Source organism: Brucella pseudogrignonensis (genome assembly GCF_032190615.1).
In the GTDB taxonomy this organism is placed as follows: domain Bacteria; phylum Pseudomonadota; class Alphaproteobacteria; order Rhizobiales; family Rhizobiaceae; genus Brucella; species Brucella pseudogrignonensis_B.
This window is the reverse complement of sequence record NZ_JAVLAT010000002.1, coordinates 497843-555513: the sequence shown is the minus strand read 5'-3', so window position 1 is coordinate 555513 and position 57671 is coordinate 497843. Positions and strand designations below refer to the sequence as shown.

Sequence of the window (57671 nt, the reverse complement as noted above, 5' to 3'; positions counted from 1 at the left end):
AAAGAGTGGCGAAAAGCCGGTTACAGTATTTTCCTGGATTTCCAGATTTGCGTTCATGACATCGCACCCTAAAAATGGGCAGCCGCACATCCTGCCCAGCACCTTTCAGCGCTGGGCAGATTGAGAGGAAATTTCAGATTAAACCTGAAAGATCAGATGACGTATGATCGGAGCGGTTCGAAGCCGTTGAACGCCACCGCCGAATAGGTGGTGGTGTAGGCGCCTGTGCCTTCGATGAGAACTTCATCACCGATGGTCAGCGAAACCGGCAGCGGATACGGCGTCTTTTCATAAAGAACATCCGCACTGTCACAGGTTGGGCCAGCCAGCACGCAAAGCTCAGTTTCGCCGCCGTCACGCGGGGTCACGATCTGGTAGCGGATCGCCTCATCCATCGTTTCAGCCAGACCGCCGAATTTGCCGATATCGAGATAGACCCAACGAACATTGTCGTTGTCCGACTTGCGCGAAACCAGAACCACTTCGGTCTTGATCACGCCTGCATTGCCAACCATGCCGCGGCCCGGTTCAATGATGGTTTCCGGAATGCGATTGCCGAAATGCTTCGACAGCGCATCGAAAATCGCCATGCCATAAGCCTGTGCGGTCGGTACGTCCTTGAGGTAGCGGGTTGGGAAACCACCGCCCATATTGACCATGCGCAGAACAATGCCTTCGTCAGCCAGCGTACGGAATACCGATGCAGCATCGCTCAAAGCGCGATCCCATGCGGTGAGGTCCGTCTGCTGCGAGCCAACGTGGAACGATACACCGTAGGAGTCGAGGCCGAGCGACTTTGCATGACGCAGCACGTCGATAGCCATGGCAGGCACGCAACCGAACTTGCGCGACAGCGGCCATTCAGCGCCTTCACCATCGGTCAGAACGCGGCAGAACACGCGGCTGCCAGGAGCGGCGCGTGCAACTTTTTCGACTTCTTCTACGCAATCAACCGCAAAGAGACGAATGCCCAGCTCGAAAGCGCGCGCAACATCGCGCTCCTTCTTGATGGTATTACCATAAGAGATGCGGCTTGGTGTTGCGCCTGCTTCGAGTGCCATTTCGATTTCGGCAACCGATGCCGTATCGAAGCACGAGCCGAGGGAAGCCAGAAGACGAAGCACTTCCGGTGCAGGGTTTGCCTTCACAGCATAAAAAATGCGTGAGTTTGGCAAAGCCTTTTCAAAATTCTGATAGTTTTCGCGCACGACGTCGGTGTCGACGACGAGGCAAGGACCATCCGGGCGGCGAGTGTTGAGGAAGTCGATAATACGCTGTGTAGCCATGGTCGTTCTCCCGCACGGCGTATACTTAAGCCGCATTCTAAGGGACAAAGTATGCATAAGCGCATCCGCAGTGAGGCCAGCCTTTGGAGGTGCTGAGGTCACGCGAAAACTCATGCGGCGGTGGAACAACGCTAAACCCGCGTTACTCCGCTTTGTCTGCCTTGGATTGGAATTGGAGAACCGCATCCGCACTTCTGGCAATGAAGGTGTGCCTCTTCAGTAATTTCGGTTTTTGGACAACCGAAAGACACTAGAAAGGCCCGCACCGTCGTTGCTTCAAGATGTCCTTGATCTGGCGGTTGGCCTACAGATCAACTGGAGCGGTTAGGTCCAGGTACCGTACCGAATTCCTCACCATTCGAGGATCGGCGGACACCCACAGGCACGTGCGACTTTGGGCAAGGGCGATATAATCTCAAAGATGTGTCCATACAATGACAAATCTTTGTTGCGGTAAAAATAATTTTTAAGCGCGCCAATGGACTTACCGCGCTTGCCATTGTTCAATAATAGTGAAACATTCTGTCGCAAATTTTAACCTTTGATTGACCATACCCCCCAAAACAAGCTGCTGGCGGTGAACAATGACGCTCCTCGATCCGTTGAAACCGATCATCGCGAAGCACTCAAAACCTCTAATGCAAGCGAATGCCGGCTGGTTAAAAGGCGAACACTTGGTTGCAAGAAGCGTTTATGGCGCAGTCAGGCTGCCAAATGAATGCAAAAATCGGCAAATTTCGAACGAATCACTTGTTAACCCTGTGAGTGAGAAAGTGCGTTTCAACGGGCAATCGGAGACAATCATTGGCCGCAACACTGCGCGCGGACTGCCAATCGTACCAGACACTGAATGCGCTTAACTCAAACAACTTTGAAAAGCAGGACTAGACCATGGACACCCTCACACGTATGCGCGCATTCATCGACGTGGTCGAAGCGGAAGGTTTTTCGGCTGCGGCGCGAAAGATCGGACGCTCCAAGGCGCTGCTTTCCAAATATGTGCGTGAACTGGAAGATGAACTCGGTGCACGCCTGCTCAACCGCACGACACGTCAGTTTTCACTGACGGAAGCCGGGCACACCTATTATCACCGCGCTGTCGAGATCATCCGCGAGATCGACGCGCTTCAGGATGCCGTCAGCGAAACAAGTTCAGATGCGCGCGGACGCATCAAGCTTTCAGCGCCGCGTACCTTTGCCGATGCGGTGATCGGGCAATCGCTGATCGATTTCTGTCTTGCCCATCCGGAGATCGTGCTCGACGTGCGGCTCGATGACCGTTTCGTCGATATGGTGGAAGAAGGCTTCGACCTTGCAATCCGCATTACGCGTTTGCAGGATTCCTCGCTCATTGCCAAAAGGCTGTCACCGTTCCATTCCGTTTTGTGTGGTGCACCAGAACTGATTGCGCGCGTTGGCAAGCCCGAACGCCCGGAAGATCTGCACGACAAGCCCTGCATCATCGACACCAATGCCCGCTCACGCAACAACTGGCATTTCCGCAATACCGACGGCTCGATGATGACGGTGACGGTCAATGGCCCCATTGAAGTGAACAGTCCAGTTGCAACCAAGACGGCAGCAATTGCCGGACTTGGATTTTGCTCGCTCCCAGCCTTTATTGCGGAGGAGGAGATTGAGCGTGGCAGGCTCATTCCCTGTCTCGATGAATTCATCGTAAGGGACGGCGGCATCTATGCCGTCTATCCGCACCGCCGCTATCTACCTGCTAAGATTCGCGCGTTGGTCGACTTTCTGACCCAATGGTTTAAGGACCGCGAAGCGCGCGAAAACACAAAACTGTAATCAAGGGGTTATAAAAGGCGGTACTCGTCCCACTTTTGCCGCCTTCACCCTTATGCCTTGCAGATGAACTGACGGAACCCGTATATGCTTGATTTGCGCTCATGGCTGAAAAGCCCCCTTGGCCTTGCCGTAACACTGGCGACAGTGTTTGCGCCTCTGGCCGCGAGTGCGCACCCGCATGTCTTTGCCGATGCAAGGCTGGAACTCACGATTGCACCGGACGGCACGGTGGAAAAACTCGCCCATATCTGGCGTTTTGATGATGTGTTTTCATCAACGGTTCTGATGGAGTTTGATAAGAATGGCGATTTGCAGCTCGACAAAAACGAGCTGATCGACCTTGGCCATGTCATCAACAGCTCCATCGCCGAGTTCAAATATTTTCAGACCGTGCTTGCCGATGGCAAGGACGTTAAAATGGCGCGTCCGAAAGATCTGGCAGCTGACTTCTCCGACAATCATCTGATGATCGTCTTCACCAGCAAGCCTGAAAAGCCGCTAAAGCTTGAACCGGGACACAAAGTCAGTTTCGGCGTTTACGATCCGACCTTTTATACGGCGATCGACTATGTGAGCGATAATGAGCTGGTCGTCAAAGGTCTGCCTGCAGGCTGCAAGTCTGAGGTCATTCGCCCTAATCCCGATGAAGCGCTTGCGCAAAATCAGGGAACCCTGACCGAAGCCTTTTTCAACGATCCGGCAGGCACAGACATGTCGAAGATTTTCGCCACGCGCCTCGAGATAGACTGCGAGAAAAAAGGATAATCAGCCTTATGAAGAAAACGGTCCGTTTCATTCTCACAGTCAGCCTTGTGATGATCGCCGCCCAGGCTTGGGCGCAATCATCTCTGGGCATCGGTGCCAATGAAGTCGCCATGAAACCGACCGGACCTTTTGCGCATATCATCCTCTGGATGAATGAACAGCAGCGCAACTTCTATCTCGCCATGACAACCGCGCTCAAAGCCATGCGGGAAGACCCATGGCAGGCATCCGTGCTTATCGGCCTTTCCTTTGTTTACGGTATTTTCCATGCTGCCGGTCCCGGCCATGGCAAGGCGGTCATTTCGTCTTACATGATCGCCAATGAAACAGCATTGAAACGCGGTATTTTCCTGTCTTTCGTCTCATCGCTGCTGCAGGCGATCATGGCGGTGTTTGTGGTGGGACTGGCCTGGCTTGTGCTGCGTGGCACCGGCATTTCGATGAACCAGACCGCTCGCTATATGGAAATTGCCAGTTTCGCGCTGGTGCTGTTCTTTGGCCTGTGGTTGCTTGCACGCAAATTGCCGCTTCTGTTCAAGAAGCGTGACAGTGCCGAGCCTTCCACGACAAGCGCGCTTTTTGCAGCAGCGCCTCAAACGGCAATGGCCAGCGGTCCAGCCTGGCAGGGCAGCGTTTCACAAAGCACGCGTGCGCTCGGCACCACCAACACGGTCAAGCTCAACTACAAGCCTGCCAATGCCGCGGCCGATCACGTCTTCATCGGTGAGGGTGATATCTGTGCCGATTGCGGCAACGCCCATATTGCCGACCCATCGACGCTCGGCGACGACTTCAACTGGAAGACGGCATGGTCGGCGATTTTCTCTGTCGGCCTGCGCCCATGCTCCGGCGCGCTGATCGTGCTCACCTTCGCGCTTCTCAATGGTCTGATGGTCGGTGGCTTGCTCTCGGTCTTCGCGATGGCTTTTGGCACATTTCTGACCGTGGCATTTCTCGCAACCCTGGCCGTAACCGCCAAAAACACGGCATTGCGCTTTGCAGGCAGCAGCGCCATGTCCGGTCGCTTGAAAGCGGCGATTGAAGTAGGCGCGGCACTGTTTATTGCGCTGACCGGCGCTCTGCTGCTTAGTGCTGCACTCGTAGGTTAGTCCTTATTCTGGCGGCGCGAACGCAGCCAGAATATGCCAAAGAAGCTGAGTACGAAGAGTATCCCGAAAATAACCGCTGCGATGTGCGAGCGTTCGCCAAGCGCGATCATGATCGTTGGCAGATAATAAGCGAGCACGCCAAAACCAACCAGGATAATGGCTGCGGCAATTGCCGGATTGCTTTTCTTCGGTTCAGCCGCCAATGCGAAAATCCTCTAATTTTCTGATCTGCTGACCGTCACTATCAAAGTTTGTCGGCGCAAGCCATGCCTGATAAGCTTGTTTCAGCGCTGGCCATTCGCTGTCGATGATCGAAAACCATGCAGTGTCGCGGTTGTTGCCCTTTGTCACCATATGCTGGCGGAAAGTGCCTTCAAACTGGAAGCCGAAACGTTCCGCCGCGCGCTTGGACGGCGCGTTGTTATCATTGCACTTCCACTCATAGCGGCGATAGCCAAGCTCATCGAAAACATACTGCATGAACAGGAACTGCGCTTCGGTGGCAGCCGGTTTACGCGAGATGAGCGGTCCCCAATAGATGTTCCCGATCTCGATGGCACCATGAGCCGGATCAATACGCATCAAGGCCTGACGACCGGCAACCTTGCCGCTGGCCTTGTCGATGACCGCAAAGAATAGAGGATCTTCGCTGCCCGACACCTTTTCGAGCCAAGGCTCAAACGCTTCGCGCGTTGCAGGTGGAACCTCGAACAGCCAGGTAAACCGCTGATCCGCATCTTCAACGGAAGATGCCGCAAACAGCTCGTCACCGTGCCGGGCGGCATCCAGTGGTTCGAGCCTGACATAGTGGCCTTCCAGCACTTTGCGTTCAGGCTTCGGGCGTGGTGTCCAATCTCGCAAATCAGTCATTTAATGCTCCCATCTAATAGAGACAGGAGCATAAAAGGTGGATTACGCAAACAGGAAAATTGTCACCCTCATTTCTCTCTTATTGCGGCGCGATCCACGGAGACCGCTTTGACGAGCGCCACGACCTGATCGCCCACTGCAAGGCCCAGATCATCGACCGAACGCCGCGTCAGTCGCGCACCCAGACGCCGCCCCTGAAAGTCGAGCGCGACGTGAGCATTCGGCCCTTCTCCCGCTTCAATCGCCACAATGGAAACCGGCAGCACGTTGCGGATACTGATCGCATCTGGTGCCTTGCGCGCAATGGAGACATCGCGTGCGCGAACCCGAAGGCGCACATGCATGTTCTGTTTAAGCCCGGCATCGCTGAGCTGGAATGTCGTCCCGCCAAGATCGATTTCGGCAAGTTTGTAGCGCTCATCATAAGCCGAAACCGAGCCTTCAAGCAGCACACCAGCGCCGTCGCCGTCCCCGTCAATCAGTGGGAAAATCTCGGCAGCCTCGCCACTGGCTTTCACCTTGCCGCCCGATAGAAGAACGATTTCATCGGCAAGCCGCGCAACCTCGTCGATTTCGTGGCTGACATAGACGATCGGCACATGGCTTTCATCACGAAGCCGCTCGATAAAGGGCAAAATCTCCTGCCTGCGTGCATGATCCAGAGAGGACAGCGGCTCATCCAGCAGCAAAAGTGCTGGATCAGACAAAAGCGCACGACCAATGGCCACGCGCTGGCGTTCGCCGCCCGAAAGAGTTGCCGGACGACGATCCAAGAGATGATCGATGCCAAGCAGCGCCACAACCTCGTCAAAGCTGCGGCTGTTCTGGCGTTTTCCGGCCCAGCGCGCATAAGTGAGGTTTCGCTTCACACTCATATGCGGAAACAGCCGCGCTTCCTGAAACACATAGCCGATACGGCGTTTTTCAGGTGGCAGGTTGATACCCTTTTCGGCATCGAAAAGCGTGAAATCACCGACAGCGATGCGCCCGCTTTCCGGACGCAGCGTTCCGGCAATCATCTTGAGAAGCGTTGTTTTGCCAGCGCCCGAATGGCCAAACAGAGCCGTGACACCCCAACGGGCGGCAAAATCTGCTTCAACCGCGAATTTGCCATTGCGGCCAGCGACGGAAACTTCAAGACCGCTCATTTCGCTTCTCCTGCAAGCCTGCGCTGCAACCATTCAGACAACACCACGGCAGCAATGGAAATGGCTGCAGAAATCGCTATCAGACGGAAAGCTTCGGCGTCGCCTGTCGGCGTTTGCAAAAGCGCGTAGATCGCCAGCGAAAGCGTTTGCGTTTCGCCCGGAATGTTGGAAACAAACGTGATGGTCGCGCCGAACTCGCCGAGCGCCTTGGCAAAGCCAAGCACCGCACCCGCCAGAATGCCCGGCAGCAAGGGCGGCAAAATCACCGTGAAAAAAGCAATAAACCTGTTGGCGCCCAACGTGCGCGCCGCTTCCTCAAGCCCACGATCAAGCCCTTCAATCGAGAGGCGAATAGGGCGAACAAGCAATGGAAACGCCATGACGCCTGCAGCAAGAGCTGCACCGGTCCAGCGGAAGGAAAAGGAAAGGCCAAGCCATTCCTGCAACGGCGCGCCAAGCGCACCACGCGATCCAAACAGGATCAGCAGAAGATAACCCGTCACCACCGGTGGCAGAACCAGCGGCATGGTGACAATAGCCTGTACCAGAGACTTGCCCGGAAAATTAAACCGGGCAAGAATCCACGCAACAAGAAAGGCAATTGGCAGAGCGACAACAATAGCGATCCCGGCAACCCGGAGCGACAGAGCAACAATCTGCCAGACATTGCCTTCCATCATTACTGAGCGGCCTCTGCAGCGCCTACAAAGCCCTTGTCCTTGATGATCGCCTGGCCGGCATCGCTTTCAAGGAACGCAAGGAATGCCTTGGCGGCATCATTTTCATTCTTTGCAATCAGTGCTGCAGGATAAAGGATTGGAGCATGGCTCGAAGCCGGGAAGCGATAGGCTTCAACGAGTTCAGGCGCAGCCGCACGATCCGATGCATAGACGATTGCGGCCTTCACTTCGGCGCGGCTCACATATTGCAGCGCAACGCGCACGTTTTCGGTGAAAACGGCGTTCTTTTCGATGTCTTTCCAGATATCGAGCTTTTCAAGCGCTGCCTTGCCATATTTGCCGGCAGGAACGTTCGACGGATCACCCATTGCAAAACGGCCAGCGCTGAGCAGTTCCTTGGCTTCACCCTTCGGCGTTTCCTTCTGCGTTGCAATCACCAGCGCGTTGCCCGCAATCACCTTGCGCGATGCCTTGTCGATCAGGTCGGCTTTCTCGACATAATCCATCCAGTCGAGATCGGCAGAAATGAAAATCTGTGCCGGAGCACCCTGCTCGATCTGCTTTGCCAGAACCGAAGACGAAGCAAAGGAAGCCACAACTTCCGTGCCGTCCTTGGCCTTGATCTGCTTGGCGGCTTCCTCGATCACATCCTTCATGCTGGCTGCAGCAAAGACCGTGACCTTTTCGGCAGCATGTGCAACCGATGCAGCACCGGCTGCAACCGTAATAAGAAACGCAGCGATAAGTTTTTTCATTGTCGACCTCCATAGAGCCCGTGTTTCGGGCAAACATCATCACACGCCGGAAAAAATCCGCCGCCGTTTGTTCGAGCATCAAGACCTGTCGAGATGCTCAACTTGCGATGATGGGTATGATGGAGGCAAACGCGACCCGGATGCCGTCAGACCCTTTTCACACGGGCGTCCATGCAAAAGCCGCCCAGAATTTCCGTAACGAATTCATATCGTTCCGAAAACATGGCCACCTTAAAGGGGAGTATTAGCTTTGGCTAGTGCTGATAAGAATGATGCGGCAAAAAGGGCCGCATCATCAAAGCGCATCCCGAAAAGTGTGAAGCGGTTTTCGGACTAAGATGCGCGTTCAAAAAAAGTTAGCGTCCGATGTGCTTGTGGCTTGAGCCACGCAGCTTGGCGAGCTTGACCTGCTTTTCGCGCTCCGCGAAACGAGCGCGATCTTCCGGCGTGCGTTCGTCATAACAACCAGCGCAGGAAATGCCTTCCTCGAAGAACTGCGAAAGCTTGTCTTCTGCAGTGATTGGACGGCGGCAGGCGCGGCAAAGCTCGATATCGCTTTCCGTTAGACCATGACCGATTGCCACGCGTTCATCGAACACGAAGCATTCGCCGTTCCACATGCTTTCTTCTTTTGGCACGTCTTCGAGATATTTCAGAATACCGCCCTTGAGGTGGAAAACATCATCAAAGCCGAGACCCTTGACGAAGGCGGTTGCCTTCTCACAACGGATGCCACCCGTGCAGAACATGGCAATCTTCTTGCCTTCAAGCTTGTCGCGGTTCTGCTCCACCCATTCCGGAAATTCGCGGAATGTTTTGGTGTTCGGGTCAAGCGCGCCTTCAAAAGTACCGATGGCATATTCATAATCATTGCGCGTATCGACAACGACCGTGTCTTCATCGGCAATCAGCGCGTTCCAATCTTTAGGCGCAATATATGTGCCGACGCTTTTCAGCGGATCAATACCCTCGACGCCCATTGTGACGATTTCGCGCTTCAAACGCACCTTCATGCGATAGAAAGGCATTTCAGTTGCATGTGAGTATTTCAATTCCGGATTAGCAAGACCTGGGACAGCCGTAATATATTTAACAAGCTTTTCGATAGCATCTGCGGAACCTGCAACCGTGCCGTTAATGCCTTCCGCAGCCAGCAATAGCGTTCCTTTGATTCCATTCGCGCAGCACAGCTCAGCGAGCGGCTCACGCAGGCTTTCATATTGCGGCAATGGCGCAAAGCAATAAAGGGCGGCAACGGTAAATGGCAAATTGCTCATAGGTTCTATCTCTTTTAAATTTACTTCGACCTAGTCCTCGAACGCGGCAAATTCAAGTTATTTATCCCCGACTACTCAGGTGCAGCGACAATCTGGCTTCGATGACCGTAGTTTTCAGAGGAGAAACCAGATGTTTGATACCGAAACTTTCGCAGCAGTCATCTCCATGGCCAATGATGCGGACATTGAGCCAGCCGCTTTGTTGGCAGTTGCCGAAGTGGAAAGTGGCGGACGGGCGCTGTTTCCTGTCGCGGATAGAAAAGAACCGGCAATTCGCTTCGAGGGTCATTATTTTGATCGCAGGCTGTCTGGCCGTATCCGCGAACAGGCGCGTCAGATGGGACTGGCCTCACCAGAAGCCGGACGCGTGCGCAACCCCAAGATGCAACGTGAGCGCTGGCTGCTGCTGGAGCGTGCCATGAGCATTCACCGTCAGGCAGCGCTTGAATCTACCTCATGGGGCTTGGGTCAGGTGATGGGCGCCCACTGGAAATGGCTTGGTTATCGCAGCATTGATGAATTGGTAAACGAGGCACGCAGCGGCGTCACAGGGCAAGTCTCGCTGATGCTCAAATTCATCGAAAAGGCCGGTTTGAAGCCAACTTTACAGGCAAAAGACTGGCGCGATTTTGCGCGCCGCTACAATGGCCCCGCCTTCTCGCGCAATCAATATGATAGCCGCATGGCCGCAGCCTATGAGCGATGGAGCCGCAGTTTATGCCACTTAATGAAAGCGGCGTGACGCTGCCGGGCCGCGTATCGGTTTTGATACGTGCGGTAGACAAACAAGGCCATGCGCTTTAAATCGGTTTTAGCCATTCAATTTCCAGCAGAAGAGCAAACCTATGCCGCAGAAAACCGATCTTCTCGTTCCCGTCCTGCAAGGCCAGCCGGTCATTCCCGTCTTGCTGATTGAGAAGGTCGAACACGCGGTTCCGCTTGCACGCGCTTTGGCCAAGGGTGGATTGCCGGCCATCGAAATCACCCTGCGCACAGCGGCAGCACTCGACGCAATTCGCGCAGTCGCATCAGAAGTGCCGGAAGCGATCGTTGGAGCGGGCACCATTCTCAATGCCAAGCAATATGAGGAGGCAGCCAAGGCTGGTTCACGCTTCATCGTAAGTCCTGGCGCAACGAAGTATATTCTCGCTGCAGCTGATGACAGTGATGTGCCGCTTCTGCCTGCGGCAATCACCCCGAGCGAAATGCTTGCTCTTCGCGAAGAAGGCTACACGCATCTCAAGTTTTTCCCGGCAGAACAGGCAGGCGGCGCACCGTTCCTCAAGGCCCTTTCCTCACCACTGGCAGGATTAACCTTCTGCCCAACTGGCGGCATCAGCCTGGGCAATGCGAAGACCTATCTATCGCTGCCAAATGTGGTCTGTGTCGGTGGCTCATGGGTTGCCCCGAAAGAACTGCTGGAAGCAGGCGACTGGGACGGCATCACCAAGCTTGCCGCGGAAGCCGCAGCTTTAAAGGCCTGAGTGTTAAACGGTAAAATAAAAAAGGGGCCGACAAGGCCCCTTTTGCTTATCTTGATTCCGCAGATAGTCAGTTCGTTTCAGTGAACTTCGCTACCGTCAAGAATGTAACGGCATTACCGCTAAACTGACCGGAGCGTTCACTCGGTAAGTTACCCCGCTGGAAACCAGCCGTATAGACCATAGCAGGAGCCGAACGCAGCGCATCATTACGCAGAACTGCATTGGTTGCCGGCGCAGTCTGTGCGACAGACTCTGTAGACATCGCGACTGCAGAAGCAGGCATTGCGGCTGGCTGAACCATAGGCGCTGGACGCGCGGCCGAGGCAGCAATGCGACGATCACCCTTGCCCGTTGAACGCACACCGGTTTTTGCTCCATGCCCAACGGCAGCAACATGCGAACGCGATGGAGTTGTCTTTGAAACAGAGGCAGTCTTGACTGGCGCAATCTTCACTGGCTGAGGCTTAGCGACAGCAACTTGCTGTGCTTCAAAATCATCCCGTGGTGGCGCAATAAGCTCGCTGATTTCATCCTTTTTGGAAACCATTGCCAATTGCGTATCGGCCCGTGGAGCTTCCTTGGGCAGTGGATAGGAAGCAGCATTGCCCTGGGCAATCACATTGCCTGCATCTGCAACCGTTGCCTCGGCCTGCGGATTGTTATTAACGATCTGAGCAATCGCATCCTGCGGGTTTTCTTGCGCTGGTTGCGGACGCATCGCGGGAACGACAGCCGAAGCCAATTGTGATGCAGTTTCCTGTTGCGGACGCATTGATGGGACTGGAACAAAACCGGTTAGCATCGCGTTAGTCCCAGCATCAGCGACTTGTTGTGCGGCACCCTCGTCCGGCATTGCCGCTGCTGCCAGAGCAATCGCATCCTGTGCTGCGTTAGCAGGCTTACGAGAAGGAATAGGAACATTGAATGCAACCACAGGCGCTTCTTCCACTTGCTGTGGTGCCTGTATGATGGCTTCAGGGCGCGGAGCCTGCATCGGAATCGGTGCATCACGTGCCGGAAGCGCAGCGATCATGGCTTCGGGTTGAGGCGTTTGTACCGGCACAGCAGGTGTTGGAGCCTGACGAACAGGAGCAGCACGTGCCGGACGCGACGCGGCAGGAGCAACATCACCATTATCTTCTTCTTCGTCAGCGCCTCCGCCGCCGAAGAGAGCACCAAACAAAGTCTTGCTTTTACGCGGAGCAGAGTTACTTGCCATCATAACGTTACCGCCGCTTGCCTTCTGCCGTTCGATCATAGCAAGAGCCTGTTCATACCCCGGCAGTGGCTTGCCATCAGCAGGAATATGCGCCGTTTTTCCGTCCGGGAACAGAGCGAGCAGCTCGCGACGGCTCATACGTGGCCAGGAGCGGACATTGCCAACATCCATATGGGTAAAAGGGGAGCCTGAACGCGGATAATAGCCGACGCCACCGATCTGATAACGCATACCGATAGCGCGAAGTTTGGCGAGTGGAACACCCGGAATGAAAAAATCCATCGCACGGCCAAGCGTGTGCTGGCTCTTTTTAGCAACGCCACTCGTCTTGGAACGCAGCATGTTATTCGTTGCGGGCGAACGATAAGCGGAAACAACCGTGATATACTGGTTCGAACCGGTTGAGCGATACACTTGCCAAACGAGATCGAACAGCCGCGGGTCCATTCTCGTCGGTTCATTACGACGCCAATCACGCAAGAAAACATTCAGCTTCTTCAAACCGTCCGGCAAAAATTTGCCATTCTTTTTGAAGGTGATTTCTGCTTTTTCACCCGTATGAACATAATAGAGCTTCAGCGTGCGCGTTTCGGCAGACGCCTGCGAAGGCGCTAACGCCGTTACGACCGCCGCCGCAACCAAAGCTGTCGAAGCAGACGCTCGAACCTGGGAAGCCGAATTGAACAAACCCGTCCAGACTTTCGCCAACCGCGCTTTGATAGTCGATATGCTGCTCATCGAATTATATCGCCTTACCGTGTTGTCCGCCCTAAAGGCCGTATCAGAGTTCCAAGAAACGAATATGCGTGAACCCTTATTGTCGGATTTAATGGTTAATGGACGCTTAGTGAACAACAAATGAGGAAACACCATGGCAAAAAAGACACAGGGGCGCATCTATTTTTATCATGGTAAAAAATTATTAACAATCTTCTGAGATGCTAACATTCTGGCAACACTCACAGGCATTGCAACATTTCATTAATATTTTCAGTTTCTTATCTGTTTTAAGCGCGCAAAATTTGCGGCTGATTGCCCTCTTTATAGCTTAAATCTTCGTCTTCTTTCTTCGACGAGATAGACGCCACATCGATGCCATATTCTTTCAATTTTCGATAAAGTGTTGTTCGGCCAATACCCAAACGACGAGCAACCTCACTGATTTGACCATCATAATGCCCTATCGCGAAGCGGATCATCTCTTCTTCAGCAGCGGCCAGTGTCCGCACTTGCCCCTCTGGCGTGACACCCCTGATGGCACCCGCGAGCCGAACCTCGTGAGAATGACCGGATAGCCTGGGAGTCGAAGATATATTTGCGCGCGGATAACTAACGCCGCCAAAAATATCCATATTGCGGAAATCATGCACTGTTAGCGCATGTTCTTCACAAAGAAGAACTGCCTGATAGATTGCATTTTTGAGTTCACGAACATTGCCGGGCCAATCATAGCTTTTTAGCCCCTCCATCACAGCAGGTGTAATCCCGGTGAGATGCCCTAAGCGTTCTTCGCTCGCAAAATGCATCAGAAACTGATGCGCAAGAATTGGAATGTCTTCCAGCCGATCTCTTAGTGGTGGCAAAGTAATATGGAATGAAGAAAGCAATTGATAAAGGCCAGGGTGAAAGCGGCCCATATGAACAAAATCGGCTAGCACTCTGCTATTAGATGCAATAATGCGGGTATCTGATAGCAACGCATTATCTGTCGTCTTCTGTAACCCTCGCATCGCTTCAAAAAGACGACCTTGCGTCCGATAAGGCAGGGCACTTATCTCATCAAAAAACAGTGTACCGCCCTGTGCTTCTGCTAGTTTTCCAGCAATACGGATAGGTGGCTGAACCAAGGTCGACCCACGATCATCATTTGATTGACCAAACAGCACTTCATTGGTGTTTTGCTTTGCAATCACGCGACAATCAATGGCAACGAACGCGCCTTGCCAACGTGTACCACCGCTGCTGATGGCACGCGCAAGTGTTTCCTTGCCTGTACCATATTCACCTTCAATGAGAAGCGGTGAATCAAGCTGCATCACCCGTCTTGCAAGCGTTGAGACATTTTCCATCTCCTGACTTTTCATGACAAGCTCAGATAGCAAGATATGCGACTTCTGAGTCGTCCGTGTTCGCTTTAACTCCTGCGAAAGCGAATCAAGCTTGAATGCATTTGCAACGGAGACTTGCATACGTTCAAAAACAACCGGCTTCGTCATAAAATCAGTGGCACCGAGCCGAATAGCTTGCATCGCTTTTTCGACTTCATCGACTTGAGCAATTGCAATAACGGGAACTTTGACATTGGCCTGCCGCATCCGGGCAAGAACCGCACAACCATCCAGATCAGGCATAGACAGATCAAGCAGAACGAGCGCTATATCTTTGCGGTTAGTGATGAAACCAAGCGCATTGATACCGCCATCCGCGAGAATGCTTCTGTGCCCCATACGCAACACAGCAGCCTCAAGGCTTCTGCGCTGTATCGGATCATCGTCGACTATAAGAATACGCGTACTCATTAATTGCTTATCTATCAGCGGTTTATATGATGGTGTATCCCAATAACTAGTATATGTCTTATTTCAGGCGTGCATTTGCAGTCGCGCTTTCGTTGAATGCAACCCCTCATATGATCGGAGCTTATTTCATCCTCAGAATAGTTCTATGATTTAGGATGGCACCTTGCCCCTTGGCGTCTTGAAAAAGACATGCGAGAAGAAGGCAACAGGAGAATGCTATGACCTTTGCCATGAAACGTTTTTCGAAGTCTGCGATGCTCGACACCATGCCTCATATGCCAGCCGGTGATACGGGAGCTGCCACGAAGGCTGACCTTGGAAAGCTGCCCGAGTGGAATCTGGCTGACCTCTACCCTTCTGCTGAGAGCGCTGAATTGAAAGCCGATCTCGAAAAGGCGGCAAAGGATGCAGCCGATTTTGAAGCCCGCTGGAAAGGCAAACTCGGTGAAGAAGCGGCAAAGGCCAATGGCGTAAATTTTGCCGATGCGATCAAGGAATATGAGGGTCTAAGCGAACTCATGGGCCGCATCGCTTCATTCGCGGGCCTTTATTACTACGGCGACACAACCGATCCAAAGCGCATGAAACTATTCGGTGATGTGCAACAGAAACTGACTGACGCCAACACGCCGCTGATTTTCTTCAGCCTAGAAATCAACCGCATCGATGACGACGTGCTTGAAAAGGCGATGGCCTCCAATCCCTCGATCGGCCACTACCGCCCATGGCTGGAAGATCTTCGTCTCGACAAACCCTATGAGCTTGACGACAAACTGGAACAGCTTTTCCACGAAAAATCGATCACCGGCTACAGCGCTTGGAACCGACTGTTCGATGAAACCATGTCGAGCCTGCGTTTTGAAATCGATGGCGAAGAACTGGCCATCGAGCAGACGCTCAACATGCTGCAGGACGCAGATGGTGCCTTGCGCAAAAAGGCATCGGAAGCGCTTGCCAAGACTTTCGGCGCAAACCTGCGCACTTTCACGCTGATTACCAATACGCTGGCCAAGGACAAGGAAATCTCCGACCGCTGGCGTGGTTTTCAAGACATTGCCGACAGCCGCCATCTTGCCAATCGCGTTGAACGTGAAGTTGTCGATGCGCTCAGCAGTGCCGTTGAAGCAGCCTATCCGCGCTTGTCACATCGCTACTATGCGTTGAAAGCCAAGTGGCTCGGCCTCGAAAAGCTGGAGAACTGGGATCGCAATGCGCCGCTGCCGGAAACACCGCAGGCGCTGATCTCGTGGGATGAGGCGCGCAAAACCGTGCTTTCCGCCTATGGCAACTTCGCGCCGGAAATGGCCGAGATCGCCAAGAAATTCTTCGACAAGAACTGGATTGACGCGCCAGTGCGTCCGGGCAAGGCGCCGGGTGCTTTTGCGCATCCAACCGTACCTTCCGCCCATCCTTATGTGCTGCTCAACTATATGGGCAAGCCGCGCGATGTGATGACGCTTGCGCACGAGCTTGGCCATGGCGTGCATCAGGTGCTGGCCGGCGAACAGGGTGCGCTTATGGCATCGACGCCACTCACACTGGCTGAAACGGCTTCCGTTTTTGGTGAGATGCTCACGTTCCGCTCGCTGCTTGAACGCACCACCAACAAGCGCGAACGCAAGGCCATGCTGGCTCAGAAGGCCGAGGACATGATCAATACAGTCGTGCGCCAGATCGCTTTCTACCAGTTCGAGCGTCGTGTTCACACCGAGCGCCGCGAAGGCGAACTGACATCAGAGCGTATCGGCGAAATCTGGATGGACGTGCAGCGCGAAAGCCTTGGCGATGCGGTCAATCTCAATCCGGGTTACGAAACCTTCTGGACCTATATTCCGCACTTCATCCATTCGCCGTTCTACGTCTATGCCTATGCTTTCGGTGATTGTCTGGTAAACTCGCTTTATGCCGTCTACCAGAACTCGGAAAAAGGCTTCCAGCAGAAGTATTTCGACATGTTGAAAGCGGGTGGCACCAAGCACCACAAGGAACTGCTGGCGCCATTTGGCCTTGATGCAACTGATCCGGATTTCTGGAGCAAAGGCCTGTCGGTGGTGGAAGGCATCATCGACGAACTCGAAGCCATGGAAGACTGAGCAAATTCGTGACCCACAAGGGTTTGAATAGGGGTTTGAATAGGCCGCAAATCCTTTTTCGGGATGACAAGGCGGGCCGCGATGTTTTATTCGCGGCTCCGTCTTCGATTATCCGTGCCGATACGCCAGATACGTTCGAAGCAGCATGGAAGGCCCTGCAACGCGCCCATAATGCGGGCAAATGGCTTGCAGGCTACCTCTCTTATGAAGCGGGCTATTTGCTAGAACCCAAACTGAAAGAGCTTCTGCCGGAAGGTCGCAAAGCGCCGCTTTTATGCTTTGGTGTCTTCGATGGCCCATCAGACGAAGCCTTGCACACGCGCAGCGATGACAACATCACGTACTTATGTGAACCGGTTGCCCAATCGTCGCTGGAGGATTACCAGCTGAAGTTTGCGCGCCTTCACCAGCATTTGCGCGAAGGCGATTGCTATCAGGGCAATCTGACATTTCCGGTTCACGCTGAATGGGATGGCGATCCGCTCGTGCTGTTCAACACGCTCGCAAAGCGTCAACCCGTTCGCTATGCGACCTATTGCGATCTCGGCGGCCCGATCATCCTGTCGCGTTCGCCGGAACTGTTCTTTGAAGTAGATAGCGAAGGTTATATCGAAACACATCCGATGAAGGGCACCATGCCGCGCGGTGCCACCCCTTTTGAGGATGAAGCCAACCGCCTGTTCCTGATGAACGACCCTAAAAATCAGGCGGAAAACCGCATGATCGTCGACCTGTTACGTAATGACATTTCATTGGTCAGCGAAGTCGGATCACTTGATGTACCCGAACTTTTCCGCGTCGAAACTTATCCAACTGTTCATCAGATGATTAGCCGGGTACGTGCAAAGCTTCAAGACAATCTGCCGCTGCGCGCGATTTTTGCAGCGCTTTTCCCATGTGGCTCCATTACCGGCGCGCCGAAAATCAGCGCGATGGAAATTCTGCGCAAACTAGAAAGCGACCCGCGCGACATCTATTGCGGCTCGCTCGGCTGGATCGAGCCGGGTGGGCGTATGCGGTTCAATGTTGCCATCCGCACGATCTCGCTTCTTGAGCAAAATCGTGCAATCTTCAATGTCGGGGGCGGCGTGGTCTTCGATTCCACAGCGCAAGCGGAGTATGAGGAATGTCTTCTGAAAGCACGGTTCGCGACGGGACAGCGACCAGCCATGCGGACCCAGACTATCAGCTGATCGAGACCATGCGCTGGGAGCCTCTTTCGGGTATCCTGCGTTGCGATCTTCATATGGCGCGGCTGGAAAACTCCGCGAGAGAGCTTGGCTTCCGCTACAACATGGAAACGGTGCATAAGAAGATCGCCGAGATCAGCGCCGGGGACAGCCCACTCAAACTGCGCCTGACCCTTGCTCCGGACGGTCTCGTCGAGATTGCGGCTTTTCCTTATGAGCCGTTGCAGCCACAGACTGTCTGGCGCATCGCAGTGGCAGAAACGCGTCTGAAACACGATGATGCCTTGCTGGGCCACAAGACCACGCGGCGTGAGGCCTATATTTCAGCCCGTGAAGAATATTCTTCAGCCGAGGTGGATGAAGCCATTCTGCTCAACGAACGTGGCGAAGTGTGTGAAGGCACCATCACATCGATTTTCCTCGATATCGGCGGCACGACCTGTGTCACCCCTGCCCTTTCCTGCGGCCTGCTTGATGGTGTTCTGCGGCGCGAGCTTTTGAACAACAGCGTGGTTCAGGAAGGCATCGTGACAGTGGATGATCTTACCCGCGCGCGCAACATTCTTGTTGGCAATTCATTGCGTGGAATGATCCGCGCTCAGTTGGTTATGATATAAATTCGTTAAACACGTTTGCTGTCATAGACTTGTGACGTTTCTTTCTTTCTATGAACCTGTGCTATCGTAGCAAAATGAGTAATTCCGCATCCCGGAAATACCAAGCGCGGCATTCTTGCGGCAGGAGAGAGAAAGAAAATGGCGAAAGCGAAATGGCCAGTCTATGGCGAAATTACCGGCTCTGTTATCATGATCGGCTTTGGCTCGATCGGGCGCGGTACCCTGCCACTGATCGAACGCCATTTCAAATTCGACAAGTCCCGTCTGGTCGTCATTGATCCATCTGAGAAGAACCGCAAGATCCTAGATGACAAGGGTATCCGCTTCATCAAGGAAGCGATCACCGAGGACAATTATAAGAAAATCCTTGGGCCTCTGATCAAGGAAGGCGAAGGCCAACCGTTCATCGTCAATCTGTCGGTCGACACTGGTTCGCTCGATTTGATGCGTTACAGCCGTGAACAAGGCGCACTCTATATTGATACGGTTGTTGAGCCATGGCTTGGCTTCTATTTCGATGAAAAAGCCGACAATGCCGCGCGCACAAATTATGCACTGCGTGAAACGGTGCGTGCTGAAAAGAAAAAGCATCCGGGCGGCCCTACCGCTGTTTCCTGCTGCGGCGCAAATCCCGGCATGGTGTCGTGGTTTGTAAAAAAGGCGCTGATTGACCTCGCCACCGAACTCAAATTGGAATTTGAAGAGCCTGCCACCGATGACCGTCAGGGCTGGGCGAAGCTCATGAAGAAGGTCGGCGTGAAAGGCGTTCATATCGCAGAACGCGACACCCAACGCGCCAAAGAACCAAAGCCATTTGATACATTCTGGAACACATGGTCGGTCGAGGGTTTTATTTCTGAAGGCTTGCAGCCTGCCGAGCTTGGCTGGGGCACCCACGAAAACTGGAAACCGAAGAATGCTCGCAAGCAGAAGAAAGGCAACAAGGCTGCGATCTTCCTTGAACAACCCGGCGGTAACACGCGCATTCGCACCTGGTGCCCGACCCACGGCGCACAATATGGCCTGCTTGTAACCCACAATGAAGCAATTTCGATTGCCGATTTTTTCACTGTGCGCAGCAAGAAGGGCAAGCTCGAATATCGCCCGACCTGTAACTATGCCTATCATCCAAGCAATGTTGCCATTCTCTCGCTTGACGAAATGTTTGGCGGCAGTGGACGCGCACAGACGGTCCAGCATGTGCTTGAAGAAGAAGAAATTCTCGACGGTTCGGATGAGCTGGGGGTTTTGCTCTATGGTCACGACAAAAACGCCTATTGGTATGGCTCGCAGCTGAGCGTCGAAGAAGCGCGTAAGCTCGCGCCTTATCAGAACGCGACAGGTCTACAGGTTTCTTCTGCCGTTCTGGCAGGCATGGTGTGGGCGCTGGAGAACCCTGAAAGCGGTATCGTCGAAACTGATGAAATGGACTATCGACGCTGCCTTGAAGTACAGCTCCCCTATTTGGGACCAGTCAAAGGCTATTATACCGACTGGAACCCGCTGGAAGGACGTGGTGTCCTGTTCGAAGAAGACCTCGACACCAAAGACCCTTGGCAATTCCGCAACATTCTGGTGCGCTAAAACAAACGGGATTGCCCGGCCTTTGCCGGGCAATTTCGATTGCGACAGTTGCGCAACAGTCTTGCAATCCTGATAAAAGGGACTTGTATTCGTTTAAATTTCCATACATCACACGATAAACACTCTTATGGAGAAAATGGACATGAAACGCTTCCGCATTATTGGCTCTACGGCAATCGTGTCGCTCGCGCTTGCAGGTTGTGTGGCAACCGGCCCTGGCGGTGGCGGCAATGTCCCGGTCGTCAATCGCGCGCCATCTGGCATTGATGGTTCCTGGGTCGATCCAAACGGGATCGTGTCATCTTTTAATGGCGGTATTTTTGAAACGCGCGCCACTGATACAAACGAAAAGCTGGCTGAGGGGAATTATCGTTACCAGTCTCCCCAGCTGGTTGAAATCGACATGCGTTCAATCGTGCGTGGCACCTCGTCCCGCGTAAACTGCGCTCTCGTTTCGCAAAACCAGCTTAATTGTACATCCTCGGCAGGCTCGCGCTTCTCGCTCACCCGTCGCGGCTAATCGCTATCCAAACAGTTGATTGGGCGGTACACGTGGCGAGCGTGTGCCGCTTTTTAGTTGGTTCTCGTCTGTGATGGCTGATAAATTAACAGTCTTGAGCACTGTCAGGATTGTAATTTACCTTTTTTTCTCTAGTTTTCCGGCAGCGTAGGAACAGGAAGATGAATGAGATGGATAAAGTAATCACATCCCCGGAAAACCAATGTGCAAAGCAACCCAAAGTTGGTGTTCTGCTGGTCAATCTCGGCACCCCGGATGGTACGAGTTATACTCCAATGCGCCGTTATCTGGCCGAGTTTCTCTCGGATCGCCGCGTCATCGAATGGCCACGTCTTTTCTGGTATCCAATTCTTTACGGCATCGTGCTCACCGTGCGCCCAAAGCGCTCCGGAAAACTTTATGATCGCATCTGGAACCGCGAGAAAAATGAATCGCCGCTTCGCACCTTTACCCGTGCGCAAGGCGAAAAACTTGCGGTAGCGCTAAAAGATCAACCGAATGTCATCGTCGACTGGGCCATGCGCTATGGTCAGCCTTCGATTGAGGAAGTGACGGACCGGCTGCTGAAACAGGGCTGCGAACGCATCGTGATGTTCCCGCTCTATCCGCAATATTCGGCAACCACGACCGCCACTGTAAATGATAAATTCTTTGAGGTGCTGATGAAAAAGCGCTTCATGCCAGCGGTCCGCACGATTCCTTCCTATGAAGTTGAGCCAGTCTATATCGAGGCGCTCGCGCAGTCGATTGAGAAGCATCTGGCAACACTCGATTTCAAGCCGGAAGTCATCCTTGCTTCCTATCACGGCATTCCGAAGAGCTATTCGGACAAGGGCGATCCCTATCGTTCGCAATGTCTTGAAACATCACGGCTTTTGCGTGCTCGACTTGGCATGGATGACAAACAGTTCCGTTCCACCTTCCAGTCGCGTTTTGGACCGGAAGAGTGGCTTCAGCCCTACACTGACGAAACCCTTGTGGAACTGGCGAAGCAGGGCGTTAAATCTGTGGCGGTTCTCAACCCCGGTTTTGTGGTCGATTGTCTGGAAACGGTGGATGAAATCGGCCACGAAGCAGCAGAAGAATTTCATGAGGCCGGTGGTGAAAACTTCAGCCATATCCCATGCCTCAATGACAGCGAAGAGGGCATGAAAGTGATCGAAACACTCGTCCGTCGTGAGTTGCAGGGTTGGGTTTAATTTAAAGGGTTTGGATAATGACTGGTTTTGACATTACGCTGCTGATTTTAGCTGCACTCGTTCTGATTACGCTTTTTGCTGGCATCAAGACTGTGCCCCAAGGCTATAACTACACAGTCGAGCGTTTTGGCCGCTACACCCGCACGCTGATGCCGGGCCTCAATCTCATCGTGCCTTTCTTTGATCGCATTGGTGCAAAGCTCAATATGATGGAACAGGTGCTCGACGTTCCAACGCAGGAAGTTATCACCCGCGACAATGCAATCGTGGGTGTCGATGGCGTGGCTTTCTATCAGGTACTCAACGCAGCACAGGCCGCTTATCAGGTTTCCAATCTGCAATATGCAATCCTGAATCTCACCATGACAAATATCCGTTCTGTTATGGGCTCAATGGATCTGGACGAACTGCTTTCCAACCGTGATGCGATCAATGATCGCCTGTTGCGTATCGTCGATGATGCAGCGCATCCATGGGGTCTGAAAATGACCCGTGTAGAGATTAAAGACATTAACCCACCGGCTGATATTGTGACCTCAATGGCACGCCAGATGAAGGCGGAGCGCGATAAGCGTGCGCAGGTTCTGGAAGCAGAGGGCGACCGCAATGCGCAGATTTTGCGTGCTGAAGGTCAGAAGCAATCCCAGATTCTGGAAGCTGAAGGTAAGCTCGAAGCTGCAAAACGCGAAGCTGAGGCGCGTGAACGTCTGGCGGAAGCAGAAGCACGCGCAACGACACTTGTTTCTGATGCTGTGGCGAGCGGCAACGTGCAAGCACTCAACTATTTTGTTGCGCAGAAATATACCGAGGCACTCGGCAATATCGCCAGCGCCAAGAACCAGAAAGTGGTATTGATGCCACTTGAAGCAAGCTCGGTGATTGGCTCGCTGGCTGGTATCGGTGCGATCGCCAAGGAAGTGTTTGGCGATGGCAACCATTCGGTTGACCCGACACCGACTGCGCCAGCACCACGCTCGCGCAGCGTTCCCACCACTCGTAGCTAAAACAGGCAGGGCGTCATGATTATCAATTTCCTGTCACAGCTTGGGCTTTGGGGCTGGTTCGTTTTAGGACTCGTCCTGCTCATTCTGGAAATTCTGGCGCCCGGCATTTTCTTCATCTGGTTTGGCCTTGCAGCCCTTATAACAGGTGTCCTGGCTTTCCTGCTCGGTTCAATTGCGGACTTCGGTTGGCAATTGCAAATCGTGCTGTTTCTCGTTTTTGCTGTGGTTTTTGCGCTGGTGGGACGCCGCGTTTTTGGCTCCAGCGGCCGTCAGGATGAACCACTGCTCAATCGTCGCGGAGATCAGCTGGTCGGTCAGCGCGCAACTCTTACCGAACCAATCATAAACGGTCGGGGCCGCATCCGCATCAATGACACGACATGGCGTATCAAAGGCCCGGACTTACCCGCAGGTACCGAGGTTCATATTGTGTCGTTTGATCCGATAACGCTTGAGATGGAAGTGGCAGTTTAAGCAGCCACTTCCGCAAACTCATGCTACCCCGATACGGAGCAGATCATGGAAGTGTACGAGGCCAATTGGTCGATTGTCTTCAACAACGATCAATGCGCCGATATGCTTTTCATTGATGAGACTTAGCGCTGCGCTTGTCAGCAAATTCTTATCAATCGTCCTCGGCTTACGTGTCATGATGTCATCAACAGTCAGTTCTGAAAGATTGCGGCTCAGATTTCGTGAAATATCGCCATCTGAAATAAAGCCTGCCAGCAGCCCATCCTGATCGACAACGATGACGCAACCGAAACTCTTCTGCGCCTGTACCTTCATGGCTTCCGGCATCTTTGTGCCAACAGTGACCAGCGGCAGACGGTCACCCTTATGCATGATTTCGCGCACATGAACGAGGCTCGCACCGAGTGAGCCTCCCGGATGGAAGGTTTTAAAATCTGTTGGGCTGAAACCGCGTGCTTCGAGAAGAGCAATTGCAAGCGCATCCCCAATGGCCAACTGCATCATTGTCGACGTGGTCGGAGCAAGTCCGTGCGGGCAGGCTTCTAGCGCCTTTGGCAGCAACAGCACGACATTGGCCGCACGTCCAAGGGCTGATTCCTCGCCCGCAGTAATTGCGATCAGCGGAATGCGGAAGCGCTGCGAATAGTTAACAATACCCTTGAGTTCCGCCGTTTCGCCGGACCAAGAAATCGCGAGAATGACGTCATCCTTGCCGATCATGCCAAGGTCGCCATGATTGGCTTCGGCAGAATGCACGAAGAAAGCCGAAGTGCCCGTGGAAGCGAATGTTGCTGCAAGCTTGGCACCAATATGGCCGCTTTTACCAACGCCTGTCACTACCAGACGGCCTTTAGAGCCAACGATCGTCTTTACTGCTTCAGCAAACGGTGCAGACAGGCCATTGTTCAGCGCATCTTCCAGCGCCAAAAGACCCGTATTTTCGGTTCTGATCGTGCGCAGAGCCGAGGCAATCGAATCCTCCGCAGGCGCGACTTCGTGTGTCGTGTCGAGCTTTGTCATGATGCCAACGGTTAGCGCCTTCATTGCAGCTTGTCCAAGCATTTGTTGACGCACATGAGAGCAGCGCCGGACGCTATAATCAATAAAGAATTAACCATGTGCGTTTACCGTTCAATTACCACGTTGCAACGATTTGAAGACAATATGCTTTTTGCGAATATCCCATCCGGCGCTCCCTCGCCTTTTGCCCGCAGGCTGAGAAGCCTGTTGCTGGCAGGATGCGCCTTGGCAATCAGCAATTCGCCAGCATTTTCTCAAGACGTCTCGCTACGCGGCAGCCTCGGCGACGACAACCTCTTCGTTTCTTCAAATGAAAACGACACCTATCGCGATGGCGATCCTGCAAATCTGAATACGTCTTCACAGGACGACTTTCAAGACGATTCCTACACCCCCCCTGCCCCGCCGAAGCCCACTGGGGCATCAGCAGCAACAAAGCTTTCAGAAGAAGAAGCTCCACGTTTTCTGGCCACCGACAATATGCCGGTTGGTGCGATCACAGTGCAAGAACGCGAAGATACCGGCCGTGCCCGCCGTGAGAACCTGCCTATGCTTCCTGAACAGGGTCGCCGTGCAACACAGGGAGCGGATCTATTCGCTCCAATCGGCATTCGTACTGGTAATTTCATACTGCGTCCCTCACTCGAACAAGGCATTCGCGCGACGACCAACGGTGACAACAGTTCGACAGGTTCAAGCGCCGTGTTGTCGGAAACAACTCTCCGTCTCAATGCGGAATCGGATTGGGGACGCCATGAGGCGAAAATCGATGCTTCCGGCACGATGAGCAAATCAATCTCCGGGCAGGACGTTTCAGAACCTCGCGTCGATGTTCAAGGCAATTTGCGTTTTGATTTGAGCGACCAGACAACCGTGAATGCAGGCGCAGGCTATAAGCTGCGCCGTGAAAGCGCATCAAGCCCCAACGGCGTGACGGATGCCTTGAAACGCCCGCTTGTCCATACGATCAACGGCAGCCTAGGCATCGAACGTGACACCGGGCTGGTATTTGGTCGCGCCACAGGTCGCCTTGAGCATGACAGCTACGGCAATGCAGAACTTTCGTCTGGTGGCACTGTCAGTCAGAAGGACCGCGACAATACCTATGCCAGCGTAACGCTGCGCGGCGGTTTCGCGATTTCGCCTGCGCTTAAGCCCTTCGCCGAAGTCGAACTCGGAAAGCGGATCTTCGATGAACGGGTAGACAGTAACGGCTATGAGCGCAGCGGCTCACAATATGGGTTGCGCGCAGGTCTCATGTTTGATCGCGGTGAAAAATTCAATGGCGAATTCTCAGCGGGCTACATGCGTGCCAATAGCGACGATTCCCGCCTCGCAGATGTCAGCGGCCCATCGCTTGCGGCAGCCATCAACTGGTCGCCATTACGTGGAACCGACGTACAGCTTTATGCCCGCACCATGGTGGATACCTCGACAACGCCGGGTGTTGCAGGCGCACTGCTACACTTTGCTAGCCTTGAGGTCACACGACGTGTACGCTCTGATCTAAGCCTCAACGGCAAACTTGATCTCAATATCCGCGACAACAAGGATGGCACTGGCACGGATTACACCATCGGCGCCCAGATTGGTGCGACATACTGGATCAATCGCTTTGTCGGCATTGATGCACGACTACGGCATGAGTTTCAAACCAGCCAGATTTCCTATCGCGAGTACCACGCCAACAGCATTTATGTTGGCATGAAAGTGCAGCGATAAAGCATGTCGCGAAAAAAAGACGGCTTGTGCCGTCCTTATACTTTTGTGGTGCCAAGGTTAAATCAAACAACGGTTGCAACGCGGGTTTCGGTGCGGCGGTCAAGCACGCCGCTCAAAACTGTGAGGCCAAGAGCACCCGCGACGAGAATTGCACCAACCCAAGGGGTTGAGACGAGACCGAGCTGGCTTTCGACCACCATGCCTCCGAGCCAGGCGCCAAGCGCAATGCCGAGATTGAACGCTGCAATATTCAGCGCGGAAGCGACATCGACAGCCCCCGGACGGTATTCCTTGGCAAGCTGCACCACATAGAGCTGCAGACCGGGAACATTTGCGAACTGCAGGAAGCCGAGGGCCGCAAGCGTGATCAGCGTGAAAAGCGGGGACACAGCACTAAAGCTGAACAGCACCAGCACAATCGCCTGCAACACGAACAGAACAGTCAGCGCACGCACCGGATCGGCGTTTGAAATGCGTCCACCGACGATATTGCCGATGGCAATGGCAATGCCATAAAGCACGAGAATGTAGCTGACGGAATCTGCGGAAAAGCCGGTAATATCCTGCAGGATCGGGGTGAGATAGGTGAAGGCCACAAACGTACCGCCATAACCAAGTGCCGTCATGCCATAGACAATCAGCAAGCGACCAGAGCCCAGAACACGCAGCTGATCCATGAGCGATGCTGGTTCAGCCTTCGGCAATGCACGCGGCAGAAGGGCTGCAATACCGACGAGAGCCACAAGGCCGATAGCCGAAACAGCCCAGAAGGTTGCACGCCAGCCAAAGTTCTGGCCGATCCATGTGCCGAGCGGCACGCCGGTAACGATTGCAATTGTCAGGCCCATGAACATCATGGCGATAGCCGAAGCACGTTTGTTTTCCGGCACGAGATCAGCCGCGATGGTGGCACCGACCGAGAAGAAAACGCCGTGCGCAAAGGCCGACAGCACGCGCCCGACCATCAGGATTTCATAGCTTGGGGCAGAAGCTGCAACCATGTTGCCAGCGATGAACAGCGCCATCAGGCCGAGCAGCAATGGCTTGCGTTCAAGACGACCGGTCAGGGCCGTGAGGATTGGAGCGCCAAAGGTGACGCCAAGCGCATAAACGCTGACGATCAATCCGGCGAGCGGCAAAGTGATATTCAGATCCGAAGCGACCGTCGGCAGCAAGCCAACGATCACAAATTCGGTCGTCCCGATCGCATAGGCAGCGATCGTAAGAGCAATGAGAGCGACAGGCATGGGAGGAGTTCCTGTTGTTTAACTTTGTCTCCATATCGCTCTCTGGATATCAAATGATAAGAGTGATAATACTGCATACAGCTGTTCATCAAATTCACAGGTGATGCTTTGGATAACCGCTTTGGTGAAATGGAAGTCTTTGCGCGCGCAGTGGCAACAGGCAGCTTTTCCGCTGCCGCCCGTCAGCTCAACATAACACCATCAGCGATCAGCCGTCTTGTCTCGAGGCTGGAAGATCGCTTGCAGGTGCGTTTGCTGGTGCGGTCCACCCGCAGTCTGACGCCGACACCGGAAGGTGAAATCTATCTGGCGGAAGCGCGCAGCCTGCTCGACCGGCTGACCGAAATGGAGGCGCGCATCACCGATGGCGCACAGGCGGCAGTACGCGGCCCTTTGCGTGTCAGTTCGACGGTCGGCTTTGGTGCAACGGTCATCATGCCGCTGGTGCCTGAATTTCTGAAACTATATCCGGAGGTCGAGCTGGATATTACCTTAAACGACAGCATTATCGATCTCTGGCAGGAGCGAACCGATCTTGCGATCCGCTCCGGCGTGTTGAAGGATTCGGCGTTAAAAGCCCGCCCCATCACGCTGATGCGGCGGCTGGTCGTTGCCTCACCGCTTTATCTGGAAAAGCACGGCACGCCACAGAGACCGGAAGACCTCAAAACGCATAATTGTCTGCGCTATAATTTCCAGCCGAGTGAATGGGAGTTTGCCGACCCAGATACGGGCCATAGCATTCGACAGGTGGTTTCCGGCAATTTTCTTGGCAGCGACGGCACGATCCTAAGACGCATCTGCATCGAAGGCGGCGGGCTGATGAAGACCGGAGAGCATACTGTTGCCGATGATCTGGCAAGCGGGCGACTGGTGGAAGTGCTGGCCGCATGGTCGCCTGCGGAGCCTGAGAAAATCCATGCGGTTTTCCCCGGCCACCCTCACCTCGCCGCGCGTATCCGTGCCTTTATCGACTTCCTTGCGGCAAAACTCTGAATTTGGAACGCATCCCGAAAAGTGTGAAACGGTTTTCGGAAAAGATGCGCGTTAAAGTGAGAAATTGGAGCGCATCGGGCCAGCCATGCGTGAGAGAATACCGTCTTTAAGAAAAAACCGATGACACAGCGCGGCCAGTATGTGAGCGACAATCAACACGCACAGAACCCATGAAAGCAGGCTGTGCAGCGCATTTGCGGGTGCCATCATCCATTCCACTTTCTCGCCCGTTGCAGGGACAATATTGATGCCCCATTGCTCGCGTCCTTTACCGCTGCCATAGGCGCGAAACAGTGCCAGAGCCGGAATGGCGAACAGCAGCACATAGAAAGCATGATGTGCAATGCGCGCCAGTTTGCCCATCAGTCCTGCTTGATGCGGCGGGCGCTGATTGCGATTGATGAATGCCCAGATGCCACGCACGACAACCAGTACAATCGTCAGAAACCCGACCGTTCCATGTGCCGGACCGAAAACCCTGATGGCATCAAGCACCGGTGAAGGGCCAACCATTTTCCACGAAAGGATCATCACAAACTGCCAGAGCAGAATATAGGCCATTGCCCAATGCAGAATCCGGCTCACAAGCCCGTATCGCTCCGGAGAATCCGTCCAGAGCGGCGTGTTCGTGTTCATCGGACTATCCTTTTTTACTTAGTGCCCAGGCAAGGTAGGGCGCACCGATCAAAGCTGCGAAAAGGCCCAGCGGTAACTCATAGGGGAAGGTCGCATTGCGCGAACCAAGATCAGCAATCACCATCAAAAGCGCGCCCAGCACGGCTGATGCCACGACATGCGACTGAGCCTGATCAAAGCCCATACGCCGCGTCATATGCGGCGCCATCAGCCCCACGAAGCTCAAAGGGCCGACGAGAAGCGATGCGGCTGCACTGGCAATCGCGGCAAGCAGGATCGTCAATATCCGTGCAGACCGCACCGGCAAACCAAGCGACACTGGAATCGCCTGCCCCAGCGGCAGGATGGTCAACCAGCGGGATGCGAGCAATGCCAACCCAATCACTGTGAATGTCAACACGACAAGGAAAAGCGAACTTTCCGGCGTTGCCGTTGCCGATGACCCGCTGAGCCAGGCAAGAATCTGCCACGACCGCTGATCGCCGATCGAGAGGAAGATGCTCAATATGGCAGATGCGAGCGAACCGACCGAAATGCCGGCCAGCAGCAAGCGTGCGGATGAGAGCCTTCTGCGGCTCGCAAAGCTCAACACAACCAGCATGGCAATCAGCGCACCAACGGACGCGCAAAGCAGCAATTGCGCATTATTGGGTGCGGCGAAAACTGTCAGTGCTAAAGCAAAGCCTATGCCTGCTCCGCCACTCACGCCGATGACTTCCGGGCTTGCCAGCGGGTTGCCGGTTAGTCGCTGAAGAACAGCGCCCGCCATTGCAAGCAGACTGCCTGCGGCAGCGGCAGCCAGAAGGCGCGGCCAGCGCAAAGACAGGATATCGCGAAGATTTTCGCCTGTCAGAAGCAACCAGCCTTCCGGCGTGCGCGCAAGCGCAAGAGCGAGAAAAGCTGCGACCAGCAGAGCGATGAGCAGCAAGCCAAGTTTGGCATTTGAAGCACGTCTGAAAACCTGTGCAGGTGAGGATTGCTGCGATCCTGTCGAACGCACACGCGGAATGAGCCAGAGCAGCAAAGGCCCGCCGATCAGCGCGGTAACCGCGCCTGTCGGGAAAGTCTCACCCAGATTTGCGCCGAAAACTTGCACCGCTCCGTCGCAGATCCAGAGAAGAACAGCACCAGCAAAAGGTGACGCCAGCAGGATTGAACCCGGCTTTCTGACCCCGAAGCCACGGACGATTGCAGGGGCAGCCAGACCGATAAAACTGACAAGCCCGACACTGGCCGCAACGCCGGCACTCAGCACCACCGCGACAGCCACGACCGCAACGCGCAGCCATGAAAGCGATACACCCAGCGAGCGCGCACTGCTATCACCAAGACTTGCAAGCGTCAGCGGACGGCTGAGCATGATTGCGGCAATGAGGCAGACAAGGAATTGCAAAGCAAGGGCGACCGTCGATGACCAGTCCTGCTGGCTCAGCGAACCGCCATTCCATGTCACAAGCGACATAAGATACTGGCCCTGCGATAGCGTCATCGCGGCGGAAATCGCACTGCATGTGACACCGATCAGAAGACCGGACACAACCATCGTGACTGGCTCAAGCCGACTGCGCCAGCCAAGCAGAAACACGATTGCGGTCGCAACACCAGCACCAGAAAGCGGGACCGCCCAGCGAAACTGGTCAAGCACTGTCGGGAAGAACAGCGTTGCCGTAACGATTGCAAGCTGCGCGCCCGACGACACGCCAAGCGTCGATGGATCAGCAATCGGGTTGTTGAGCAAACGCTGCAGCAAAGCACCCGCGAGCCCCAGTGCTGCACCGGCAAAAATCGCAACGGAAGCACGCGGAAACAGCGCATAGGCCAGAATGACCTGCTCGGTACTCATGCTTTGCGGATTAAACGGCAGCGAAGGCCATTGTGCAAAAGGCAAAAACGCGTTGGCGTTCCAGAGAAACAGCCCAAGAGCGATCATAACGCCGATTACAGCGCTTGAAATTCGTCCACCACGGGTCACAGGAATGCCTCGCCGCTTGCCTGCAACGCCCGGCTCAGAAGCCGTGCAAATCGCAATCCGGCGGTCAGTCCGCCATAGGGATTGATGTTACCCACCATATAGACGCGGCCGTCGCGGACAGGTTTGAGCGATTGCCAGATCACGCTGTTGCGCAGGCTGTTGCGCGATTCAACTGGAATATCCGAGATGATGATGATGCGCGCATCAGGATTTGCTGCCAGATTTTCCAGCGGAACGGGGGCCGCAAATGTAAAGCGCGAGCGATCCGTCCAGGCGTTTGGCAAACCAAGCCGTTCCAGCACGTCACCAAACATACTGTCATTGCCGAAAGCGCGGAAATGGCGCGCATCGCCAATATTGATGAGGTAGGTCGGGCGCGATGCAAAAGGTTTTAACGTCTCTTTGGTCTCGGCAATAAACTTCGCCTGAGCCTCAATAACACTTGATGCTTTGGCGCTGAGTTCAAGCTTATCGCCCAGCGCCGTTACAGCTTGCAGCGACTTCTCATAAGGCCCCTCGCCGCGCACGTAAAACGGCAACGACATGATCGGCGCTATCGATTTCATCGCCTCTTCATGCCGGGTATAAAAAGGGGAACTCAGGATCAGATCAGGCTTGAGCAGATAAAGCAGCTCGAAATTCGGCGAACCACGCAGACCGAGATCGACAACCGAAGCAGGCAATTGCGGCTCAACCGCATCTTCACGAAACCGGATCAGCTCTGTCGCCGCAATCGGCGTGACACCCAATGCCACCAGACATTCGAGCATGGCCCAATCGATTGCCGCAATGCGCGGAAATGGATTGGCGCGCGCCACATTCGGCAAAGCCAAAGCCGCCAGAAGGCCAAGGGCTTTCCGGCGGCTGATTTGAGATGCAGAGACTATCGATCCGCGTTGCGGGCCTGTTACCATGTAAATGTCAGCTTGCTCATATAGGTTCTGCCGTCACCATAGTTACATCCGAAAGAACTGCAACTTGCGACATACTTCTTGTCCGCAATATTCTTGATATTGAGCGACGCCTTAATGTGATCCTTCTGATAGTGAATGACGGCATCGGCCAGTGTCACCGCATCAAGATCATAATTATTTTCCAGATCGCCATAACGCTGACCGACATAGCGCACGCCACCGCCAACGCCAAAACCTTCAAGCACTGAGCCTTCCTGAAAAGTGTAGTCGAGCCACAGACTTGCTGCATGTTTGGGCACATTGGCAGGACGCTTGCCATTGTAATTGCCTTCAATATTTTCAGCATCCATATATGTGTAGGCCGCACGCAGATCGAGGCCTTGCGCAAGACTCGCAACACCCTCCAGCTCCAATCCCCGAACGCGTACTTCACCAATCTGCTTTGTCACAGTTTTATCGTTCTCAAGGACCGAAACAGCAACATTCTGCTGCCGTAAATCGTAAATGGCTGCTGCAAAATAGCCGTCCCAGCCATGCGGCTGATATTTAATGCCTGCTTCCCACTGTTTACCTGTGGTTGGTTCGAGCAACTGACCACTGGCGGGCACAGCAAGCGGTTCGAACGAAGTGGAATAGCTAATGTATGGTGCAATGCCATTATCAAATACATAGCCAAGACCAGCACGGCCTGTCAGCTTATGATCATCCTTGTCGAGCGGACGCGATACAAGCGTATTCAAATTGGTGGACGTCCCCTTGGTGCTCGCCCAATCCTGACGCAGACCAAAGGTAGCGCGCCAGTTTTCATAGGCCAGTTCGTCCTGCGCATAAATACCAAGCTGGCTCAGGCTTGAATCGACCTTCGTCGCCAAATTTCTTTCCGTCAGATTGATTGGCTGACGATAGATGGGATTATAAATATCCAGCGGTGCCCAGCGCCAGAACTGCGTTTCGACATTATTGTCGAAATAACGATAATCGAGACCAGCAAGAAACTTATGCTCGACTGGGCCGGTGTTAAATTCCGCAACGAGGTTATTGTCGATATTATAGGTGTTCAGGCGTTCATCCTGATATGTCGCAATACGTCTTAACGTGCGCCCATCGGTGATACGGCCAGAATTTGAATAACCAAGCGCTTGATATTGCCAGCTTTGATTGGAAAAGCGCGCATTCTGGCGGAAGGTCCATGTATCATTGATACGATGTTCAAGTTCATAGCCGAGATTGATAACATCGCGGCTTGAACGATCAAAATCTGGATCGCCCAGCGAAAAATCGCGTGGCAGCGTATAGCCAGTGGAATTAAGCGTAAATTCTGGTGGCAGGCCCGAAGGCGAGCTTGGATTATCATGCTGGAAGCTGGTGAGAATGGTCAGCTTTGTGTCTTCATCCGGCTTCCATGTGAAGGCGGGCGCGATGAAATAGCGATCATTGTCGAGATAATCGGTCTGTGTGCCAGCTTTGCGAACCATGCCCGTCAGGCGATAGGCAAACTGATCACTTTCCGCGACAGGACCCCCAAAATCAAAATAGGTGCCATAGGTGTCATAGCTGCCAGCCTGAACACCGATCTCACCGAATTTTTCAAACGTCGGGCGCTTGCTGATCATATTGATCAGGCCACCGGGATTGCCCTGACCAAACATCACCGAAGCAGGCCCGCGCACCACTTCAATACGCTCAAGCATATAGGGATCAAAGGCCGAGGCACCTGCGGTACGCATAAGGCGAAGACCATTTAAGAACTGAACTTGACGACCATCAAAACCACGGATCAGTGGAGAGTCAAAACGCGGATCGGATCCATAAGGCTCTGACACAACGCCGGGCGTATAGCCAAGCGCTTGTCCCAGGGTTTGGGCACCCTGCGCTGCTATTTCGTTCGCAGTCACGACAGAGATTGACTGCGGAGTTTCAACCAGAGGCGTGCCAGTCTTGGTCGCGCTGATGCTGGTTTTGGCAACGTAGCCCTTAATCGGCGCCGTGGGATCTTCCGAACCACCATTCACGACAATCGGTGCAAGCACGGTGGGGCTTGCTGTCTCTTGCGCATTGACTGCCACGATGGCAGCCAACGTCGTGCCGGAAAAAATAACGACCGATAATGTGCGGCGGCGGCGGGCCAGGACTTTCACTTTAACCCCTCTCACGGTTTAAACTGGACTTCCATAATCATCTTTTCGCAATCTATCCAATAATTCAAGGGAGCAATTTTCATAAGTTTGAGTTATGATAAGCAAAATCGTGATAGTTTTGAATTATTCAAAAAGAAACCCATACCGGAAAAGCGCAGCAAGCCCATGACGTCAAAGCCGTTTGAACTCCGACACCTGCGGTATTTCTGCGCGCTTGTTGAAGAGAAGAACTTCGAGCGGGCGGCTGCAAAACTTGGCATTGCGCAACCGGGCTTGAGCCAACAGATCATGGCGCTGGAAACCATTCTCGGCACGCCACTTCTCGACCGCTCACGCCGTGCCGTTCAGCTCACACAATCGGGCGAAGTGCTTCACCGCGAAGCCGTCAAAATCCTTATGCAGGTCGATGCAACGATGATTGCGGTCAACCGTGCCGGGCGCGGTGAAATAGGACAGATTTCCATTGGCTACGTCGCCTCAGCGGCTTATTCAGGTGTTGTTTTCGAGACCATAAGCAAGTTTAAGGAGGAGTATCCTGACGTTTCGGTCAATCTGGTCGAGATGGAGCTTCGGATGCAATTGACGCGCATTTCCGAAGGGCTTCTCGATATGGGTTTCGTGCGCTGGCCCGCGCCACTTTTGCCGGGCCTGACGAGCCTTGTGGTAAGAAAGGAGCCGCTTGTTGCGGTTCTCAGCGAAACACACCCGCTGGCGCATCACGCTACCATTGAGCTTCCATCACTCAAGGATGAAATCTTCATCACCCCGCGTCAGCCTGCCGATATTGGGTTTCATGGCACAACGATTAAAGCGTGCCAAAGCGCTGGTTTTGACCCCAGTATTAGTGCACAGGCGCTTGATTTCACCGAAATTGCGAGCCGAGTCGCGATAGGTATGGGCGTCGCTCTGGCCCCCAAATCCTTGAGTGCTGTAGGCTTGCCCGGTATTCGCTATATTAATGTAACAGGTACCCCAACGACATCTGACGTGGTACTGGCGTTTCGCAAAAGCGAAGCTTCGCAGGCAGTGAAGAGCTACATCGCGATCTGCCGACGGATGGGCCTATAAGCTCAAACAAACACCCGCTTTCATCACTGAAAGCGGGTTTTTTAGATGTCTATGCAACCAATCTTAAGCCGACTTGATCGTCTTGAGAAGATCCGCGATCGAAAACTCAACCGTTGGGCGGATATCTTTACGCCAAAGAGCAAAAGCCACGTTGGCTTCGATAAAGCCTGACTTTGAACCACAGTCAAACGTCCGACCATGATAATCAAAGCCGAAGAACTTCTGCTGATCGGCAAGCTTGAGCATGGCGTCTGTCAGCTGGATTTCATTGCCCGCTCCTTTTTCCTGCTTGCTTAGCAGTTCAAAGATTTCTGGCTGAAGAATGTAGCGGCCATTGATATAGAGATTGGAAGGTGCGGTGCCCTTGGCTGGCTTTTCAACCATCTGGTTGATCTCAAAGCCGTTGCCAATCGCAGTGCCTTTACCGACGATGCCGTACTTATGAGCTTCTTCAGGATCGCATTCCTGCACAGCAATCACATTGCCGCCGGTCTGCTCATAAAGCTCGACCATTTCCTTGAGGCAACCCTTCTTCGACTGCATGACCATATCTGGCAACAGAAGTGCAAAAGGCTCATCCCCGACCAGTTCGCGCGCGCACCAGACCGCATGGCCAAGGCCGAGCGGAACCTGCTGGCGGGTAAAGCTGGTAGTGCCTGGCTGAGGCTGCAATTCCTGCAGATGCTCAAGCTCAGCTTTTTTGCCGCGTTCGGCAAGTGTAGAATAAAGCTCAACCTGCGCGTCGAAATAGTCTTCGATGACAGCCTTATTGCGTCCAGTGACGAAAATCAGATGTTCGATACCGGCTTCGCGAGCCTCGTCCACCACATATTGGATGACGGGCTTGTCGACTACGGTAAGCATTTCCTTGGGGATGGACTTTGTCGCGGGAAGAAAACGCGTGCCAAGACCGGCGACCGGGAAAACTGCCTTACGAATTTTGCGGATCGAACTCATTCGTCTCCTCGAGGTGTTAAAAACAAAGGTGTGCTATCAAAGCATTGAAACCACTGCATTTCAATTAGGGCGTTTTAATTAAAGAATAGCGAAAATCTTCTTCAAGGCCATCACATTAAGTGACTTTTCCTTAATGTTACTTGATTCAAGAAAACCACAAAATTTTTCGCAATTTTCTGGCAGGTCGCACGATGTTAAACCAAATGCTAACCTGAAGCCTGTAATTTGAAGCATCATTAGGGTCGGCCCTAAATTCAACACTGGATCGTATTAACGACTTAATGCAATCTGGCTGGACGGGGATCGGCATGAAAGGCAACTCGCCGTTTGAAGCGGCAGAACATGATTGCAGAAGGGAAACACAGTATGCTGCGATTTCCATTCACTCTGGGACGAGGAATGCGCGCCAAGATTACAGCGACCGTTGCGGTAGCGATACTCGCATCTGGCCTGTCTACCGGCGCCGCTCTTGCTGATGCTAATTTTAGAAAATGGGTATCCAGTTTCCGCACAACAGCCATTCAGAATGGCGTATCCCCATCGACTTTCGATCGAGCTTTTAAAGGCGTTAACTCGCCAGATCCTGAAGTTTTGCGCAAAGCAAACCTTCAGCCTGAATTCAACGAACCTATTTGGAGCTACATCGACAATCGCGTGAATGAGCATTCCGTTGCTGTTGGACAAAGCATGGCAAAAAAATGGGGCCCGTGGCTCCAGCGGATCGAACAGCGCTTCTCAGTTGACCGCAACATCCTGCTCGCAATCTGGTCCATGGAAAGCAATTACGGCGAGATTCTCAAGCGTGACGATGTCATGATGGACACGATCCGCTCGCTTGCGACCCTTGCCTATGCCGATCAGCGCCGCGCCAAATTTGGCCGCACGCAGTTGATTGCAGCAATGAAAATTCTCCAGACCGGCGATATTGATCGCGGTCATCTGACTGGTTCGTGGGCGGGTGCAATGGGTCATACCCAGTTCATCCCAACCAGCTATCAGGCCTATGCGGTTGATATGGATGGCAATGGCAAGCGCGATATCTGGAATTCGGTTCCAGATGCACTTGGCACAGCTGCAAACCTTCTGCATCGCAATGGCTGGCAGCCGGGCCGTACATGGGGCTATGAAGTCGTGCTTCCGGCAGGACGTAAATTCCCATCCGGCTCGCTTTCCGCCTCCGAATGGCAGAAACTTGGTGTGGTTCGCGCCAATGGCCGTCCATTCCCGGATGCCAATGAAAAAGTGACCTTGAAAGTGATGGATGGTCGCGAAGGTCCAGCATTTTTGATGGCCAAGAATTTCTTTATGATCAAGCGTTACAACAATGCTGATAAATACGCTCTCGCAGTTGGATTGCTTGCAGATCGCATCGGCGGCTATCAGGGCCTGCGTCAGGATTGGAACCGTCCTTTCACTCCGATCACAATGAATGAACGCGAAGAGCTGCAGTCGCATCTTAAAGCGCTCGGCTATTATAACGGCAAAATTGACGGAAAAATCGGCTCTACATCGCGCAAAGCAATTGAAGCTTTCCAACAGCGCAACGGCTTGCAGCAAGATGGACATCCAAGCAAAGAAGTACTGACGGTTCTCCGTCGCCGTTAAAATCAATGCGAATAAAGCCGGAGCGCGTATTTCATGTGCGCTCCTTTTCTTCTTGGCAAAGGACGCTACTATTCCGGGCGCAGGAGAGTAAAGCCAATGCAGGCAGAACGTTTTAAAAAATCTATCAACGGCGTTCTGATGACCACTCTAATTGCCTTTGCAATGATACTGGTAGCCTTCTCTTCCGCATCTGCCCAGAACCGACCACGCACAATTTTTGATATGCTATTTGGGCCAAAACAGACGCAACCACAGCCACAATATGAACAGCCCAAACCTCAGCGCACACGCCCAGCAAAGCCAAAACGTGCACCAAAAGCCGTAACGCCCGCAGCTCGCGCCATTCCAGCTACGCCACCACAACCTGAAATCAACTTTGTCGAGAAAAAACCAGACGCCAAAAAAATCCTCGTTGTCGGTGATTTTATCGGCAACGGCTTGGCGGAAGGGCTCGATGTTGCCTTTGCCGCCGATACTGACCTACGGATCGTCAGCCGCATCAATGGTTCTTCGGGCTTCGTCCGTGACGATCATTTTGATTGGCCTGCGAACATCGGTAAGATACTTGATGAAGAAAAGCCCGCTGCTGTCGTCGTCATGATTGGCTCAAACGACCGGCAAGCAATCACGATCAACGGACAAAGCCTCGCAGCGCGATCACCAGAATGGACCGCAGAATATCAAAACCGTGTATCAAAATTTTTAAGAGAGATTACCGATAAGAATTATCCGCTCATTTGGGTCGGTCAGCCCCCATTCCGGCCGCGCGGTATGTCCCAGGATATGCTGGCACTTAACGAAATCTATCGCACGACATCTGAAAAGGCGGGGGCAAAGTTCGTCGATGTCTGGGATGGATTTGTCGATGAAGAAGGCAATTTCAGCCAAACAGGCTTCGACATTAATGGCCAGACAGCGCGTTTGCGCGGCAATGACGGCATCAATACGACAACGGCTGGTAAACGCAAACTCGCATTCTATGCAGAAAAGCCGCTGCAAGCACTCTTCGGTGGCAGCAAAGACAATGAGCAATTACTGCCAACCGCACAGATAATTGCCCCAGAAAAGCCAGTAGACCGCATTGCCCCGATTAGCCTGCGCGACGTTGATCAAGATACTAGCGGCGTTCTGCTAGGAGGCGTAATCGCGCCGAAGGCGAAAAACAATCAAATAGCCAATAAAGGCAGCGGCGCTTCATCGGGCCGCGCTGATGACTTTTCATGGCCGCAGAAAAGCGTAAATCCCTGAATAATAATACTATTTGCAAACATGATTTCACAAATTACGCTATAATGCCGTGAAATGTCCGGTATTTCTTGGTCTAAATGCTTATTACCTCTTAGTTCACATTTGAAACTTCCTCGTCTATCAGAAGGTCGCGCTGTCCAACAGGACGTTTCGCGCACGCGTCTGCATTGAATAAGAGGCATATGAATGAACATCGCATCGAAGCCTCCCGTTGAAAACAACCGGGAGGAGGAATCCCATCTTGCACGCAATCTCACCAATCGACATCTCCAGCTGATCGCCATTGGCGGCGCAATTGGCACGGGCCTCTTCATGGGTTCCGGCAAGACGATCTCGCTCGCCGGACCATCCATTCTGCTGGTCTATGCAATCATCGGCTTCATGCTGTTCTTCGTGATGCGTGCGCTGGGTGAAATCCTGCTATCCAATCTCGAATATCGTTCGTTTGCTGACTTCGCAGGCGACTATCTCGGCCCCTGGGCACAATTCTTCACCGGCTGGACCTACTGGCTCTGCTGGATTGTTACCGGTATTGCCGACGTTGTGGCTGTTTCAGGCTATGTTTCATTCTGGTATCCACACCTCGCATTGTGGATACCTGCGCTCGGACTGATCGGCGTTTTGCTTGTATTGAACCTGCCGAATGTCCGCAACTTCGGCGAAATTGAATTCTGGTTCGCGCTCATTAAAATCATAGCAATCGTAGCCCTTATTCTTGCTGGCGCTTACATGCTGATCACCGGCTTTGCTCTGCCAAATGGTACACAGGCTTCGGTTACACATCTGTGGGCGAATGGCGGGTTTTTCCCGAATGGCTTCTTCGGCTTTGTGGCAGGCTTCCAGATCGCGGTTTTCGCTTTCGTGGGCATCGAACTTGTTGGTACAGCTGCCGCCGAAACGGAAAACCCGACCCGCAACCTGCCAAAGGCAATCAATTCGATCCCCATCCGCGTCGTGCTTTTCTATGTCGGCGCCCTATTTGTGATCATTACCGTTATTCCTTGGGATCAGGTTGATCCGGGTTCAAGCCCATTCGTTGCAATGTTCTCGCTGGCGGGTCTTGGCATTGCGGCACACGTCGTCAACTTCGTTGTGCTGACTTCGGCAACATCGAGCGCCAATTCCGGCATCTACTCGACCTCGCGCATGATCTATGGCTTAGCAACATCACGCCTCGCACCACAGACACTTGGCAAGCTAAACAGCCGTAAAGTGCCGGTGAATGCGCTGTTCTTCTCCTGCATCTTCCTGCTTGCAGGCGTTGTGCTGCTTTATGCAGGCGATAGCATCATTGAAGTGTTCACCCTTGTCACGACGATTTCGGCACTTCTGTTCATTTTCATCTGGTCGATCATTCTTGCGTCTTACATTCAGTATCGCCGCAAGCGTCCTGACCTGCATGAAAAATCGACCTTCAAGCTTCCCGGTGGCCGCGCGTCTGTCGTGATGGTCTTTGCCTTCTTTGCCTTCATCCTCTGGGCGCTGGCACAGGAACAGGACACAGCAGCGGCGCTTAAAGTAACGCCAGTCTGGTTTGTGCTTCTGGGCATTATCTATCTCGCCATCCGCAAGAATCGTCAGCAGAGCTAACATAAAAAGCAAAAAAGCCCGGCTTAGTGCCGGGCTCAGACTGCTGACAAACCCCTGGCGCGAGCTGGGGGTTTATGATTCACTGGGCCATGTTGAAGAAACCCGCTCCCGAACAGACGGCTGTCGAGATGGTGACACTAGATAGCCTGGTGCCGAAGGATCACCTGCTTCGCAAGATCGACGCGGTGATCGACTTCTCCTTCATTCATGATCGCGTCGCGAGGCTCTACTGCGCCGACAACGGTCGGCCGCCGCTCGATCCGACGCTGATGTTCAAGGCGCTGTTCATCGGATACCTGTTCGGGGTGCGCTCGGAGCGTCAGTTGGTGCGCGAGATCGAGGTGAATGTCGCCTATCGGTGGTTCTTGCGCATGAAGCTGACGGACCCGGTCTTCGATGCCTCGACGCTTTCCCAGAACCGTCGCCGCCGCTTCAACGACACGTCCGTGGCGCAGGACATCTTCGATGCGATCGTGGAGCAGGCGATCCGCCATGGCCTGGTGGATGGCACGGTGCTCTATACGGATTCGACCCATCTGAAGGCCAATGCCAACAAGGGCAAGTACGATCTGGTGATGCTGAAGAAGTCGCGAGCCGACTACTGAGCCGATCTCGACCGGGCGATTGAGGCCGAGCGTGTGGCGCACGGCCAGAAGCCGTTGAAGGACAAGGAACGCGAAGCTGAGGTGAAGGAAACCAAGGTCAGTCGTACCGATCCCGATAGCGGTTACATGGTCCGCGACGGTAAGCCTAAGGGTTTCTTTTATCTCGATCACCGCACGGTCGATGGCCGCCATGCCATAATCACTGATACCTATGTGACGCCAGCCAATGTGCATGACTCCATCGTCTATCTCGAACGATTGGACCGGCAGCGTGAACGCTTCGAATTCACTGTCGGCGCAGTCGGTCTGGATGCGGGCTATGCCACGGCAGGCATTGCTAGAGGTCTGGAGGGGCCAGAGGTCTGGAGGGCAGGCAAATCCTCGGCGTGACCGGCTATCGCAGGCCGACCCCGCCCAAAGAGGGGATGGTCGCCAAATCGAAATTCGTCTACGAGCCCGAGGCGGACGGTTATCGCTGCCCTCAAGGCCAGTTACTCAGCTACGCCACCACCGACCGCAACGGCTACAAGCACTACCGCTCGGACCCGTCAGTGTGCTGCGACTGCCCGCTTCTGGCATCGTGCACCGCAAACGCCAAGGCGGAGCGGACCATTACCCGGCATGTCTGGGCTGATACCCGAGAGCGCACCGGCATGAACCGCAAGACGACGTGGGGCAAGGTGATCTACAAGCGGCGCAAAGAGACGGTCGAACGCTCGTTTGCCGATGCCAAACAGCTACACGGGCACCGCTATGCCCGCTTTCGCGGTCTCATCCAGGTCAGATGGCAATGCCTGCTTGCAGCGAGCGCCCAGAATATCAAGAAGATCGCAATGGCGATGACGAAAACCCCAAAACCAGCCTGGGGATGAGGGCTCTCAAGCCCACTTCAAACTCCGCCCACCCAGCCCCGAAAACACCATCTGAACACGCACTCCCAAAACACCAAAAACCCGCCAAAAAAATCGACGGGTTTGTCAGCAGTCTGAGGCCCGGCTTAGAGCCAGGCTTTTTATTGAGACGACGTTTTAATTATCGAGGCAATACGGACGATCCCATCAGATCAGCATCAATGGCATGAGCTGCCTGACGGCCTTCACGAATTGCCCAGACAACCAGCGACTGACCGCGACGCACGTCACCTGCAGCATAGAGTTTGTCGACACTGGTGCGGTAATCACGCTGGTTGGCCTTCACAGACGTTCCACCACGACGATCTGTTGCGATTTCCAGCTTATCGTTCATTTCCCTCAGTACCGAGTTTTCGGCGGGACCAAAGAAACCAATCGCGATGAAGGCCAGATCCGCCTTGATGTAGAACTCGGAGCCAGCAATCGGCTTGCGCTTTTCATCAACCTGGCAGCACTTCACATGCGTGAGCTTGCCGTCTTCGCCGATAAACTCAAGCGTTGCCACCTGAAACTCGCGATTAGCACCTTCAGCCTGACTGGAAGACGTACGCATCTTGGTTGCCCAATAAGGCCAGACGCTCAGCTTGTCTTCTCTTTCAGGCGGCTGAGGGCGAATATCGAGCTGCGTGACATTGACCGCGCCCTGACGGAAAGCCGTGCCTACGCAGTCAGAAGCCGTATCACCACCGCCGACAACGACGATATGCTTGCCACCGGCAAGGATTGGAGCTTCGTGCCAGGCGACCGATTCAATGCTTTCGCGGCCAACACGACGGTTCTGCTGAACGAGATAAGGCATGGCATCATGCACGCCATCAAGGTCTGCACCCGGAATACCGGCTGGACGCGGCTTTTCGGAACCGCCCGAATAAAGCACGGCATCATAGGTATCGAGCAGACCGCGCAGTGGCTTGTCAACGCCGATATTGACGCCGCAAAGGAAGCGGACACCCTCACCTTCCATCTGCGTGACGCGGCGGTCAATCAGGTGCTTTTCCATCTTGAAGTCAGGAATACCATAACGCAGCAGACCACCCGGACGGCTTTCGCGTTCATAGACATCGACCATGTGACCAGCGCGTGCAAGCTGCTGTGCCGCAGCAAGACCTGCCGGACCAGAACCGATAATCGCGACCGACTTGCCAGTTTTCTGCGCTGCTGGCTGCGGAACAATATAACCTAACTCATAGGCCTTATCGCCGAGTGCCTGTTCAACGGTCTTGATCGCAACTGGCGCATCTTCAAGGTTCAGCGTGCAGGCTTCCTCGCAAGGCGCCGGACAAACACGACCCGTGAATTCCGGGAAGTTGTTGGTCAAATGCAGGTTGCGGATCGCCTGATCCCAGTTGTTGTTATAGACGAGATCGTTCCAATCCGGGATCTGATTGTTCACCGGACAACCAGTGTCACCGTGACAGAACGGAATGCCGCAGTCCATGCAGCGTGCCGCCTGCTTCTGTACTTCACCATCCGTCATCGGCAGCGTGAATTCGCGGAAGTGACGAATGCGATCCGATGCTGGCTGGTACTTTGCTACCTGCCGGTCGATCTCAAGAAAACCAGTAACCTTACCCATTATTCCATGCTCCTATCACCGTGCCGTGCGCCATTTCAGGCGCACAGGCACCGCGTTATGATATTCATTTACTCAGCTGCGACACCGATCTGCATGCGTTCCATCTCTTCAAGCGCGCGACGATATTCGACCGGCATGACCTTCACGAATTTCGGGCGATAGCTCTCCCAATTGTCGAGAATGTCCTTGGCACGCGTAGAGCCGGTGTAATGCAGATGGTTGGCAATCAGCTGCACCAGACGTTCTTCGTCGTGGCGCGTCATGTTTGCCGATACATCCACACGGCCCTTGTGCATCAGGTCGCCGCCGTGATGGTGCAGCTTTTCGAGGATATCATCCTCTTCCGGCACCGGTTCCAGCTCGACCATCGCCATGTTGCAGCGCTGTGCAAAGTCACCTTCTTCATCCAGTACATAGGCGACACCGCCCGACATACCGGCTGCAAAGTTACGGCCAGTCTGACCGATAACGACAACCACACCACCCGTCATATATTCGCAGCCGTGATCACCCACGCCTTCGACAACCGTGACCGCACCAGAGTTACGCACTGCGAAACGCTCGCCTGCCACACCGCGGAAATAGCACTCGCCTTCAAGCGCACCGTAAAGCACGGTATTGCCTGCGATGATCGAGTTTTCAGCCACAATACGCGTGTCTTCTGGCGGGCGTATGACAATGCGACCGCCCGAAAGACCCTTGCCAATATAGTCGTTGCCATCGCCAATGAGTTCAAACGAGACACCGCGTGCAAGGAAGGCACCGAAGGACTGGCCAGCCGTACCGCGCAGGGTAACAGCAATGGTGTCATCCGGCAGACCCTTGTGACGGAAACGCTTGGCCACTTCACCCGAAAGCATCGCACCTGCCGAACGATCGACATTCTTGATGTCGACATCGATCTTGACCGGCGTCTTGTTTTCAAGCGCAGGCATGGCCTGAGCAATCAGTGTGCGATCCAGAACATCTTCAATCGGATGATGTTGACGTTCGGTCCAGAAGATTTCGTGCTTCTCGGCTTCCGGCTTGTAGAAGATACGGCTGAAGTCGAGACCCTTGGCCTTCCAATGATCGATCATGGTCTGCTTTTCGAGCAGTTCGGTTTCGCCGATAATCTGCTCAAGCTTGGTGAAGCCCATGGCTGCCAGCAATGCGCGCACTTCTTCTGCCAGATAGAAGAAGAAGTTGATGACATGCTCAGGCGTGCCCTTGAAGCGCTTGCGCAGAACAGGGTCCTGCGTGGCAACGCCCACAGGACAGGTATTGAGATGACACTTGCGCATCATGATGCAGCCAGCGGCAATCAGCGGAGCGGTCGAGAAACCAAACTCGTCCGCACCGAGCAACGCACCGATCACCACGTCGCGACCCGTCCGAAGACCGCCATCGACCTGCAGCGCAATGCGCGAACGAAGACCGTTCAACACCAGTGTCTGATGGGTTTCGGCAAGGCCGATTTCCCATGGCGAACCAGCGTGCTTGAGTGATGTGAGCGGCGACGCACCCGTGCCGCCATCATAGCCGGACACTGTGATGTGGTCAGCGCGTGCCTTGGCAACACCGGCCGCAACCGTACCAACACCTACTTCCGAAACCAGCTTAACGGAAATATCAGCAGCCGGATTGACGTTCTTCAGATCATAGATCAGCTGTGCCAGATCTTCGATCGAGTAGATGTCATGGTGCGGCGGAGGCGAAATGAGGCCAACGCCTGGCGTTGAGTGACGTGTCTTGGCGATGGTCGCATCGACCTTATGACCCGGCAGCTGACCGCCTTCACCCGGCTTTGCACCCTGCGCAACCTTGATCTGGATGAGATCGGAATTGACCAGATATTCCGTCGTCACACCGAAGCGGCCCGATGCCACCTGCTTGATTGCAGAGCGTTCTGGGTTTGGCGTACCATCCGGCAGCGGATAGAAACGATCCGGCTCTTCACCGCCCTCACCCGTGTTTGACTTGCCGCCAATGGCGTTCATCGCACGCGCAAGCGTGGTGTGCGCTTCACGCGAGATCGAGCCAAACGACATGGCGCCCGTCGAGAAGCGCTTCACGATATCGACCGCCGATTCAACCTCTTCAATGGCAACCGGCTCGCGACCACTGGCTTCCGCAAAGCGGATATCGAAAAGGCCACGAATGGTCTTTGCCTGCGCCGCCTTGGAATCGAGCATGGTTGTATATTCGGTGAAAGTCTCAGGGTTTGAAGTGCGGACCGCATGCTGCAGTTTCGCTACAGCATCCGGCGACCAGAGATGTGCTTCGCCACGCATACGGTAGGCATATTCACCACCAACTTCGAGCGCTGTCAGCAGAACCGGGTCGTTGCCGAACGCATCGGTATGACGACGCACGGTTTCTTCCGCGATTTCGTCAAGACCAACGCCTTCGATGCTCGTTGCCGTGCCGAAGAAAAACTGGTCGACGAAGCTCGTCTGCAGGCCGACCGCATCGAAAATCTGCGCGCCACAATAGGACTGGTAGGTCGAGATGCCCATCTTGGACATGACCTTGAGAATGCCCTTGCCGATCGACTTGATATAGCGCTTGACCACTTCATGCTCGTCGACTTCCGGCGGGAATTCGCGACGGCGATGCATGTCGAGCAGCGTGTCGAAAGCGAGATACGGGTTGATTGCTTCCGCACCATAACCAGCAAGACAAGCGAAATGATGCACCTCACGCGGCTCACCCGATTCAACAACCAGACCGACCGATGTACGCAGACCCTTCCGGATCAGGTGATGGTGGACGGCAGCCGTTGCCAGCAGAGCCGGGATCGGAATGCGATCCGGGCCAACCTGACGATCCGACAGAATGACAATGTTATAACCGCCATGAACCGCTGCTTCCGCACGGTCGCAAAGACGTTCAATAGCGCCATGCATACCGGCAGCACCCTCACCGACATTATAAGTGATGTCGAGCGTCTTGGTATCGAAGCGATCTTCCGTGTGACCGATGGAGCGGATCTTTTCGAGATCGCCATTGGTCAGGATCGGCTGGCGCACTTCCAAGCGCTTGCGGCGCGAGGTGCCAACCAGATCGAAAATATTTGGGCGCGGTCCGATGAACGAGACAAGGCTCATCACCAGCTCTTCACGGATCGGATCAATGGGCGGATTGGTGACCTGCGCGAAGTTCTGCTTGAAATAGGTGTAGAGCAGCTTCGACTTGTCGGACATGGCCGAAATCGGCGTATCCGTCCCCATCGAGCCGATGGCTTCCTGACCCGTTGTGGCCATTGGCGACATCAGAAGTTTGGTGTCTTCCTGACTGTAACCGAATGACTGCTGACGGTCGAGGAGGCTTACATCCTTGCGTAGCGCGCGAGGCTCAACCGGGTTCAGGTCTTCCAGAATAAGCTGCGTGTTGGAAAGCCACTGCTTGTAGGGATGCTTCTGTGCGATCTGTGACTTGATTTCCTCATCCGAAACGATGCGGCCTTCTTCCATATCGATGAGCAGCATACGGCCCGGCTGAAGACGCCACTTCTTGACGACCTTCTTCTCTTCGACAGGCAAAACTCCTGCTTCCGAAGCCAGAATGACAAAATCGTCGTCGGTAACGATATAACGGGCCGGACGCAGACCGTTACGGTCCAGCGTCGCACCAATCTGGCGACCATCGGTAAAGGCAACGGCAGCAGGACCATCCCATGGCTCCATGAGAGCGGCATGATATTCGTAGAACGCGCGGCGTTCGTCCGACATCAGCTTGTTGCCCGACCATGCTTCCGGGATCAGCATCATCATCGCATGGGCGAGGCTGTAGCCGCCCTGATGCAGAAATTCGAGCGCGTTATCAAAGCAAGCCGTATCCGACTGACCTTCGTAGGAAATCGGCCAGAGTTTGGAGATGTCGTTGCCGAACAGCTCCGAATCCACCGACGCCTGACGGGCCGCCATCCAGTTGACGTTGCCTCGCAACGTGTTGATTTCGCCATTATGCGCAACCATACGATAAGGATGCGCCAGCCGCCATGATGGGAAAGTGTTGGTTGAAAAGCGCTGGTGAACGAGCGCCACAGCACTTTCAAAACGCGGATCTTTCAGATCGTTGTAATAGGCACCAACCTGATAGGCCAGGAACATGCCCTTATAAACAACGGTACGCGCCGACATGGAGACGATATAGAAGCCCTTATCGTCGCCGTCGTTTTCCTGATAGATGCGGTTGGAAATAACCTTGCGCAGCACGAACAGACGGCGTTCAAATTCATCATCGGTTTCGATGGTCGCGTTGCGACCGATGAAAACCTGAACGTGAGATGGCTCGGTTGCAGCAATATCCGGGGCTTTTGAAAGCGAGGAATTGTCAACCGGCACCTGACGGAAACCGATAAAGATCTGGCCTTCTGAGCCGATGACTTCCTTAATGATCTCTTCGATATGCCCACGCAATTCCGCATCGCGCGGCATGAACAAATAGCCTACGGCATAATGGCCCGGCTGCGGCAGGTCGATGCCCTGACGCGCCATTTCTTCGCGGAAAAAGCGATCTGGAATCTGGACCAGTATGCCCGCACCATCGCCCATCAGAGAGTCGGCGCCAACCGCACCACGATGGGTGAGGTTTTCCAGCATCTTGAGGCCGTTTTCGACAACCTGATGCGACTTCTGGCCCTTCATATGCGCGATGAAGCCGACGCCGCAGGCGTCGCGTTCATTGCGCGGATCATAGAGGCCTTGGGCGGGGGGCGTACCCGCCGAAGTTCGCGTTTTTCGGGTTGTGTTGGTGGAATTGGTCGCAGCTTTGACCGATCCGTTCTGACCGTTGTGTAAATCCACATGCGATACAGATGGCGTCAAATGCGGCATCGTCATTCCCTCCAATAAGCGCGCAACCCTGCGCGATACGATAATGTACCGGAACGGCTATTCGTTCCGTAACTGATTTAAGTGTATGGATAGCCTTATCGAAAAGGCGTTAGACGACGTTCCATGGCCGATGGCATAACCATCGAATGGAATATTGTTTTCTCGCCTTAGTCTTTCAGGCTCTACAAGTGACCTCGGCCCGCATTGCGGCGCACCAAACTCCCCTGTCTTATTCAGTGCCGTATTCTGCCGGGTTGTCCCGATCTGCACGACACCTTCTTTCTGCGACCGTCGGATAATCTGATGAAAAATCCTGATAATCACAGTGATAATTGGACAGCAATGGTGAATTAGTCAGCATTGCTGTCCTAATAACGTATGACAGAATTCAAATTCGCTCACAAGATGGAAACGTGATTTTTTTAAGCCTATTGCGAAATAAAATATCGTATAACTTACATTAAATAATGTTTAGTTGCGCTACACACCAAATGCGTCAGTTTGGCACGGCTTTAAACTTAGACATCCCGCTAAAAAAAGAGACAGATACGGCCTGATTTTTAGCGCTTACAGACCTTACACCCGTTACCGAGTCCGGCTATAGACCTTTCAGAAAACTCATCAAGACGGTGGAGAACAACGTGCATTTTGCTTCAGACAATTGGGCAGGCGCCCACCCGAAAATTGCTGAGAGTCTTTCCCTTCATGCAAACGGATTTGCTGCGGCCTATGGTGCCAGCGAAATCGACAAACGCGTCGAACAGCGTTTCAACGAATTGTTCGAGCGTGAAGTCGCGGTCTTCTTTGTCGGCACAGGCACAGCCGCCAACTCCTTGGCGCTCGCCAGTGTCAATCGTCCCGGCGGTGTTTCACTTGTGCATCGTGAGGCCCATGTTATTGAAGATGAATGCGGCGCGCCGGAATATTTCACCGGCGGTGCGCGTCTGCATCCGATTGATGGCGCGATGGGTCGTATCGATCCTGAGCTTCTGAAACGCGAGCTCAAACGCTTTAATCCAGCTTTCGTGCATGCCGGTCAGCCAATGGCGGTCAGTATCACGCAGGCGACCGAAGTTGGCACGCTTTATCAGCCGGAACACATCTCGACGATTTCGGAAATCTGCCGCGGTGCAGGCCTGCCGCTGCATATGGATGGTGCCCGTTTTGCAAATGCGCTGGTGTCGCTCGATATGACGCCTGCAGAAATGACATGGAAGCAGGGCGTCGACATTGTTTCCTTTGGCGGTACGAAGAATGGTTGTTGGTGTGCGGAAGCGCTCGTCTTCATGGACCCTGCCCGCGCACGCGATTTACCGTTTATCCGCAAACGCGCCGCACAGCTTTTCTCAAAAACACGCTTCATTGCAGCGCAGTTTGATGCCTATCTGGCGGACGATCTTTGGATTGAACTGGCAAAGCATTCCAATGCGCTTTCCGCACGTCTCGCCCGTCACATCGATGCATCCAGTCAGATGCGTCTGGCTTGGAAGCCGGAAGCCAATGAAGTTTTCGCAATCATGAAACAATCAGTCTATGACCGCCTGCGTGACGCTGGCGCGATATTCTATGATTGGAACCCGCCGCATTCGGAAGTCAACCGCATCAGCGAAGGCGAAATCTTCGCGCGCTTTGTGACAAGCTTTGCCAATACGGAAGAAGAAGTCGATCAGTTTGGCAAGCTTATCGCCTAACAAAAAAAACGGCGCTGAATGCGCCGCTTTCTTTATAGAATCTCAACAGAGATTAGTGGGCGGTTTTCGCCTCAATCTGCTGAGCATCGGCCGCAGAAGAATTGCTGACTTCAATCTTGCGCGGCTTCATCTGTTCAGGGATTTCGCGCTTCAGATCGATGTGGAGCAAACCATTTTTAAGGCTGGCGCCCGCAACTTCAACAAAGTCTGCGAGCTGGAAGCGGCGCTCGAAAGCACGCGAAGCAATGCCGCGATAAAGCACTTCACCGGTTTCAGAATCATCATTTTCGGCCTTCTGGCCCTTCACGGTCAACTGATTACGATGAGCTTCGATTTCGAGTTCGCTTTCAGAGAAGCCTGCAACAGCCATTGTGATGCGATAGGTGGTCTCACCGGTCCGCTCAATATTATAGGGCGGATAAGACTGTGAACCTTCTGGCGATGCAAGCGTGTCGAGCATCGAGGAGAAGAGACGATCAAACCCAACGGTGGAACGATAAAGTGGAGAAAAATCTACGTGACGCATATTTAAGCCCTCCTTAAGAGCGACAAGAATGCACAATATTGGCGGCAGAACTCCCATTCTGGCGAATTCTTTGTGCCGGCGATCCCGTTCTCGGCGACCGCAAAACTTAATTGGGAATACCGCTTTTTCATTTCAAGACTGATTTTAACGTGTCTCGTATAAAATTCTCCCAGAGCCGCGTATGAGCACAGCCAATACAGTTACACGGCTTATCACTTGCCGTAACAACTCCTGATCGCTTGGACCCCGGAAATTGGGGGGTACGCCATCCAATGAACCCAAAATGAACATCATCTTTGGCGAGCGTTCAGATGCTTGGGGCTATTGTCCCACTATGCCCGCTGAAAAGTGGGTTCATCAAAGGATCACGGTTATGAAAAAAGCTTTTCTTGCTTTTGCCGCACTTGCCACCGTCGCAACCGGAATTGCGACCACGTCCCATGCAGCCGATAACGGCCTGCGTGTTCAGGTTCAATATTACGATGATGACGGTTATCGTCCACCCATGCCGCCACGCGGCGGACCACGTCCCGACTGGGATGGGCCGGATCGTGGATATGACAGAGGCCCAGATCGCGGGCACAATCGTGGCCCAGGTCGCGGGCCCGGCTGGGGCGACGGCTATGGACGTCCGGAAATTTTAGGCCCTCGCCAGATTGCGCGTTCACTGCAACGCCGGGGCTATGATGTTGGCGATATGCGCCGTGAACGCGGAGCTTATCTCGTCAAAGCAACCCGCCCAAATGGTCGCCGCGTGATCGTCGTTGTTGACGCGTTCAGCGGCCGCATCATTGATGAACGCCGCGTTGGTCGCGGCTGGTAACTTAGTCTGATTTTGAAAGATCAGTCTGTGTAACGTCCCTTGCACAGGCTGTATTCTGAACCGGAAGTTTGCTCGCAAACTTCCGGTTACTTTTTATAATTGTTTATTCGACTATACTGGTGTGTAATTTTAATTGGGGCCGCAGTTTGAATGCCAGAATTTCTTTTTGAAACCGACGCGAACCCAATTCCCGTGGGAGCGACATCAGGGCAATTTAAAGCCAAAGATGGCATTGATCTGCGTTACGCAATTCTTAAGTCAGAAGTGAAGCCCTCACGCGGAACAGTCATTCTGCTGCAGGGCCGCAACGAATTTATCGAAAAATACTTTGAAACGATGTCAGACCTCACTGCGCGTGGTTTCACCGTCGCGACAATGGACTGGCGCGGACAGGGGGGGTCTCAACGGCTTCTTAAAGATCGTATGCGCGGCTATGTGCGAAATTTCAGCGATTATACCGACGATCTCGATCAGTTTTTGACTGAAATAGTTCTCCCGGATTGTCCGCCCCCCTTCTATGTTCTGGCGCATTCAGCGGGTGCACTCATCACCTATTCGTCAATGCATAAGCTCACATCACGCGTGACCCGCATGGTTCTGTGTGCACCACTGATGGGGTTGCGCCCATTGCAATCCGGTGATGATAAAATGCGCCGCATGGCAACGGCCCTGCGCTGGCTTGGGTTGGGCCGAAAATATGCTGCTGGCGGGCGGATACGCGGCGAGCGGCAATTTGAAAACAATCCCCTCACCAGCGATCCAGTCCGCTTTGCACGCAATATGGAAGTTGTTCGCAACAATCCGAATCTGGCGTTGGGTGGCCCGACTATTCACTGGATCGGTAATGCTTTGCGTGCCGCATCGCGGATTCATCAACCCGACTTTTACGAAGGACCGACGGTGCCGGTCCTCATTATCGCCGCCGGTGCCGATACAGTCGTCTCGACTGCTGCCACAGAACGCCTCGCAGCGCGCACGCGTAACGTCTCACTCGTCGTTATTGATGGGGCGCGTCACGAACTGCTGCAAGAGGCCGACTTTTATCGAGAACAAACCCTTGCAGCATTCGACGCTTTCATTCCCGGAACATCGAAAATAGAAACGCAGCCAGATAGCCTGGAGCCTTCAAATCCTGACAAAAACTAATCAGCTGTTGAGCAGCTCAAGCACTGCGCTGTGTAATTCCGGCGAAGCGGCGGCAACAATATCGCCGCCCTTTTCCGCCGGACCACCGTCGCGCTGCGTGACAACGCCACCCGCCTGCTCGATAATCGGTATAAGCGCGACAATATCATAAGGCTGAAGGCCAGCTTCCACGACAAGATCAGCAAAGCCGCTGGCAAGCATGGCGAAAGCATAGCAATCCACGCCGTAACGCGACAGACGCACCGCATTTTCCAGCCGGTCGAAGCCTTTGCGCAGATCGCCCTTGAAAAGCGCTGGCGTGGTGGTGAACATGGTCGCATCATCAAGCTTTGCCTGAGCGCGCACGGAAAGCCGACGTGGTTCGGCACCTTCACGGAGCAGATAAGACCCATTGGCATCGCCGTAAAAAAGCTCACCCGTGAACGGCTGGGACATCATGCCGGCCTTTGCATCGCCATCGACAGTCAATCCGACCAGCGTTCCCCAAACCGGCAGGCCAGAAATGAATGCACGGGTTCCATCCACCGGATCAATAACCCAGACATGGCTGCGGTCGATATTTTCAGGGCCATATTCTTCGCCAAGAATACCATGGTCCGGAAACTCTCGGCCAATGACGGCACGAATCGCGCGCTCGGCTGCGCGGTCTGCTTCCGTTACCGGATCAAAGCCCGTGGTATATTTATTGTCGATTTCGTTGAACTGGCGAAATCTTGGCAAGGTTTCACGCGCTGCTACGCTCGCCACTTCGGAAAAAAATGCCTTATCGATCAGCAATCCTAAACTCCCGTTTTCATAAATTGATGCATTGATATGCATTCCTTGCTAATATTGCCTATAAATTGAGCTAGCTATTCTTAAGCTCAAAAAATATGCGCAAACTCTTGACCAAAAAGTCCTTGCCGCGTAGCTTAAAGGACAGACAGGCTGTCCTGTCGGTGCCTTTCGGGGCATTTCCTCCCTAGTCTTTGGCCGCGCTTCTTCATTGCAGCGCGGCTCTTTTTATGGAGAATACTGAGCTACTCTGCCGCCAGCGGTGGCACAACCAGAAGCTCATCCGGCAAAGAGGTAAGATCACTCAAGAATTGATAGAGATCTCCGCACAAGGCATCAAAACCAACCAGTTTCTGCAAAGTTTGCTCATTCATATAAATACTGCGATTGATCTCTATCTGAAGTGCATAGCAGGCTGCAGCAGGTCGCCCATAATGCTCGGTGATGAAACCACCTGCATAGGGTTTGTTATGCGCAACCGTATAACCAAGCCCTTGTAAAAGCTCAATGGCTGCCTGCGTGAGCTGTTCACCACAAGACCGACCAAAACGATCACCAATGATAAAATCGGGCCGCCCGGCAGTCTCTCCTGAACGCGTCCCACCCGGCATTGAGTGACAATCAATCAGAACGGAATAACCGAAGCGCTCATGAGTTTCCTTCAGCAATGCATCCAGCACGCGGTGATATGGCTTATAAAGCTGTTCAATCCGGTAAACTGCTTCTTCCAACGCAATGCGTCCGGGATAGATCAACTGCCCTTCAGCCACAAGACGCGGCACAGTCCCCAGGCCTCCGGCGACACGCGCTGACTGACTGTTCACAAAAGGTGGCAGCGGTTCAGCGAACATACGCGGATCAAGTTCGTAAGGCTCGCGGTTTACATCGAGAAATGCACGCGGAAAATGCGCCTTAAGCAATGGCGCGCCAAGACGTGGGGCGGTAGCAAACAGCTCATCAACGTAGCAATCTTCGGAATTCCGGATCGTCAGCGAATCGAGCCGCGATTCCTTTAGAAAAGACGCTGGATAAACGCGCCCGCTATGAGGTGAATTGAAAACGAACGGGATTCGCTGCTGCGCCGGCGCGCAGATCTCAAAAGGAGGAATCTGAGGAAAATCGCGTTCCAGACTCATATTCTCTACCTGTCCTGCCGCCTCTTAGTAACACGTGATAAGATAATTCGGCTTTCAAAGCAGCACCTTACACGAGTCTCACATTGACCAATATACATCATTTGAGACACCACGCCCCTCCCTCTGACAGGCGCTTCAAACGGTAAAAAGCTGTAACATAAAACAGCTTGTTGCCAAACAGCGGCCATAACAATTAACATTTAAGAGAAGATTCATGTCATATTTACCAAAAGAGCGTTTTCTATGGGAAACGCTGAGTCGTCGGCCATGCAGAAAGCTGCGCACGAACGACGTGAAATTCGGACGGACCAATGAAGAGAATTCTGTTAGCTGAAGACGACAACGATATGCGTCGCTTCCTCGTGAAAGCGCTGGAAAAAGCGGGCTATCACGTCACGCACTTCGATAATGGCGCCAGCGCATATGAAAGATTACGCGAAGAACCGTTTTCGCTGTTGCTAACTGACATCGTCATGCCTGAAATGGACGGCATCGAGCTTGCACGCCGCGCAACCGAAATTGATCCTGACCTTAAGATCATGTTCATCACAGGGTTCGCAGCAGTTGCACTGAATCCCGATTCTGATGCGCCGCGCGATGCAAAAGTGCTTTCCAAACCTTTCCACCTTCGCGATTTGGTGAACGAAATCGAAAAAATGCTGATTGCCGCCTGAGGCAATCAGCACGTTTTCCAACCTTTCATAAGTTATTCAACAGAAAGAACAAAAACTTCGAAAAAGGGCATTGACGGGCGCAGCACGATATGGTGTATGCGCCACATCGAATGGGCGTATAGCTCAGCGGGAGAGCACTACATTGACATTGTAGGGGTCACAGGTTCAATCCCTGTTACGCCCACCATTCGAATTCAAAGCTAAGATTACAAATAACAAAAAGCTCTTAGCGCTTCAGAAACTCTCCCATTTTGATGCAAACCATTATTTAAGCTTACGATTAAATAATTCGGAACAAACCTCAGCTTCACGCGTTTAGGCGCTCGGAGACGTGTACCCACACACAAGCATACGCGGCTTCGGACTTGAGGCGGAGTGATTTTTTCTAAATGTTTCATAAAATAATGTCAGGACGATACTGGCGGCTGAAGTCTGCTACCGACCCTCATCATAAACGCGTCGATACGCTATGCAGCGACCTCTCGATGTTTGGATCGGAGTCTTCATACAAAAACTATTTGCAAGCGACCCTGGCAAGCCGTTTACTGCTAGAATCCATGCTCGAAGCGAGCCATATTGAGGCATTGTTGCCTCAATGGAGTGAGCGACGGATTGAACCTGACCTCACAAATGATATTAGTGACGTCAGTGAATGTTCCCCGCCAGAAACATTGAAGTTTAAACGCGCGACAGAACCGGTCGACTTACCAACAATTATCGGAACACTTTATGCGCTGGAAGCGTCGGCTATACGCGTTCCCGAACGGATGACTCTTGTATCGAAAATGGGTTTCACAAAGGACTTTGGTGCCCGACATATCAACCGTCAAATCTTAAATTTGCGTTCATGGCAGCAAACACTTAATTTAATCGAGATAACGCCTTTTGATGACGATGATGAAGAGCGCTGCACATTTGCAGCCATCGCAGCATTCGGTGCCTTTGAGTACAACTATCAAAAGGTCTTCAATGATGTTGCCCCACAGCGAAATTGACCAAACTGCCTGTGATCGCGAACCAATTCATATCCCCGGATCAATTCAGCCGCACGGTATGCTCTTAATTGTAGAGTTAGCAAGTGGTCGGATTATGGGCGGCGCAGGTGATCTAGAGTCGATTTTTGGTCAAACATGGTTGCACGGCAATATTAACGAGGTATTGAAATTCAACGCGCTCTCTTTGGCTTTAGCCGCACCGAAAAAAGATGAAATCATTCTAGGAAAGCTGGTCGTAGATAGCATAACCTTCGATTTGCTCGGCCATATTTCAGATCAATATTTGTTGGTCGAAGTAGAACCCGCCCTTCAATCACTGGTAACTGCCGAACAATCGCTCGCAAACCTCGAAAACATCGCGCAGCAATTCGAGGAAACTCCGGACTTGCGCACATTATTTGCTAAGGCCGTCGTTACTTTTCGACAGTTGACCGGATTCGATCGCGTGATGATTTATCAATTCCTTGAAGATGGGTCAGGTGTTGTCACCGCAGAAGATGGAAATGAAAAATACAAGCCGTTCATTAATCATCATTTTCCTGCGAGCGATATTCCAAAACAGGCACGCGCACTTTATTTACATAATCGTGTTCGCGTTATACCAAATTCTCATTACACGCCTGCGCCTTTGCGTTGGATTGGCCAAGAACCCGAACAGCCGCTTGATCTTAGCGATGTCGCTCTGCGCAGTGTTTCGCCAATCCATTTGCAGTATTTGCAGAATATGAATGTAGGCGCCAGTGCATCCATATCGATCATCAAAGACGGTCTATTATGGGGGTTAATCGCCTGCCACAATGCAACGCCACTCGTCATGCCATTCGCGACGCGAACAGCAGCGCGGGCACTTGCCGCGAGTCTGGCACGCCAAATGAAGGCGAAAGATGAGGCGGAAAATGCACGTGAGCGATTGCGCCTGCGCTCTCACGAAGATCGTCTTGTAGACGCCCTCCTTATCAATGCACCGATCGGGGAATGCCTTGCGCAGAACGCCGATAATTTGCGTAGAATGATGATTGCCGACGGCTTTTCGATTGTTTCTGACGGTAAGCTTATAGCTCAGTCTGGCAAGGCCCCGAATGTAAGCGACCTTACCCATATCCTCGAACTGATAGAAGACAAATTCAAAGATGGCCTTTTTTACTCCCATGAATTCGGCCGTCAGAAAAACCTGCCTGAACACATCGTTCAGATTGCCAGCGGCATATCGGTGCTCAAGCTCTATTTAGAAGAGGACCTTTTTGTCATTTGGTCGCGTGCGGAAAAGGTACAAACAGTTGAA

Annotated in this window: 48 protein-coding genes, 1 tRNA gene and 1 pseudogene (2 of these 50 running past the window's edge); 28 read left to right on the top strand and 22 right to left on the bottom strand. The window is 53.4% G+C overall.

The window, feature by feature from the left end; all coding sequences use genetic code 11:
* Positions 1-57, bottom strand: partial view of an N-acetyltransferase gene (locus RI570_RS13910; RefSeq protein ID WP_313829153.1) — the start only. It extends 534 nt beyond the left edge of the window; 57 of the gene's 591 nt are visible here — the first part of the coding sequence; the start codon lies at positions 55-57; its stop codon lies off the left edge, out of view.
* Positions 58-152: 95 nt separating this feature from the next.
* Entirely contained in the window at positions 153-1286 is a 1134-nt protein-coding gene (gene odc2, locus RI570_RS13905; protein ID WP_313829152.1) for an ornithine/lysine decarboxylase, read from the bottom strand.
* Positions 1287-1870: 584 nt separating this feature from the next.
* On the opposite strand from odc2, the gene RI570_RS13900 reads away from it, so the two are divergent.
* From RI570_RS13900 to RI570_RS13885, 4 genes are all read left to right on the top strand, one after another.
* Positions 1871-2146 carry a hypothetical protein gene (locus RI570_RS13900; RefSeq protein ID WP_313829151.1) on the top strand — a complete coding sequence of 92 codons (276 nt, stop codon included), beginning with the start codon at positions 1871-1873 and terminating at the stop codon, positions 2144-2146.
* A gap of 31 nt (positions 2147-2177) precedes the next feature.
* A complete protein-coding gene (locus RI570_RS13895; protein ID WP_313829149.1) occupies positions 2178-3092 on the top strand; it encodes a LysR family transcriptional regulator in 915 nt (304 codons plus the stop codon).
* An 84-nt stretch (positions 3093-3176) separates the two neighbouring features.
* On the top strand, positions 3177-3857 hold the full coding sequence (locus RI570_RS13890; protein WP_007877111.1) for a DUF1007 family protein: 681 nt from the start codon (positions 3177-3179) through the stop codon (positions 3855-3857).
* A gap of 8 nt (positions 3858-3865) precedes the next feature.
* Positions 3866-4966 (top strand): nickel/cobalt transporter, encoded by a 1101-nt coding sequence (locus tag RI570_RS13885; RefSeq protein WP_113487353.1) that lies wholly within the window; start codon positions 3866-3868, stop codon positions 4964-4966.
* Here the strand turns inward: RI570_RS13885 and RI570_RS13880 are convergent.
* The 6 genes from RI570_RS13880 to RI570_RS13855 all read right to left on the bottom strand — a co-directional run bounded on the left by RI570_RS13880 (position 4963) and on the right by RI570_RS13855 (position 9696).
* On the bottom strand, positions 4963-5169 hold the full coding sequence (locus RI570_RS13880) for a hypothetical protein (protein WP_007877114.1): 207 nt from the start codon (positions 5167-5169) through the stop codon (positions 4963-4965). The two genes, RI570_RS13885 and RI570_RS13880, sit on opposite strands and share 4 nt — an antisense overlap.
* On the bottom strand, positions 5159-5836 hold the full coding sequence (locus tag RI570_RS13875; RefSeq protein WP_112814620.1) for a GNAT family N-acetyltransferase: 678 nt from the start codon (positions 5834-5836) through the stop codon (positions 5159-5161). The genes RI570_RS13880 and RI570_RS13875 overlap by 11 nt, the downstream gene beginning before the upstream one ends.
* Positions 5837-5904: 68 nt before the next feature.
* On the bottom strand, positions 5905-6984 hold the full coding sequence (gene modC, locus RI570_RS13870) for a molybdenum ABC transporter ATP-binding protein (RefSeq protein ID WP_313829146.1): 1080 nt from the start codon (positions 6982-6984) through the stop codon (positions 5905-5907).
* Positions 6981-7664, bottom strand: coding sequence for a molybdate ABC transporter permease subunit (gene modB, locus RI570_RS13865; protein ID WP_007877118.1), 684 nt, complete (start codon positions 7662-7664; stop codon positions 6981-6983). Before modB ends, modC begins: the two co-directional genes overlap by 4 nt.
* Positions 7664-8419 carry a molybdate ABC transporter substrate-binding protein gene (gene modA / locus RI570_RS13860; protein WP_064321403.1) on the bottom strand — a complete coding sequence of 252 codons (756 nt, stop codon included), beginning with the start codon at positions 8417-8419 and terminating at the stop codon, positions 7664-7666. Before modA ends, modB begins: the two co-directional genes overlap by 1 nt.
* Positions 8420-8775: 356 nt before the next feature.
* A complete protein-coding gene (locus tag RI570_RS13855; RefSeq protein ID WP_313829145.1) occupies positions 8776-9696 on the bottom strand; it encodes a rhodanese-related sulfurtransferase in 921 nt (306 codons plus the stop codon).
* Positions 9697-9826: 130 nt separating this feature from the next.
* Here RI570_RS13855 and RI570_RS13850 point away from each other — a divergent pair, with 130 nt between their 5' ends.
* Entirely contained in the window at positions 9827-10438 is a 612-nt protein-coding gene (locus tag RI570_RS13850) for an N-acetylmuramidase family protein (RefSeq protein ID WP_313829144.1), read from the top strand.
* A 103-nt stretch (positions 10439-10541) separates the two neighbouring features.
* The gene (locus tag RI570_RS13845; RefSeq protein WP_313829143.1) at positions 10542-11180 is read left to right on the top strand and encodes a 2-dehydro-3-deoxy-phosphogluconate aldolase; all 639 of its coding nucleotides are present in this window, start codon (positions 10542-10544) and stop codon (positions 11178-11180) included.
* 67 nt (positions 11181-11247) lie between these two features.
* Here the strand turns inward: RI570_RS13845 and RI570_RS13840 are convergent, their stop codons facing one another.
* Positions 11248-13137: a DUF882 domain-containing protein gene (locus RI570_RS13840; protein WP_313829142.1), complete on the bottom strand. Its 1890-nt coding sequence runs from the start codon at positions 13135-13137 to the stop codon at positions 11248-11250.
* A gap of 269 nt (positions 13138-13406) precedes the next feature.
* Positions 13407-14918, bottom strand: coding sequence for a sigma-54 dependent transcriptional regulator (locus tag RI570_RS13835; protein WP_313829141.1), 1512 nt, complete (start codon positions 14916-14918; stop codon positions 13407-13409).
* Positions 14919-15136: 218 nt separating this feature from the next.
* Here RI570_RS13835 and RI570_RS13830 point away from each other — a divergent pair, with 218 nt between their 5' ends.
* The 8 genes from RI570_RS13830 (at position 15137) to RI570_RS13795 (ending at position 23599) form a co-directional block, all read left to right on the top strand.
* On the top strand, positions 15137-17011 hold the full coding sequence (locus tag RI570_RS13830; protein ID WP_313829140.1) for a M3 family oligoendopeptidase: 1875 nt from the start codon (positions 15137-15139) through the stop codon (positions 17009-17011).
* 35 nt (positions 17012-17046) lie between these two features.
* On the top strand, positions 17047-18204 hold the full coding sequence (locus tag RI570_RS13825) for an aminodeoxychorismate synthase component I (protein WP_409558673.1): 1158 nt from the start codon (positions 17047-17049) through the stop codon (positions 18202-18204).
* Complete coding sequence (locus RI570_RS13820) at positions 18138-18818, top strand: aminotransferase class IV family protein (protein ID WP_313829139.1); 681 nt, start codon at positions 18138-18140, stop codon at positions 18816-18818. The genes RI570_RS13825 and RI570_RS13820 overlap by 67 nt, the downstream gene beginning before the upstream one ends.
* A 138-nt stretch (positions 18819-18956) precedes the next feature.
* Complete coding sequence (locus RI570_RS13815; RefSeq protein ID WP_313829138.1) at positions 18957-20402, top strand: homospermidine synthase; 1446 nt, start codon at positions 18957-18959, stop codon at positions 20400-20402.
* 142 nt (positions 20403-20544) lie between these two features.
* Positions 20545-20922, top strand: a complete 378-nt coding sequence (gene omp10, locus RI570_RS13810; RefSeq protein ID WP_313829137.1) for an outer membrane lipoprotein Omp10 — start codon at positions 20545-20547, stop codon at positions 20920-20922.
* 161 nt (positions 20923-21083) lie between these two features.
* A complete protein-coding gene (gene hemH / locus RI570_RS13805) occupies positions 21084-22121 on the top strand; it encodes a ferrochelatase (RefSeq protein ID WP_313829136.1) in 1038 nt (345 codons plus the stop codon).
* Between the two features lie 17 nt (positions 22122-22138).
* Positions 22139-23125, top strand: a complete 987-nt coding sequence (locus RI570_RS13800) for an SPFH domain-containing protein (RefSeq protein WP_313829135.1) — start codon at positions 22139-22141, stop codon at positions 23123-23125.
* A gap of 15 nt (positions 23126-23140) precedes the next feature.
* Entirely contained in the window at positions 23141-23599 is a 459-nt protein-coding gene (locus RI570_RS13795) for an NfeD family protein (protein ID WP_313829134.1), read from the top strand.
* An 18-nt stretch (positions 23600-23617) separates the two neighbouring features.
* Here the strand turns inward: RI570_RS13795 and RI570_RS13790 are convergent, their stop codons facing one another.
* Positions 23618-24619, bottom strand: a complete 1002-nt coding sequence (locus tag RI570_RS13790) for a KpsF/GutQ family sugar-phosphate isomerase (protein ID WP_313830046.1) — start codon at positions 24617-24619, stop codon at positions 23618-23620.
* Between the two features lie 144 nt (positions 24620-24763).
* On the opposite strand from RI570_RS13790, the gene RI570_RS13785 reads away from it, so the two are divergent.
* Complete coding sequence (locus tag RI570_RS13785) at positions 24764-26341, top strand: outer membrane beta-barrel protein (RefSeq protein ID WP_313829133.1); 1578 nt, start codon at positions 24764-24766, stop codon at positions 26339-26341.
* Positions 26342-26403: 62 nt separating this feature from the next.
* On the opposite strand, the gene RI570_RS13780 is transcribed toward RI570_RS13785, so the two are convergent.
* Positions 26404-27588 carry an MFS transporter gene (locus RI570_RS13780; protein ID WP_313829131.1) on the bottom strand — a complete coding sequence of 395 codons (1185 nt, stop codon included), beginning with the start codon at positions 27586-27588 and terminating at the stop codon, positions 26404-26406.
* Between the two features lie 108 nt (positions 27589-27696).
* Between RI570_RS13780 and RI570_RS13775 the strand changes: the two genes are divergently transcribed.
* The gene (locus RI570_RS13775) at positions 27697-28584 is read left to right on the top strand and encodes a LysR family transcriptional regulator (RefSeq protein ID WP_313829129.1); all 888 of its coding nucleotides are present in this window, start codon (positions 27697-27699) and stop codon (positions 28582-28584) included.
* A gap of 51 nt (positions 28585-28635) precedes the next feature.
* Here RI570_RS13775 and RI570_RS13770 read toward each other — a convergent pair whose 3' ends face one another.
* Genes RI570_RS13770 through RI570_RS13755 form a run of 4 tightly spaced genes read right to left on the bottom strand, consistent with a single transcriptional unit; the run spans position 28636 to position 34244 of the window.
* The gene (locus RI570_RS13770; RefSeq protein WP_313829128.1) at positions 28636-29220 is read right to left on the bottom strand and encodes a cytochrome b; all 585 of its coding nucleotides are present in this window, start codon (positions 29218-29220) and stop codon (positions 28636-28638) included.
* Between the two features lie 4 nt (positions 29221-29224).
* Complete coding sequence (gene fhuB, locus RI570_RS13765; RefSeq protein WP_313830045.1) at positions 29225-31150, bottom strand: Fe(3+)-hydroxamate ABC transporter permease FhuB; 1926 nt, start codon at positions 31148-31150, stop codon at positions 29225-29227.
* A 38-nt stretch (positions 31151-31188) separates the two neighbouring features.
* Positions 31189-32106, bottom strand: coding sequence for an iron-siderophore ABC transporter substrate-binding protein (locus RI570_RS13760; protein ID WP_313829126.1), 918 nt, complete (start codon positions 32104-32106; stop codon positions 31189-31191).
* The gene (locus RI570_RS13755) at positions 32100-34244 is read right to left on the bottom strand and encodes a TonB-dependent siderophore receptor (RefSeq protein ID WP_313829125.1); all 2145 of its coding nucleotides are present in this window, start codon (positions 34242-34244) and stop codon (positions 32100-32102) included. Before RI570_RS13755 ends, RI570_RS13760 begins: the two co-directional genes overlap by 7 nt.
* A gap of 165 nt (positions 34245-34409) precedes the next feature.
* On the opposite strand from RI570_RS13755, the gene RI570_RS13750 reads away from it, so the two are divergent.
* Complete coding sequence (locus RI570_RS13750; RefSeq protein WP_313829124.1) at positions 34410-35312, top strand: LysR family transcriptional regulator; 903 nt, start codon at positions 34410-34412, stop codon at positions 35310-35312.
* 63 nt (positions 35313-35375) lie between these two features.
* Here RI570_RS13750 and galU read toward each other — a convergent pair whose 3' ends face one another.
* Positions 35376-36269, bottom strand: a complete 894-nt coding sequence (gene galU / locus RI570_RS13745) for a UTP--glucose-1-phosphate uridylyltransferase GalU (protein WP_313829123.1) — start codon at positions 36267-36269, stop codon at positions 35376-35378.
* A 366-nt stretch (positions 36270-36635) separates the two neighbouring features.
* Between galU and RI570_RS13740 the strand changes: the two genes are divergently transcribed.
* From RI570_RS13740 to RI570_RS13725, 4 genes and pseudogenes are all read left to right on the top strand, one after another.
* Positions 36636-37874 carry a lytic murein transglycosylase gene (locus RI570_RS13740; RefSeq protein ID WP_313829121.1) on the top strand — a complete coding sequence of 413 codons (1239 nt, stop codon included), beginning with the start codon at positions 36636-36638 and terminating at the stop codon, positions 37872-37874.
* Between the two features lie 96 nt (positions 37875-37970).
* Positions 37971-39122: a DUF459 domain-containing protein gene (locus RI570_RS13735; RefSeq protein ID WP_313829120.1), complete on the top strand. Its 1152-nt coding sequence runs from the start codon at positions 37971-37973 to the stop codon at positions 39120-39122.
* Positions 39123-39308: 186 nt separating this feature from the next.
* Positions 39309-40712 carry an amino acid permease gene (locus tag RI570_RS13730; protein WP_313829118.1) on the top strand — a complete coding sequence of 468 codons (1404 nt, stop codon included), beginning with the start codon at positions 39309-39311 and terminating at the stop codon, positions 40710-40712.
* A gap of 89 nt (positions 40713-40801) precedes the next feature.
* Positions 40802-42189, top strand: a pseudogene (locus tag RI570_RS13725) (IS1182 family transposase).
* A 160-nt stretch (positions 42190-42349) separates the two neighbouring features.
* On the opposite strand, the gene RI570_RS13720 reads toward RI570_RS13725, so the two are convergent.
* The gene (locus tag RI570_RS13720) at positions 42350-43804 is read right to left on the bottom strand and encodes a glutamate synthase subunit beta (RefSeq protein WP_313829116.1); all 1455 of its coding nucleotides are present in this window, start codon (positions 43802-43804) and stop codon (positions 42350-42352) included.
* A 68-nt stretch (positions 43805-43872) separates the two neighbouring features.
* Positions 43873-48624, bottom strand: a complete 4752-nt coding sequence (gltB, locus tag RI570_RS13715; protein WP_313829115.1) for a glutamate synthase large subunit — start codon at positions 48622-48624, stop codon at positions 43873-43875.
* A 641-nt stretch (positions 48625-49265) separates the two neighbouring features.
* On the opposite strand from gltB, the gene RI570_RS13710 reads away from it, so the two are divergent.
* Positions 49266-50315: a low specificity L-threonine aldolase gene (locus RI570_RS13710; protein ID WP_313829114.1), complete on the top strand. Its 1050-nt coding sequence runs from the start codon at positions 49266-49268 to the stop codon at positions 50313-50315.
* A gap of 52 nt (positions 50316-50367) precedes the next feature.
* Here the strand turns inward: RI570_RS13710 and RI570_RS13705 are convergent, their stop codons facing one another.
* Entirely contained in the window at positions 50368-50841 is a 474-nt protein-coding gene (locus RI570_RS13705; protein ID WP_313829113.1) for an Hsp20 family protein, read from the bottom strand.
* Between the two features lie 373 nt (positions 50842-51214).
* Between RI570_RS13705 and RI570_RS13700 the strand changes: the two genes are divergently transcribed.
* Entirely contained in the window at positions 51215-51664 is a 450-nt protein-coding gene (locus tag RI570_RS13700) for a PepSY domain-containing protein (RefSeq protein WP_313829112.1), read from the top strand.
* 150 nt (positions 51665-51814) lie between these two features.
* A complete protein-coding gene (locus RI570_RS13695) occupies positions 51815-52810 on the top strand; it encodes an alpha/beta hydrolase (RefSeq protein ID WP_313829110.1) in 996 nt (331 codons plus the stop codon).
* On the opposite strand, the gene hisN is transcribed toward RI570_RS13695, so the two are convergent.
* Both hisN and RI570_RS13685 read right to left on the bottom strand, forming a co-directional pair.
* Positions 52811-53587 (bottom strand): histidinol-phosphatase, encoded by a 777-nt coding sequence (hisN, locus tag RI570_RS13690; protein WP_313829109.1) that lies wholly within the window; start codon positions 53585-53587, stop codon positions 52811-52813. It abuts the gene before it with no gap.
* Between the two features lie 242 nt (positions 53588-53829).
* A complete protein-coding gene (locus RI570_RS13685) occupies positions 53830-54720 on the bottom strand; it encodes an N-formylglutamate amidohydrolase (RefSeq protein ID WP_313829108.1) in 891 nt (296 codons plus the stop codon).
* A gap of 311 nt (positions 54721-55031) precedes the next feature.
* On the opposite strand from RI570_RS13685, the gene cpdR reads away from it, so the two are divergent.
* The 4 genes from cpdR to RI570_RS13665 form a co-directional block, all read left to right on the top strand.
* On the top strand, positions 55032-55394 hold the full coding sequence (cpdR, locus tag RI570_RS13680) for a cell cycle two-component system response regulator CpdR (protein ID WP_007877205.1): 363 nt from the start codon (positions 55032-55034) through the stop codon (positions 55392-55394).
* A gap of 112 nt (positions 55395-55506) precedes the next feature.
* A tRNA-Val gene (locus RI570_RS13675) sits at positions 55507-55581 on the top strand.
* A 202-nt stretch (positions 55582-55783) separates the two neighbouring features.
* A complete protein-coding gene (locus RI570_RS13670) occupies positions 55784-56389 on the top strand; it encodes a biliverdin-producing heme oxygenase (protein ID WP_313829107.1) in 606 nt (201 codons plus the stop codon).
* Positions 56337-57671, top strand: partial view of a histidine kinase dimerization/phosphoacceptor domain -containing protein gene (locus tag RI570_RS13665; RefSeq protein ID WP_313829106.1) — the 5' portion only. It continues 828 nt past the right edge of the window; only the first 1335 of its 2163 coding nucleotides appear in the window; it begins with the start codon at positions 56337-56339; its stop codon lies off the right edge, out of view. Before RI570_RS13670 ends, RI570_RS13665 begins: the two co-directional genes overlap by 53 nt.

Bases quoted from the DNA above. Each gene is read 5' to 3' on its own strand.
- RI570_RS13890 (WP_007877111.1), top strand. From the start codon at position 3,177: ATGCTTGATTTGCGCTCATGGCTGAAAAGCCCCCTTGGCCTTGCCGTA.
- modB (WP_007877118.1), bottom strand. From the start codon at position 7,664: ATGATGGAAGGCAATGTCTGGCAGATTGTTGCTCTGTCGCTCCGGGTT.
- RI570_RS13735 (WP_313829120.1), top strand. From the start codon at position 37,971: ATGCAGGCAGAACGTTTTAAAAAATCTATCAACGGCGTTCTGATGACC.
- RI570_RS13900 (WP_313829151.1), top strand. From the start codon at position 1,871: ATGACGCTCCTCGATCCGTTGAAACCGATCATCGCGAAGCACTCAAAA.
- RI570_RS13855 (WP_313829145.1), bottom strand. From the start codon at position 9,696: ATGAGCAATTTGCCATTTACCGTTGCCGCCCTTTATTGCTTTGCGCCA.
- RI570_RS13760 (WP_313829126.1), bottom strand. From the start codon at position 32,106: ATGGTAACAGGCCCGCAACGCGGATCGATAGTCTCTGCATCTCAAATC.
- RI570_RS13785 (WP_313829133.1), top strand. From the start codon at position 24,764: ATGCTTTTTGCGAATATCCCATCCGGCGCTCCCTCGCCTTTTGCCCGC.
- RI570_RS13885 (WP_113487353.1), top strand. From the start codon at position 3,866: ATGAAGAAAACGGTCCGTTTCATTCTCACAGTCAGCCTTGTGATGATC.
- RI570_RS13720 (WP_313829116.1), bottom strand. From the start codon at position 43,804: ATGGGTAAGGTTACTGGTTTTCTTGAGATCGACCGGCAGGTAGCAAAG.
- RI570_RS13820 (WP_313829139.1), top strand. From the start codon at position 18,138: ATGTCTTCTGAAAGCACGGTTCGCGACGGGACAGCGACCAGCCATGCG.
- RI570_RS13750 (WP_313829124.1), top strand. From the start codon at position 34,410: ATGACGTCAAAGCCGTTTGAACTCCGACACCTGCGGTATTTCTGCGCG.
- RI570_RS13705 (WP_313829113.1), bottom strand. From the start codon at position 50,841: ATGCGTCACGTAGATTTTTCTCCACTTTATCGTTCCACCGTTGGGTTT.
- RI570_RS13740 (WP_313829121.1), top strand. From the start codon at position 36,636: ATGCTGCGATTTCCATTCACTCTGGGACGAGGAATGCGCGCCAAGATT.
- RI570_RS13730 (WP_313829118.1), top strand. From the start codon at position 39,309: ATGAACATCGCATCGAAGCCTCCCGTTGAAAACAACCGGGAGGAGGAA.
- modC (WP_313829146.1), bottom strand. From the start codon at position 6,984: ATGAGCGGTCTTGAAGTTTCCGTCGCTGGCCGCAATGGCAAATTCGCG.
- odc2 (WP_313829152.1), bottom strand. From the start codon at position 1,286: ATGGCTACACAGCGTATTATCGACTTCCTCAACACTCGCCGCCCGGAT.
- RI570_RS13780 (WP_313829131.1), bottom strand. From the start codon at position 27,588: ATGCCTGTCGCTCTCATTGCTCTTACGATCGCTGCCTATGCGATCGGG.
- cpdR (WP_007877205.1), top strand. From the start codon at position 55,032: ATGAAGAGAATTCTGTTAGCTGAAGACGACAACGATATGCGTCGCTTC.
- RI570_RS13685 (WP_313829108.1), bottom strand. From the start codon at position 54,720: ATGAGTCTGGAACGCGATTTTCCTCAGATTCCTCCTTTTGAGATCTGC.
- RI570_RS13670 (WP_313829107.1), top strand. From the start codon at position 55,784: ATGTTTCATAAAATAATGTCAGGACGATACTGGCGGCTGAAGTCTGCT.
- RI570_RS13840 (WP_313829142.1), bottom strand. From the start codon at position 13,137: ATGAGCAGCATATCGACTATCAAAGCGCGGTTGGCGAAAGTCTGGACG.
- RI570_RS13845 (WP_313829143.1), top strand. From the start codon at position 10,542: ATGCCGCAGAAAACCGATCTTCTCGTTCCCGTCCTGCAAGGCCAGCCG.
- galU (WP_313829123.1), bottom strand. From the start codon at position 36,269: ATGAGTTCGATCCGCAAAATTCGTAAGGCAGTTTTCCCGGTCGCCGGT.
- hemH (WP_313829136.1), top strand. From the start codon at position 21,084: ATGAATGAGATGGATAAAGTAATCACATCCCCGGAAAACCAATGTGCA.
- RI570_RS13795 (WP_313829134.1), top strand. From the start codon at position 23,141: ATGATTATCAATTTCCTGTCACAGCTTGGGCTTTGGGGCTGGTTCGTT.
- RI570_RS13850 (WP_313829144.1), top strand. From the start codon at position 9,827: ATGTTTGATACCGAAACTTTCGCAGCAGTCATCTCCATGGCCAATGAT.
- RI570_RS13700 (WP_313829112.1), top strand. From the start codon at position 51,215: ATGAAAAAAGCTTTTCTTGCTTTTGCCGCACTTGCCACCGTCGCAACC.
- omp10 (WP_313829137.1), top strand. From the start codon at position 20,545: ATGAAACGCTTCCGCATTATTGGCTCTACGGCAATCGTGTCGCTCGCG.
- RI570_RS13695 (WP_313829110.1), top strand. From the start codon at position 51,815: ATGCCAGAATTTCTTTTTGAAACCGACGCGAACCCAATTCCCGTGGGA.
- RI570_RS13815 (WP_313829138.1), top strand. From the start codon at position 18,957: ATGGCGAAAGCGAAATGGCCAGTCTATGGCGAAATTACCGGCTCTGTT.
- RI570_RS13790 (WP_313830046.1), bottom strand. From the start codon at position 24,619: ATGACAAAGCTCGACACGACACACGAAGTCGCGCCTGCGGAGGATTCG.
- fhuB (WP_313830045.1), bottom strand. From the start codon at position 31,150: ATGATCGCTCTTGGGCTGTTTCTCTGGAACGCCAACGCGTTTTTGCCT.
- modA (WP_064321403.1), bottom strand. From the start codon at position 8,419: ATGAAAAAACTTATCGCTGCGTTTCTTATTACGGTTGCAGCCGGTGCT.
- RI570_RS13830 (WP_313829140.1), top strand. From the start codon at position 15,137: ATGACCTTTGCCATGAAACGTTTTTCGAAGTCTGCGATGCTCGACACC.
- gltB (WP_313829115.1), bottom strand. From the start codon at position 48,624: ATGCCGCATTTGACGCCATCTGTATCGCATGTGGATTTACACAACGGT.
- RI570_RS13770 (WP_313829128.1), bottom strand. From the start codon at position 29,220: ATGAACACGAACACGCCGCTCTGGACGGATTCTCCGGAGCGATACGGG.
- RI570_RS13800 (WP_313829135.1), top strand. From the start codon at position 22,139: ATGACTGGTTTTGACATTACGCTGCTGATTTTAGCTGCACTCGTTCTG.
- RI570_RS13895 (WP_313829149.1), top strand. From the start codon at position 2,178: ATGGACACCCTCACACGTATGCGCGCATTCATCGACGTGGTCGAAGCG.
- RI570_RS13875 (WP_112814620.1), bottom strand. From the start codon at position 5,836: ATGACTGATTTGCGAGATTGGACACCACGCCCGAAGCCTGAACGCAAA.
- RI570_RS13835 (WP_313829141.1), bottom strand. From the start codon at position 14,918: ATGAGTACGCGTATTCTTATAGTCGACGATGATCCGATACAGCGCAGA.